We start from the raw sequence: 57671 nt of genomic DNA on the forward strand, positions 1-57671 counted from the left end.
AAATGGTATCCAAGTAGCCAGACATGTCATGTGTGCGGGACAGTTCATGATATTACAAAAGACCTGTCTGTCAGGGAATGGACATGCCCAGACTGTCATACACATCACAACAGAGATGTTAATGCTGCCATCAATATATTGAATGCTGGAATGCAGATGATGGCATAAAAATATATAATCGCCGTACTGATGGGACAACAGGAGAGTGCGACTATTCATATAGGAAACTCAAAGCTCGGGTATGCTGTGTTCGTTGGAGCACTCGACCGAGAAGCTCGGTATTTTAATGCCGAGTAGTTCACTATTTCACTGATGAAGATATTGATAGAATTAAGAAAGTGTTAAATCAATAAAAAATACCAACCGAAGAAGGGTTGGTATTTTTTGATAATCTTTATATAATTGTTATTTTCCCATCTATATATGTAGATATACTTCCATCTTTTTTCATAAAAACAATATAATTCTTTCCACCAACACTTTTATCAGTGCTTTGTGATAATTCCTTACAATGTGATATTAAATTATTTATTGCTTGAACAGGATGAGTATAGATTTCGTTCATATTTAATTGATGAATAATCTCTGTATATACACCACTAGCTTCATAGAAATCACCATCTTCTGAGCTATATTCTTTGTTTACTTTTATATGTGATTTTCCATTTTTAACTTCTAATATATATGCTAAAAAATGACTACCAGTGAATTTACCAATCAATAAATCAAAAATAGAATCTGATTTGTAGTTTTGATAGTATTGTCCTGTTTCATAACACATTATATGTTCTATAAGTTGTAGTTTATCGATAATAGGAGTAGGACTATTCATAATAATGTTAATAATTTCAATATTATCAATACCATTCAATTTGGTTAATCCTGTATATGACCAGCAAAGTTTTTGTTGTGTATTAACAAAGGTTTTTTGCCTATTGTCATTATAAGTTCCATCGGCAAATGTTTCTCTACTATCACTTCCCATTATAAGAAATTCATCATTCATAAACATACAATTAAAAGACACATTATTCATCCTTTCAATTATTAATTGTTTCATTAAATCCCCCAGTGAAATATCACTGATATTATTTTAACAAAAAAAAGTATAATGTTAAAACATGTGAGACAAAAATAAAAAACATTGTTTATTTTCTCAATAGATAAGAAGCCTATGATATACTAATAAAGTAGAAAATATTTCTATAAAAAAGACAGGAACTAGTCCTGTCTATCTGTTTTTTCGAAGTCGTGTTGTACTTGGTCATTTTTTCTTTCTTTTATTTGATTGATAACAAGGTCATCGCCTCCACCACGCCTCATGTAGATTAAAGTTGTCTGTATGGTAGACAACAAACGTGGTTGAGGCTATTTTATTATTTTTTTGAAAATGATTCAAGTTATACTTGAGTATTACTAATAATAAAGAGAGATAATCTCTCGTTTTCATATAATATTATATATTTTTCTTCAGAAATTGGTTTCTACACCATTGATATAAGCCCTGATATTACCTTGATTATCCATTACGGCAATATAAGTATCTCCTCCGACAGTATTGTCTGATTTTGCAGATTCTTCCATAACAAGTTTAATGATTCTATCTAGTTCAGGAACAGCTGTATTAATATTTTGCATTTTTATAAGATTCAAATGGTCTTGAAACTCAGTATGAACCCCACTAGAAACATGATATTTCTCATTATATTTTTTGTTTTTCGCTATTTGAGCTAGACCATTTTTGACTTCTAGAATATAAAGGGCATTTTGATAGTTTTCATTTATACCAACAAACAAATCAAAATATATATCTTGACTTGTTTCCTTATAATATCTTTCTGTTTCAATTGTCATAATACCTTGGATAATAAATAGTTTTTCTTCTATAGCTACAGGTAAATCTAAAATGTCTTTTATTATTTTAATCAGGTCTACGTTATGATAAATGGATAAACCAGTATAAGACCAACATAATTTAAGTTCTTTATTAACATATGTTTTTTGTCTATTATCGGTATATGTTCCATCAGAAAATGTGTCTCTGCTATCGCTTCCTACAATAAAAAAATCATTATTGAGCATTGCGTGATTAAACGACATATTTCCATCTTTCCTTTCCAAGTATATTGCTTTCAAATGTATCACTCCAGCAGTATACCACTACTACTAGTATTTTAGCATGTTTATACATTTAAGACAAAATTTAAGAATAATAATAAAACTAGATTCCGTATTTACTGAGCAAAAGTTTTTTCATATAATTATGATGTTGAAAAGAGAGGGATATATATGGATAACAAATCAAAAATTAAATATTTAAAATTTGGAGTTGTTATTGGCTATGTTTGTGTAGCAATATTTGTTATATATTTTTTATATAGTTTTATTGCTGGACGTGTCACTGCTCCTTTAGGTAGCGATGAGTGGTATGTTCAATTTGAAAAATCAAGCCAATTAAACTCAAATCTTCCTATTGCTTTTATATTCATGGTTATTGGTTCAGCTTTAATATATTTTTGTCAAAGACCATATCAAAGGTTAAAAAGTGGTATTCAAGGAGAGGCAAGAACACAGAATGTATTAGAAAACCTACCTTCAAACTATACTATTCTATCTAATATTCCTATTGAATATGAAGGTCAGAAAAGTGAGATAGACAATCTTATTTTAAGTAACAAAGGGATTGTTATTGTTGAAACGAAGAATTATAAAGGTAATATACAAGGTAATGAAGATGATAGGCAATGGAAAATTAATAAAACATCAGGAAAAGGAAATCATTATCAAGATTCTATAAAAAATCCTATCAAACAGGTAAAAAGACAGACGTATATACTGTCACAGAATTTAAAACAAAATCAGATTCATTGTTGGATTGATGGATATGTATTCATACATCAAGCAACATGTTCTGTGACTTCTGATGTTGTTTTTACTCATTCTGGTAATTTGATTCAGTCAATTCTATCTTCAGGAAAAGAAAATGCTTTAAGTGAAGAGGATATTGATAGAATAAAGAGAGTGTTAGGGCAATAAAAAATACCAACCAAAAAAGGTTGGTTTTTTAATTATAGTATTATAATATGAATGCAGAAAAAATCTGTAAAAAATCCACTTATAAGAAGTCTATGATATACTAATAAAGTAGAAAATATTTCTATGAAAAAGACAGGCACTAGTCCTGTCTATCAGATTTTTGTGCCTGTTGCACTGTGTCATTTTTTCTATTTTTCATTTGATTGACAACAAACGCAACTATCAATGTTAAACAGAATTCAGCAACTATACTTTGGTAAGCATTGAGTTGATAAAAGTCTGTTAACGCTTGAATAGTCATCTGGATACTAAAAGAAATACAAGCATCCATCAAACAGGCAACCATAAAATCGCCTCCACCACGCCTCTAGTAGAGAAATATTGTTGTTAGGGAACAATATACGTGGTTGAGGCTATTTTATTATTTTTTTGAAAATGATTCAAGTTATACTTGAGTATTACTAATATTAAAAAGAGAGAGGTTAAAAAGAGAGAGGTTAAAAAGAGAGATAACATTAGAAATCTTATTCTATTTGAAATAAATACTTAATAAGTTTCTCGTTTTCCATATCATTCGATTAGAAGTTCTCTTGTCTTATATTTCTAGTTTAACAGTTGATTTTTCTATTTTAAATCCAAACTTTTCATAATAATGATTTCTTCTATCGGTATGGTCGTCATCTACTGGAGATAGGTATCCCTCTATCCATTTTACATCATTCTTCTTTGCATATTTTATGAGAGCCTCCATTGCAATTGAGCCATTTCCTATATTATTATCCTCCATAAGTACATCATTTATATGTATATATTTTATTGGAAAAGGTCCACTGTTTATATAACGAAATTCAAAAAAAATTCTAGGCAAGCCCATGATTCCCTGATATTTTTCTCCAAAAAGATAGAGAGCACCATCATTTATGACAATTATTAATTCATCTCCTATATTATTCGCTTTGATACCAACAATTTCTGAGTTTGGAAATAGTTCAAAAACTCGTTCTACAATACCATATTTCATCTTGCACTTGTTCATTTCGTGCATAAGTTGTCGTTTTTCTTCTTGAAAGTTGCTTTTTAATCTTTGCATTTCATCGTCAAATTCTTTTTTGAATATCCTTTTGCACAATAATTTTTTTATCAATTTAATCCATCCTTTCCAACTGTTTTGATACGAATATACTTTTATCATACCATAATTGAGTACAGTTAACATAGCACAAGTAGTTCATTATCTTTATAAGCGATTGTAGTTCATCAATCTATGTCGAAATATCCAAAATAAATTTATATATTTCATAAATTTTGCATTGAGAAAAGCTTGCGTTTATGGTATAATACAGGTGTTAAATAAAGAGGTATATAATAAGAAATATAGATTGTTTAATATAAAGATGTTTTGGAGGTAAATATAGATGAATTTTATTAAGAAGATTCTAAAAGGAATAGTTTTCCTTGTTGTATGTGCAGGACTAATTATTGGTTCAGTTGTTGTTGTACATCATTTTATCCAACCTCAAAGAGCGCCTGAATCAGATGTATATAAAGAAAAGATGGAACGAGATAGCTCATATAATGGTATCTATACATTAACAGCTACAGATGAAAATGGTAAAAACATGTGGGATGGACTGATTTGTTATGTAAAAAACGATAAAATTGTCACAGGAGCTATTGTTGAATATGAAAGTTATGAAGAGATTAGAGATAGAGTCTATCCGGGTGAAGAAATCCAATATGATAATGATGAATATGTACTAAAATTATATGGTTCTATGTCAACAAAAATTGGAATGGAAGGAAATATTGGGGAGGATGCTGGGTTTGCAGCAGACGCTGCTAATGTAACTGGTTCAGATAGAAATGGTATGTATGGTTTTTTTGTAAAAAAATACAATTTTGAAAATTATAATACAAAATTAGATTTTAATAATATGGACCATTATAATATGTTATATAATTCTGGGCTTTTAGCTGGATATGATGAGGATAGTAATGAAATTTGGTTAAGTAAACTTAAGAATAATGATAAATCTACATTTAAAGATTATAAATTAATTCATTATTCTGGGTTTGAAGATATGCAACAAAATTGTGCTCTTGATAGCGGTTCATGTTATGAAAGACTAAATGAATTATACGGAATAAATTTTTAATTAAAAGAGAGGCTTATATCAATGTCATCCTCTAACTTAATGACATTGGGCTTATATAGCCTCTTTTTTTGTTGATAAAAATAAATATGTAATATATATTTATTATAAGTATTTATATATGGGGGTGAATATATGTGAAAAGAGAAGATATTAGTAAACTTGAAGGAGAAGAATATAAGAAAGCTGTTAAAAAATTAAAAAGAAAGACAACTGTTAAAAAGATTATATCTGATGTTATAGGAGTTGTCTTATTTTTTGGAATCATTTTTGGTGGATATAAATTATGGTCTGACTACAAGTCAGGAAACGCTTATAATGATGATTCTTATAAGGTAGAAACAAAAAGAGATAATAGTTATGATGGTATTTATAGTCTTACTAAGCTTGATGAAAATGGTAATAACACGTGGGATGGACTGATGCTTTATGTGAAAAATGATAAAATCATCAGTTGTGCAAATTATAATTTTTATACTTTTGACGATTTAAGTAAAATGAATGATGGAAAAAAGATTGACGAGTCTTATTTTGTAATGGTTAATGATGAACAGGTTAGTGATTTCTCTAATAAATTTTTATCTTTAAATTTACCTGAAGCTGCAAATTATGAATATATAGAAAACGGATTTGATACAAGTGGGGGATACACTTATTATGGTACAGAAGGGATTCCGATTTTAAAGGGAGCATTCCTTTGTACTGATAAAATAGAATTTGATAGAGTGAAGGATTTAAATACTGATTATGATTATATGAAGTCTTGTGATATCGTTGCAGGATATGATGAGGATAGTCAAGAAGTATGGTTGAGTAAGTTATTGTCCAATGAAAAATCTATTTATCATGAAGGTTATAAATTAATTCATTATAGCGGATATGAAGATTTAAATAAAAATTGTAAATTAGATGATGGAAGTTGTATAGAAGGTTTAAACAAGGATTTAGGTACTAATTTATCTGAATGGTAGGAGGTATAGAATGAAAAAAATATTTTATATAGTAGGATTTATAATGAGTATTGCTTTAGTAGGGTGCTCTAGTAATACATCAGAAAATATAGATAATGAAAAACAAAATAATACCGAAAGTGTAACATATGTTATGACAGAAGAGTCTGAAGATATTGATAGTGAAACAAATGAGTGGTTTGATATAACAAATAAATATCAATTAAGTATTATTTTTGTTAATGATAGTGTACATGAAGTACAGATGAAATCAGAATATGATTATTCTAAAGCTTCAACGACTTATGTAAATGAATTGTATGAGGATAATAAAACTACACTAGTAGATGAATATAACAAAAATTCGGGAGTTAAAATGAGTATTTCTCAAGATGATAAAAATATCATATTAGAATCAGCATACGAATTACAAGAAATTGATAATGCTACAATAAAAGATTATATTCATATTAATTGTGGACTAGACCCAGAAAAATACAATGATGACGGAACATATCCATTAAGTGATTTAGAAAAAGCTTTAGAGGAAAAGGGATTTACTAAAAAATCTTAATACTCTGCAATAAAAGCCTGGATGAGAGTTGATAATCTTCAACTCTTTTTTTTGTTTTTGAAATATTAATATAATTTTGAATTTCATATATAATAATGATGGCAACAAACAATGCCGGAGTGATAAGATGGATACAAATTTTAGTTCATATATAAACGAAAGGAAGATAGATGATATGTCATTATGTGGTATGGTATTAACAGCAGAAGGAATTATTGCTTTTGCTGATAGTAAAACAACAAAACGTCATTGGATGGGTCATTCCATTGAGGATAAGGATAGAAAACCTCAAAAACTTTTATATAATGACGATGTTGTCATTGTCACAACAGGTTACAATCAATTCATAAAGGAAAATGGAGAATATGAAAATTTGGAAAAGGGAATTCAATTAATATTAGATGAATATCAAAGAACAAAAGAAGTTCTTATTAGGGATATACATTGGATATATGAAAATATTTTTCAAATTCTAAAGAAAACATTAGAAGATGATAAATGTTCAAATTATTTGTTTTTAGTAGGAACACGAAAAAAAGAAAGTGAAGGATATATTTATACTATTTATAGAATGAACTTTTCCTATAAAGGAAATAACATTGATATATTAAAGAAGTCTACAAACTCTTATTATTATTCTTTCATAGGTGATGATATTTATTGTAAAATCATGGGAGATATTTTATATGAAAAAAGTTATTCTATCGATGAATTGCCACATAAGATTGAAGAAATCTTACAAAATGTAATTCAGATAAATGAAATTACTCGTTCTTATAATCCAGTTGGTGGAGAAATTCACACTTATATATTAAAATAAATTGGCTAAAGTGCCGGAGTGATAAGATGGATACTAATACCAGTATGTCTACAACAGTCAGAAAGGATATGGATAAAGTGAGTTTTGTTGGAATGCATAATACAAGAGAGGGTATTATTGCTTTTGCCGATAGTAAGGCATCTAGAGAATATAAAGGTGAATTCATAGAAGATACAGAAAGAGGAAGAATTCAAAAAGTTTTTAAGAATGATAAATTTATTTTTGTTTATCATGGTAACAACGAATTATTTAAAGAGCGTATGAAAATTGAGGATTATATTACAAGTAATCTTGGAAGCTTTAGTTATTTCGATTTTTTTAATAGCTTATTAATAAGATTGAAAATGTCACCACCATATTACAATGATGGCATATATAATTTTATTATAGGAAGTAAAGATGCTAATGGATTGTATTTTATTCGTAAAGTTATAGTTGATATTAATAAAAATCAGGTTCAATATGGAGATATTGTTTATGAACATAGAGTTATTTATGGTGGTGATGAGAGATATAGAGCTTTATATGATTCTCTTCCTAAGTATAATGACGCGCCAATTATTGATTATGCTAAAAGGATTCAAAAGCAAATTGAATCAATGGTAGATATTTTTGAGCAAGATTATCGTTATAATTCTGTTGGGAACCCCATAAAGATAGATACATTCCAATAGATTAAGTATATTCTTTTTTTTGTTATAATAGAAATGGTATAGCCATGCCGGAGTGATAAAATGGATACAAATGTAAGTGTTTCTAATTCAATTGGAAAGGATATGAAAGAAATGAGTTTTGTAGGACTACACGCTACAAAGAGCGGCATAATTGCCTTTGCTGACAGTAAGGCATCATTAAGCTATGGAGCTGGATTTATTGAGGATAAAAAAAGAGGTCAAATACAGAAGATTTTTTATAACGAAAAATTTATCTTCGTTTATCATGGAAATAATGAGTTATTTAAAGAACATATTAAAATAGAAGATTATATATTAAATCATTTAAGGAATTATGATTATTTTACTTTTTTTGACCGCTTATTTCATCGATTAAAACTGAGTCAGCCAGACTATAATGATGGAAAATACTATTTTATTATTGGGGCTTTTCAAAATAATGGAGAGCCTTTTCTTCAAGAAGTTATTCTCGATTGCCATGCAAATGCTGTTATATATAAAGAAAAGAAAGATAAATATAGTGTGATATATGGTGGTGATGAATTATATTTAAGAATGTATGATATTATTCCAAAGTATAATGATATGCCAGTTGAAATATACGCGTCTATTATAAAAAAGCAGATAGAGTCTATGGTAGATATATTTGATGCAGATGTCCAGTACAATACTGTAGGTAAACCTATACAGATTGAAATATTCAAATAGATTAATCACATACTTTTTTGTTATAATAGAAAGGGCATAGTAATGCTGGAGTGAAAAATGAAAGAATATATAAGGACATCTCATTCAACAGGAAAGGATAAAGGTCTAAACGCAACAAAAAGTGGTATAATATCGGGAACAATATGGGTATCAAATATACTACATAGTGAAGACACTGATAAAGATATATCATTTTCTTTAGCTGACGAATTATCTCATTACTTATATGATTACAATCCAGCTATTAAAGGTTACTCAAATACATATAGAACAGATGAAGTAGAAATATCAGATGAGGGTACTGAAGAGGAAGATAATGTTAAAAACCAAAAAAAGTGATTTGTTTTTAAATAGAGTTTATTGATGACATGATGTTAATATGTTATTATAATATAGCAAAAAATAATAGGCCTGTTGGAGAAACGGTTAACTCACATGCCTTTCACGCATGCATTCACGGGTTCGAATCCCGTACAGGTCACCATATAGGAGCGTGGTTCAATGGTAGAGCATCGGTCTCCAAAACCGTGGACGCGGGTTCGATTCCTGCCGCCCCTGCCATGAAAGAATGACTTTGATTGTAAATCAAAGTTTTTTTGTGTCATCACTAGGTTGCACTGTGGGAACAAAAATAGAGTTTAAAATTAATATATAATTTATTAGAAATTGTCATTTTTAGCAAACTTAAATACATATTTGACATATTATAAGTAACTCCTGTATTGTGTAATACGACAAAATGTGATATAATATGTTACACTAAAGAGGGGCATGAGCTTATGCCTCAAATGTCTATCAGATGTTTTGAGAATTAATGGTAAGTAGGCTGTAGCTTCTCTATAGCCTTTTTATATTCTTATTACATAACATTTGTTTTTTGATAAAATACGCTGAAGCACCATGGTAAAATCATGGTGGAGGTGAGAGAGGAGTGATATGGATGTGCATTGAAGTAAATCATTATAAAAATGAGCACAACAATGATTTTAGCAATTATTTTAATTTAAAGGTTATAGATAGAGATGCAGAAACTTTATTGAATAAATTTTATGATAACCAAAATTATAATCATTTTCATTTAGCAAAACATAGAGGAAAAGCTACACCTATTATTGAGATTGCAAGGATTATGGGATTTAAAGTTTATACAGCAAAGTTTAAGGAAAGAAATCTTTCGGGAACAATAGGAGTATCAAATGAATTACAAGAAGAATATGGAAGCAATAAAGTTATTATTTTAAATAATGCAGATACAGATAAACATATTTTATTTACTTTAGCTCATGAAATAGCTCATTATATCTATGATTATAATCCAACCTCTGATGGATACTCAAATACATATAGAACAGATGAAGTTCTAACAGATAAGGAAATAAGAGCTAATAGGTTTGCAGCAGCCTTTTTAATGCCAAAAAATTCGTTTACAGCAAAATATAATGAAACTCATAATATTTCAGAACTTTCAGATTATTTTAATGTTCCTGAGACTGCTGTTAAATTAAGAATCGCTGAATTGGAGCTATGATTATGGCAACTGAAGATAAATTAGATGGAATTGAAAAAAAAGAAGGTCCTTTAGGTGATTTTTCGGGCAGTGATGCTGAAGATAAAAATGAAATAGAGGTTTCAAATGATTTGCCCCATAGAAATAATGATAGAAAAGAATTAGATGATAGAAACGAGCAATATACACAAATATTAGCTGAATATAGATGTTACATAGGTCAAAATCTTGAACAAATATTAGATGCAAAAATGAAAATGTTGAATACTTTCAAATTTTTAATGTATGGTATTATTATTGGTTCATTTGTAGTGATTATTTTAGCAATTGTAGTAGGTTCTGCTAATATATCTTCTATAGTAGCAATCATAGGAGCCTTGGTTTCATTAATATCTGCAATAATCATAATACCAACAAAAATGACTGAATATTTATTTAATGTTAATGAAACCATGCAATTTGGAGATATAATTAAAAACATACAAGAATATGATAAGGCAATAAGAGATGACCTTTACAAATATAAGTAAGAGACCCCATGGTCTCTTTTCATTTTCCTTCAATCCTCCCCATTCATGCTAAAATATACTTGAAGTATTTCGCAATCATGCGGGAGGTGAAGAAACATTGCGAAAGTTATTTTTAGGTTTGATGGCGTTTGTTATGTCTGTTTCTGTTTTAACAGCAGGGATGTCTGTGGCAGAAGCAAAACCGGCATCGTATAATCGTTTAACAAGTGAGGAAAAGAAAGCATTTGATAAATTATATAAAGAAACAAGCACATCTAAGTTACAGAATGTATCTGTGAGTTATTCATCTTCCATTTCAGGAAAGAGTGATATCAATCAATATAGATGGACAGTTTGGAGAAATGATACGAAAAATTCAACTATTAACAAAAAGGCAAATAATGGAAATGGGAATTATTCAGGATTTTCGAAGAGTAAAGTTCAATCATGGAGTCGAGATGAAGCCTATATTAATGCTATTAAAAATCTGAATAATGGAAAATTCCCGGCAACAAAAGATTACAAATACCCAACAACAACTTCTGGAGATACGTTGGATTTTTGGATGGGTGAACCAGGATTTTATTCAATCTTAGGAGACCCAAGATATAAAAATATCACATTAAAGGGATACAGAACTTTTAAATGGACTGAGAAGATTAAGAAAACAAAAACTGAAACAGATAAAAAAGACACTGGATATTATACAATTCCTGGGGCGTCTTCAAACGGTAGAAGATGGGATAGAACTGCATTAAAAACTAAATTGAAAGCTTCATCATTAATAAAAGAAATTGCTAAGGATTTAGGTAAAAGTACAGATTGGTTAGTCAATGAAATCTGTAACAACATGGATGAAACAAAAGTTAAAGTTAACGGCTCAGGGACAGCAGATACGACTGCATATAAAGGAGCATATAGTGGAACATTAAAAAGTGGAGATGTAAGTTATAAAATAACATTTACAATTATTCCTGATAAAGAATATAATTCAAATGATGCAACCACAGGTGGACGTCTATTCTATGGAACATTAAAGGCGACAAAAACAAAAAAGAAAACTTATTATGAAACAAAATCACATTCTAAAAAACAACAAATTGCTCAAACAGTTGTTGCTAAAAATACATATGCAACACAGATTCAAAAATATGGTACATTCTACTTAACACCTAAATCAAATGTTTCAAGCAATACAATCAAACAAAGAAATACAGGTTTCTGGGGAAGCGTGAAACCTTCATATCACCAATCAAATCCTAAGACTCAAGACCAAGGAAACTATACATGGACATTCTCAACAAATGTATCCAGTGGAAAGAAATCATATAATTTATATGCTTCTATTACACAGAAATATAAATTCTTTGACGATATAGCACACCTTATACCAAGTGTTCCAAATGAAGTTCCAAATCCGCCAGCAGACCCGGATGTACCATTACCACCAATAACAAATAATCCTGATAACCCAGGTGGAGGAAATAATAATGGAGGAAATCCAGATAATCCTGGTGGTGGAAACAATGGAGGTAAACCAAGTGACCCTGATAATCCTGGAGGAGGAAACAATCCTGGCAATCCAGGTGGCGGGAATAATGGTGGAGGTGGAAATAACGGGGGAGGTGGCACTGACCCAACTGACCCAGACAATCCAGACAAGATAGGAGATAAGGATAATCCACCAATGATAAATATTGAAGTCGATATAGATGATGGAATATCTACAAAAAGACTTCCTACAATGGTTCATTTATATGATTTATATCAGAGATAGCCTGATGGCTATCTTTTTTAGTATTTATGTTAATCCTTTTTTTGTTATAATTATGTTAGCTAATTAATGCTGGAGTGATAAAATGCAGTATGTTGGTAGTAACATAAGAAAGGAAAATGATTTTATGAGCTTTGTTAGTATGCATCTTGTTGATGATGGAATTATTGCTATATCAGATAGCAAAGCATCCATTGCTTATAAATCTGGAGAAATCAGAGAAGATAAAAGAAGAGGAAGGATTCCTAAGATATTTTCTAACAATAAGTTTATATTTGTCTATCATGGTAACAATGAATTATTTTCTTATAGTAATAAAACGACAATGGAAGATTATGTTGAAAATAATTTAAAGGACGATATAGGTTTTGAAGCTTTTTTTCAAAAAATGTTTCATGAGTTATGTGACAGTAAACCAGAGTACAATGATGGGAAATATTATTTTATTGTTGGAGGGAAAGAAGATAAAGATAGATATTTTATCTTAAAAATCCATTTCGATATACAAAATAATATTATTCAGTATTCTAGTAAAGACTACAGATACACATATTATAGTGGTGGATATGATATGGTTATGAATATATATAATCAATATCCTTTTTATCATGATATTAATATATTTGATTATGCAAAGGAATTGAAATGGCTTTTAACTCATATTATTGAAAGTGTTGATACTATATCAAAAGCCTACAATCCAGTTGGTTTGCCTGTTAATGTAAAAGTCTTTCAATGATTATGTTTGTAGAGGTGAATGGACATGAGGAAGTTGTCATTAAAAACATATAATACTTATAGTCTTAAAAGAATGAGTTATTGTCATTCGTTAAGCTTAAAAAAGTTGCTTACAGAATATGAAACACAAAATTCTAGATTATTAGCACCATTATTAAGTTGGTGTTATCTTAATCAAAAAGAGGTTAATAATAACACTCTGCTCTCATATCATTTATACATGGTCAATCAGATGTATCCAAATGTATCAGAAGATAATATGTTGTTATATCTACAAAATAGCCAAGAAGAAGAGTGTCAGAAGTATTGTCATTCATTCTTGAGTGAAAATATGAGACGAGATGAATCAGAAATGAAAAATACTTATAGAAAACGTATTATGAATATGAAAGAAAAGACAAAGCTTTCAGCTTATAAATTATGTAAATTAGCAAACGTTAATAGTGGTAATTTTGATGCCTTTTTCAATAAAGGAGATAACAGTAAACTGTCCTTAAAAAAATGCAGAGAGATGATGTGGATTTTGAAAGGATATCAAAAATAGTATTAGAGATATCGATGGGAGGGGGAGAAATCAATAAATTAAGAAATAAGAAAGATGACGAAGGAGAAATATTATGGATAAGAAAAAAATAATGAAAATACTTAAAAATTATTCACTAATTGGAATTGAAACAGCATTGCCAGAGTTAATCAACATGCTACCAGAAATATTTATCAATGGATTTTGTGTCTCGCTTCCTGTTGTGGGAAACTTTTGCCTAAGCTTCAAGCAAAATAGAGATGCACGTATTTTAAATGAAAGAGTCGATGACCATAATAGAGAGTTAGAAGGACTTAAAGAAAGAATAAATGAATTGAATGATGTCCAAAAGGAACAAACATATAGCATACTTAAAAACATCAGTGAATATGAACTTGCTTATCCCAATAATATTTATATTGATGATGTTTATAAGATAGATTATATGGAGTTTATTTTGGATGAATCGTATGATTATGATTATAGTTGTTTTGAGGGTTTTGTTCAGAATCTTGAACCGCCAATAAACAACGAACCAGGGTATATATGGATGTCTGGTAATAAAATTACGATTAATATAGCGGGGCATATTATGAAATACTCTTCTGATTTTCAATATATAATAGATAATGTGAATGAGGCATTATTTAATTCTGGCGTATCAAGTTATGAAGAGCCAGTTAAGGCAATTAGATGTTATTGATGAAATAATATAGTTGTTAAATAGTTAACACTTATATGGAAATATGTTGGTTTTAATAGAATTTAAACTACTCCTACCTAAAGTGGCAGAATATTTCCTATAATAGTTTGTCAATGCACTTCGCTCTAGACGGGGAGCAGGTCAATGTAGAGGTCTGCTTGACACCCTATGGACGCAAGCACGAGGAGGGGGTCTTTTGTATCACTACATATAGAGGAAGTGGGCTTCTATGTTCTAAGTTATATCATTTATCTTATTATAAATGTCTATATTTTTTTATAAATGTCCATATTTTTCTTTAAATTTCAATATTTTATGTTATAATATTGTTGAAGTTAAAAGGGATATTTTAATTTCAATTACGTAGTATATTAATGGATGTAAATATCCAAAATATAATTACTGAGGATGACAGTTAATTCATCTGCGACATTTCACATATGTGAAGATGTGACCATTCGGAAGTCGATGGGGACCCGACTGTGGCGGGCGCAAAAACAAATACTACAGCCCTGGAACTAGCCATTTCCAAAATTTGGCTCAGACTTCAAAAAAGTGTCTCAATATGAGACACTTTTTTGATGATAAGATAAGAGGAACTATTTATGAATTTGAGTGATACAAAAAAAAGAATAGATATGAATGAGTATTCTTTTCAAGAATATGCCAGGTATTTTTTTCAGTTTCATGAAAAAATACTATGTATTGAAACAATTAAAGAAACGATTGAAGTAAAAATTCAAAAATCTCAATTACCACATTTAATAGGTTTGCACTATGCATTTGATAAACAAAGTAATAAATCAAATTTTAAAGGTGAAAAGGGTTTTCAATTATTATTAAATAATGGCATTAACCTAGAAACTTTCAAAAATAGGATTCGTAGAAATCGTCCCAAAGCTAATAACAAACAAATAACATGGGATATGATATTAGCAAGGATAGAATGGCTTCCTTATTTTTTTAATACAATATCAAAAAAACCTAGAATGAGAGAAAATAAAAAAGAACGATTGGTAAATAGTTCACTTAAGGGAGATTATTTTTATTTTAAGATAAATAGAAACGAATATCTTATTCTATCTTTATTAAAAATAGGTAGAAAGTATACTTTAGAATCATTTATAGTATATGATGACATAAAATATTTAGGGGATTTAAATGAAGTAGATATAATAAATGTTTATTGGAAATAAAACGTATTGTGTTTTGTTTTTGCGTATAAAAAAATTTTACTAACCATAAGTATATAATCAAAAGGTTGATAGAGTAGAACAGGATAGTTTATTCTATCGACCTTTTTAATTTTATAAATAAACTAATTATAATTTAACTAATTTTGTTAGAATAAAAAATAAAACTTTTTGATAACTATTTAAAGAATTATCATCTGCTTTTTCTACGATTTGCTCAAAATAACGAAATTTTTCAACGCTTATTTCAAAAACGTCGCAGTATTTTTCTAATACTTTGTCAGATGGATACCTATTGCCTTTCTCGATATCTCTAACATATTGTTGAGTTATTCCTATTTTATTAGCCAAATCTGGTATTTGTAAATCATTACATAACCTTAAAATTTTAAAAATGTTTGTATTATATTTTTTTTCTTTTTTCATGTTCAATGATACTCCTTTAGTCGTAAATTGTTTTAAAAAGAAGCTTTAAAAACAAACTATAATAAGAATTACGACTTTATGCATTCTATCATATTTTGATATTAAAAATCAATAAAAAAATTAAAAAAATTACTAGAAAGTGCTTAACCTTATAGATTATAAGCAAATATTGACATAAGATGGTTTAAGGTATATACTACAATGGCAGCAAAAAATAACACATTGCTGCTTTTATAAGAAACTAGAAGATTTTACAATCTTTAAAAATATATACAAGGAGTTCGTTTATGAAAAAAGTTGATAGAGTACATAAAAAAAGGTCTAAAAATAAGAAAAAAACTAAAGGTAAAATACCTGTGAAAATAAAAAGGAAGTCCATAAGCATTTTATTTTCTCTGATAGATAATTTGCAATTATCGATAGAACTATCAAACATTATGGATGGTTTTAATATGGTTAGGCTTCTTGCATTGCTTTTAGGAGGACTAGTCTTTGGATTGGTTGAGATTATTTTGTTGCTATTAGCGCGTTGTCTTTACTTCATTGTAGTTTTAATAATACTTGCAACATGCATTTTGAAAAATAATAGACTTGAGTTTGTTTTTATAGGCAGTGTTATTTTTTTCGTGATTTATTTTTTTAAGAGGGATAAAAAATGAAAATTAAATAGTATCTAATGATAGTAAAATCTTGTTTTATTCAATTATAAGTATGGAATTAGGTGTTAAATTTGCAAAAGCAATGGTGAAGAAAATTCCTGGGAAAGTTTTGACTAAAATCAATCAAAAGGTAGGTTTTAGATTGTTAACAAAATTTGGAACAACTGGAGTAGTGAATCTAGGTAAAGCTATACCTGGCGTAGGAGCAGTTGTCGGTGGGGGATTAGATTTTTTTGAGACAAAAATCATTGCCAACAGAGCATATAAATGGTTTATGGAGAATGATTTTTCTTTAGATAAAAAAATGAAGAAGATGTAGATATTGTTGATGATATGCTATAAATATGATAAGGAAAGGGATGATAAACAGATATGAAAACATTCGAAGAAATTAAAAAGATTATAAAAGATGAAACAATAAATGAAAACGAAACAAAAGAATTGGTATCGAAAATAGTTAATAATGTTTTATTTGATGGAAAAAATGTCATAAATTGTACCAATATACCATTTGTATTTGATGAAGAAATTCAGTTAGATTATGAAAATATAGATATGATAATCAACATCAAAAATGACGATAGTATGGAATTTGAAAAACTTAATATCATAAGTGAAACAACAAGAAAAGTAAAAAAAGAAACCTTCATAAGAAAAGCAAAGAGATTTAATGAGTTAAATAAAAGCTGAAACACATAGGATTATCCCATGCATTTCAGCTTTTTTATTATGCTTCAAAATACTTTGCATATTCAATCATTTTTTCTTTCAAATAATTATAAGAGAAATAGTTGTTCTCATTCATATAGAATATTGAATATCGAACTTTTTCAGAAATATATTGGGCTTCAAAAGAGGTATTATTATTTTCTTCGGAACAAATATAGAGAATGCCATTTTTCATTTCATATTCATCATAAATTGAGGTATCAATATAACTCGAAGTATCATAAGAGACAGTATATTCTACATATGAATCTTTTGGCCTAATAAAGTACAGTACATCATCATAAGTTACTCACTCCCCATATTATCTTCATTTTGATTAGTGTTTTTAACCTATTTATGACATTGTACTAAATAATACTAAATTCTTTCATTTTACTTGTATGTTTTTATTCCAGCATTGCCAATTGCTTTTTGTGTAGAGCAGACAGACACTTATCCCCGTTATATGCCATGAATTGTATACAAAAAAGAGAGAACTTTATTAAAGTTCTCTAGACTACTATAACGGTGGTCGTGTCGAATGGAAATATGATGTATGATTTTTTATGAAATATTTATTTTCACAACTGCTTTCACTAAACCATCTTTCTTTACTTCTTGTTAAAGGATAAGTAGGAACATTTTTTTCGTATGCTCTCCAAGACCTAATATAGAATGTTCCTTGCCAATTATTACCTGCATAAGAGATTGCCGAACAAACAAAACTAATAACACCTAAAACAGGATGTTTACCACTTAAACTGTATCCTCCTGTAGATAAAGCAATTGCATCAAAAACTTTAAAAATATCTTTGTTTGTCGCTTTCAATGGACCAACATCTTTCGTATAAGATGAATCGTTTGATAATGAATAAGGATAATCTCGATAATTTGCTGCTCTTAACGCATTATTCTCATTGGTAATCGTATCACTTTGATAATATGTTTTAGATATTACCAATTCATCTAAATTTGGTGATATCACTCTAACTTCATCATAAGTTTTTTCTATAATATACTCGTCACCATTTACTACAAATAACATCTGATTACTTTCTTTCTCAGATTCATAATAAAGTAGCCCATTGGTTGTATTATCTTTTACAATTATCGATGCGAGATTATCATTTTCTTCCAAATCAATAATTTCTTTTTCGGATTTACCAGTAGAAATATTTAATAATGATTTAAAATTATTAATATCCTTTGTTCTTTCAGGCTCTATCAAATATTCTATGTTATTAATTGAAATTCTATCTTCTAAAATAATTGTTTTTTTATCAAGCAATGTCATATATTTTTGATACATATCTTTGTTTTGTGCATTAAAATTATCATATGCACTTGATATACACACGTTACCTAATATCATCAAAAAAGAAATTACTATTGATAATACTTTTTTCATTGTTATTATCCTCCTTAAATTATATAATTTTTTAATAAAACCAACAGAATAAATACTATAATTAACCATTTGTTATATTTTACTTTTTTTCTAAAAACCAATATAAGATGAATCGCACAAACAATTCCTAAAATAATAATTATAATATTCAAAAGCAAAATTTATATACCTCCTTCCATATGATTTTATATAACAAACAATTAATTTACATTTATTAAATCCTATATATGTAAGTAACTCTCTTTAGATTATCCCATGCATTTCAGTTTTTTTATTTGGCTTCAAAATACTTTGCATATTCAATCATTTTTTCTTTCAAATAATTATAAGAGAAATTGTTGTTCTCATTCATATAGAATATTGAATATCGAACTTTATCAGAAATATATTGGGCTTCAAAAGTGGTATTATCATTTTCTTCGGAATAAATATAGAGAATGCCATTTTCTATTTCATATTCATCATAAATTGAGGTATCAATATAACCCGAAGTATCATAAGAGACAGTATATTCTACATATGAATCTTTTGGCCTAATAAAGTACAGTACATCATCATAAGTTACGAAAATTTCTACATCAGATATCGTATCTTTCAAAGATATGTTCTTATTTTGGAGAAATTGATAAAAGTCATTATATGGATAAAAATCTATGCCTGTATCAGTTTCAAATTCTTCAATACTATAATAATACCTCCCAGAACTATCATCGCGGTTTTGAGAATTTTTATAGATGAAAACAATGAGAAATACAATTGGAAGAAGGCATAATATAAGGATTGCTGTTTTTTTGTACTTATTCATATGGATACTTCCTTTTGTTACAATAATTATCTCAAATATACATAATAAAAAAAAGACTTATATTCATTCAATTATCATGATATAATATTTATTATAGAAAATTATAATGGTATATTGTTATAAGCTATTTCTCTTATACATATAGAACATAAGCTATAAGACTAATAAATTCTTTTTATAATCTTCATCACCACCACTCATATTTATGATATAATAAATATGCAAAAGGAAGACTTGGTCTTCAAACGAGAGAATCTATATAGGTTCTCTTTTTTTATCGAATAATGGAGGTGTTGAAATGGAATTATTGAAGGTTTTAAAACGAAATGGAGACATTGTTGATTTTGATAGATTAAAAATTGAAAAGGCTATTGTTGGAGCTATGGAGGATTTGGGTCCTGAACATATCAATGAAGGACTGGCTAAGAGAATTGCAAGGGATATTGAAAGAGAGTTGGAAGAAGGAGTTATTTTTGATGGAAGAAATCCTAGCAAAACTCTACCAAACCCCTCTGGAGACAACACTAGCAAAACTCTTACACCAATCCCAATCAATATCATTGAGGATAGAGTAGAAGAAAAACTTATGGGGAGTCATTGTAAGGATGTAGCTAGACAATATATTGTTTACCGTGCATCAAAGGCAAAGATTCGTTTAGAAAAGCAAGCGCTGGATTTACTTAATGATTCTAATGAGGAGTTGAAAACTGAAAATTCCAACAAAAATACTATTCTCAACTCTACTCAAAGAGATTACATGGCAGGCATCTTATGTAAGGATATTTCACGTAATTATTTCAGTAAGGATTTATTAAGAGCACATGATAAAGGCATGATACATATTCATGACCTAGATTTTTCTCCAGCATTGCCTATGTTTAACTGCTGTCTTGTGAATCTAGATGATATGTTAGAGAATGGAACAAGACTTTCAGATATGGATATTGTAAAGCCCAAAAGTTTCATGACAGCCTGTGCTGTGACAGCACAAATCATCTTTGCTGTTTCAGGAAATCAGTATGGAGGGCAGACAATCAGTTTATCTCACTTAGCACCTTTCGTTAAGATTTCAAAAGAGAAGTATGAAAGAAAATATAGAGAATTGGGATTTAGTGGAGAAAATTTAGAGAAGTTGACAGAGTTTTCTTTAAAGAAAGAAATCAAAGATGGAATTCAATGTCTTGTATATAATGTCATAACTATGTCTAATTCTAATGGACAGGCACCGTTCCTATCTATTTTCTTATGGCTTAATGAAAAACCAGATTATGTCAAAGAGACAGCTATGCTTATTGAAGAGATGATACAACAGAGACTGGATGGGTTTAAGGATAAGAACGGGAGAGCTGTGACCATTGCATTTCCTAAACTTCTTTATGTTTTAGATGATAATAACACTTATCCAGACAGTCCGTATTATTATCTGACAGAGTTGGCTGCTAGATGTACAGCTAAACGTATGGTTCCCGACTATATTTCAGCAAAGAAAATGAGAGAATATAAGGAAGGAAATGTTTTCCCATGCATGGGATGTAGGTCCTTCTTACAGCCATACTATGATGAAAATAATCAACCAAAGTTTTATGGGAGATTTAATCAGGGGGTTGTGACACTGAATTTACCTTATGTGGCTATGCAATCAAAAGGAAACAAGGAGGAATTCTGGAAATTGCTGGAAGAAGCGACACAAAAATGTTACGAAGCTTTGATGATTAGACATAATAGATTAAAGAAAGTAAAGAGTGATGTTTCGCCTATTCATTGGCAATATGGTGCGCTTGCTAGATTAAATCCAGGAGAAACTATCGAAAAACTATTATATAATGATTATTCTAGTATTTCTTTAGGTTATGCTGGGCTCTATGAATGTACAAAATATATGACAGGATATAGTCATACTGATGAACACGGCCACGATTTTGCTCTTCAGGTTATGGAATTTTTGAATGAGAAATGTAGAAAATGGAAAGAGGAAACACATATTGGATTTTCTTTATATGGGACACCATTGGAAAGCACAACTGGAAAGTTCGCAAAAGCTTTGCAAAGGGATTTTGGAGTTGTCAAGAATGTGTCAGACCATGATTATGTGACGAATTCATATCATATATGTGTAAGAGAAAATATTGATGCATTTAGCAAATTAAAGTTTGAGGCTGAATTTCAGGGGCTTTCTACAGGAGGAATGATTTCTTATATTGAGGTCCCATCCATGTATACGAATATTGATGCCTTATTATCTGTTATGCAATTTATCTATGAAAATACGATGTATGCTGAAATCAATACAAAAAGTGATTATTGTTTTGACTGTGGATTTGAAGGAGAGATAGAAAGTGTACAAGATGAAAATGGAAAGTATATCTGGAGATGTCCAAACTGTGGCAACACAAAGCTTGATAGAATGTCTGTTGTAAGACGTACTTGTGGATACATAGGAAGTAATTATTGGAATCAAGCCCGTACTGCAGAGATACATGACAGGGTATTACATTTATAATCATGAAAACTTATGGATACAAATAAACACGCTGCACAGATATTATGATATAATATGAATATAAAGAGAGACTGCTTACCTAATAGCAGTCTTTTTTGTGAGGTGATAATTTGTGTTGAAACAGATAAAAGGATACGATGGATATTTTGTGAGTGATGATGGGATTGTCTATTCAAATCTTGGACAAGGCAATAGAAATAGAGAAAATAGGACAATGATGTATGCTTTAAAACCTAAAATCTCAAAGGCAAGACCATATCCAAGAGTAACGCTAAGAAATCTGGAAACAGGGAAAAGAGATGAAAAGTATGTGAGAAGATTGGTGGCGGAGGCTTTTCTTCCTAATCCTGAAAACAAGCCTATTGTCATTAATAAGGATGGAGATTATTCTAACAATAAAGTTGATAATCTGATGTGGTGTACTTTAAAAGAAGCAAGAAAATTTTCGTCAGACTAGCCATGCATAGATTTATAGAGGAAAATATTATATAATTGTCTTAGAGAATATCATCATGATATTCTTTTTTTCTTGAGAGGAGTGATGTGGAAGAAGCAGAAAAGAAATAATAAAATTGATAATAAGTTCTACATGAAAATGCAATACATTTTACTAAAAAAAGAAGAAAGGATATTAAAAATGACTTTAAAACCAGTTCAAGATTTTTTTGATAGTGAAAACAAATATAGATATTTTTATAATGCTGTAAATGCAATCACGATTTTTCTATTAGTTTTTGTGATTATCAATCAATATCATTCTTTTATAGAGCAAAAGACTGTAGAATCATACTTACTGTTAGCTCAAATAGCGAGTAAAGTTTGTATAGGTGGTTTAGTTATAGTTATACTGTTAAGAGGGATGTTTAAGCCATTGCTTTACAAAGCAGATAAGAATAATACTAAGATTATACTTTTCACAATAAAAGACTTACTAGATATCATTACGAAATTATTTGTAATTATAGAACTTGCATCCATGCTTATAGTTTCTCTGAGTAATATCACTATAATATTTTATATTTTAGTTGGTTTGTATTATTTTTGTCTTTTGATTAAAGGGTTATATCATTTTAATCGTGATATATTTACATTTCCTGATATAGCTCTTCCTTATTTTGATTGTAATAACAATCGATTGTATTTAAATGATAATGTGATTTATCATAATCATCTTCACACAATAAGAAAAGAACAAGACACAAGTGATAAAAAAGACTCGTTGGATAGAAATGAAACGTATTATTTATATAAATGCTTATATGGTGGGACAAATATTAAATCAATTCTTTTAGAAGAAGCGTTAAAAGACAAAGATGGAAGATTAACATTTTATTGTCATGATTATGAAAATTAATATAAAAAGCTACATTAGTTTGTAGCTTTTTTTGTCTTATTTATAGGATATTGAGACATGATTTCCATTAAATTAGCACGATTCCAAAGAACAATACCTGTTTTTGTTGCTAAATCATCAGCAGAAGAAGTGAACAGTGAATTAGTGATAACCATTCCTTCATCACAGTTATAGTATTGAACACCTGATAAGACTTCTTGAACGGCAGTATTTCCAACTTTATTTTTATAACATTTGGCTTGAATCCCAATTTTCTTTCCATATTTTTCGACAATTAAATCAAGTCCTTGGTCATTAGACTCCGATGTAAGAGTACATATATATCCCATTTGCTCAAATAATTGGAATAGATACTTTTCAAATTCTCTTCCACTCATATTGTCAATATCATCAATGGTATAGGAGTTATAAATTGGGGTATCTCCTAATAAATCATCTTTAAGTTTTTGCTTTTTGAGTTTGTTCTTAATGACATAAATCTTATCATCTATATGATTAAGAAATGATTCATACTTTTCATACACCGTTGTATCGTGCTTTGATTTCAAAGTATAGCAAAAATACAAATCTAGGTTTTCTTCATTAATCATTAGAGTTCTGTCGTTTAATGATACTTTAATCAACTCTTCAAGAATGTTATTAGGTGATTGTTCTAAAGACATCATAGATTGAAATTTATTTTGAAAAGTCTCTGACATGATATCAATTGAAGCTGATAATAAAACCATGGTCATTGGATATTCAATAATATTTGATTGAAATTTCTCTTCATCATTTATATGGAAATCATTAGCTTTTAATGAACTTTGTTGAATAATACTATATAAATCCTCCCCAAACTCTTCTATAAATAACTCATAAAAATCATTATATTCATCAAAAAGTGAATCATCTATTGTTGGTAGATTGTCAGTGATTTTGGGACAATCATCTAGATAGTAATCTGTAACCCAAAGGTTATTTTTGATTTCATTTTGAATTGAAATCATTTTCATTAAAGAATAATGTCCATCAGCAAATACCTTCTTTATTATAAAGTTATTTATCATTTTCATTGCTAAGGTATTTTTAATGATATGATTAGAGATTTCGTTTACTAATTCAACTAGAAGGTCTATTTTATTTTCTTTTGTATAATCTTGAGTATATAGATTTTCATTGTTATGAGAAATAGGCTCTGTTTCTACTGTTTCCATGATATGTTGTAGCTTTTGGAACAACTCATCATTTTTTTCATTATTTATATCGTCGTTTGCATGAATGGATTCAGAAATTTTATTAACAGTATAACCATTATTTTTAATTGTATCTTCATTATTATCAATTTCAACATTGGAAGTATCAGTTGAAACTTTCAAATTTTCAATGATATCTGGAGAGAAGTATATTTTACTGTCCATATCCATATATTGATAATTGTTATAAATAGTTTTTGAGATGATTTTTTTAATAGTATTATTTTCATTATCGTTTCTAGAATGATGAGCATCAAGCACATTATCTATAACAAACAATATATTTTTTATTTCTTCAATAGGTTTATTTTTTATATAAGAATTGATAAAGCTAATCATTTTATAAATAAGATAAGTAATACCGCCCATAGAAAATCCAAATAAAAAAATGGAAAGTATGATTACAAGTGGACTATTTTTCTGAGGAGAGGAATCTATGAGTAAGAAAATGGCAATAAATTCCCATATGTAGGTACTAAGCCAAAAAACATTCTTGTTATATCTAGGTCGCAATTCTAATAAATAATCACAATGAAAGCAATTTATATATTCATTTGGTTCTTCTTTTTTATAAATGGCAATCTTCTTACAATGTTTGCAATATACCACCTCTATATTATCCATTTCTTTTAGTATTATTCCTTTTGTCATATTTATGTTCTCCCCTTTATTGAAAATATTATAACAAAGATATGATTGTTATAAAAGGACTTAGAAATTAGTATTTTACTAAAAAACCGTTTATTGATATAATTTGTAAAAGAAAGAAGGCGAAAACCATGAATAAACAAGACATAATCAATACACAATTCGATTCAAAAGAAGAAATTATTGAAACGCTCTACTTATACTCAAGACGAAACTCTATTGATGATGATTTATATCAGGTAGTTCTTGATAATAACCCTCGTTTTAATCTATCATTAAACCAATTATTAAAAGCAATGTTAGATTATGATGATGCTTTTTATAGAAAGGTAGAAAATTTCGCTAGAAGAATAGAAAAAGATAGATTTGTACGAGATGAAGGGAAAAAACTATCTAAATTCCTGAAAAATACCGTTTCGCAATCGAAAGCACAGGGAACTGTTGCAAGAACATTGTCGATGATGTTAGGAGAAGTATCAAAAATTATATATGAATCATGCTTTACACAGGAAGATTTGGAGAATTTAATAGATTTAGTTGATGATGAACAGCATCTAAAAATAGAGTTTGAAGATATTATCATGAGATTGATAAAGAATGTAAAAGATTTTACATACGGTGACGCAAATTTTGAGTTGGTTTCTTTCAGAACTGTTGCTGAATACTATGTGGCTTATTACATAGAAGATAATCCATCAAGGGTTAAAGAATTAAAACAGAAGATAAAAGACTATATTGTCATGTCAGATAGTGACTTGAAGAAAATCGTCGATAAGGGAATTGAAGAAGCAGAAAGAAGTCAGTCTTCAGAATTAGATGAAGAGGATAATCATTTAGATAGATTATGGAGTGAAGCCATGACTTCTTTGCAGAACAACCCGGTTAATGATAATTTGAGCACTCTTGATAATTTCAATAATGAAAAATATGATGAACTATTAAAGGATGATGAATGGACTCCAGAAATGAAAAAAGAGGCAGATAATATCTTTAAAAAATCAATGAATATCTATCCTAAATATTTTCTTGAGAAGGGAGAAGAGTTAGATAAAGATGTCTTCTTTGATGTGATTCTCTTTAAAACTGTAAATATATATTTTTATCGAAAAGATGCAAAACAAGATACTTTTTCACTATTCAGAGTTTATCTAACAGACTGTTTTAATCAATTTGTAGAAAAGAGAATGGATGGTAAAACTCCAGAGAATAATCTCTATAAATATATGATATTGACTGATTTCTTTATGTATTTGGCTCATAGTTTAGTCATCAAAGAAGATTCATTTGCAGATGAACTGACGGATTTATGTTTTCAATATCTTAGCAAGAATGAACAGGTTTCACAGAATTATTCTCAATTTATGAATGACTATAGCGATGAAGAACATTGTTTAAGCTTTAGCCCATCTCAAATGTACGATAATGTTGTGATTATGTCTGTCTTATTTGAAATGGATTCAGATAAGAGCATACAACGTGCAATTCGACGATTATTATTGAAATATTATAAGAATATAAATGAGTCATTAGAACAATATAATCTTAGACAAAGAAAAATATATTTAGGTGACGATGTGGATAGTCATATGTCTTATCAGGAAATAATTCACGAATATGCTGTGACTTTTCTTTTCAATTACTTTAAGGAGCCAGTTTATGTAGCTCCATTCTCTGCATTTATTAGAGATTTTGAAGATGTTTTGTCATTGAACATGAACTTCTATAATACATCACCAGAAATTGTAGAGAACATTGGAACGAATATCGAAAATGATAATGCCAGCTTCCAGAGAGCTAATGAATATTATCAGTTGATTGATAGTATTTTAAAAGAAGCTAAAGAAACAGATTTATCTGATTTAGAAAATGAGTATTCACAAAAATATACAATCTTACATATAACAGCCATTCAAAAAGCCTATACATTTGACAGCTTTTTAGATTATGAATACATGATTAAAAAGAATCAAAAAGCATTGGCTATGTATCTGTTATTTGTGGACAATGAGATTGCGTATGGATTTGATAAGTGGGATATCGAAGAACAAATCGATTTATTATGGGAGGCTTCTATTATTATTGTACTAACAAAAGAAGTCTATAAATCTTTCATATTTCTTCCTAAAGTCCAAGATTTAGCAAATGATAAGTATACATATCTATTGGAAAAGAAGATTGAAGAAAAGGATGAATTAATCAATGAAAAGGATACAGCCATCTCATCTTTAAAAAATCAAATAAAAGCTCTTAATGATTCTTCTCATCAGGAAATTAATGAAACAATTAAAGAGATAAATAAGGTCAACTATAAGGAAATAGAGAAGCTGAACAAAAAGCTTAAAGAAAAAGATAAAAAGATAAAGGAATTAGAAGAGAATCAAAAAGAATTATATAAACTTAGAGAATTACTGTTTGAATTGCAGAACAGTGAAGACGTTTTAGAGGAAACTGATGCAGAAAGCTATGAAGACAAATTATTAGATATTTCAAATAAGAATAAAATTGTCTGCATAGGAGGACATATACGTTTATTATCCACTCTTAAGGAGAAGTACCCTCATATGTCATTTATGGAAGTAGCTAACAGTGTATCAGACAGGGTTATTCGCAATGCAGATTATGTATTTTTCTTTTATAATTTCATGAGTCATAGCACATACAATAAGGTTATGAGTTTACTTAGTAATAATGAACATATAAAATGGGATTATATTTCAGCAAAGAATATAGATATTGTAGAAAAGGAAATGTATGAGAAGATAACAAGATTTAAAAATTAAATATAAGGAAAAGAGCTAAATCAACTTCAGAATTGTAAGATTGATTAGCTCTTTTTTAGATATTTTATCTAATTATGAAATAGTTAATGTTTTTTAACAGTAGTTGAAGCATTTCTAAATGCTGCATTGTTAGTACCTGTACTATAACTTCCGGAGTTTCTGATTTTATCTCTTAATTGAGAAGGGGTTGTACAACTGCCAATTTGAGTGCTACCAGTAGCATTCCAAACTCTAATAGCAAAATGAGTGCAGTTATTTAGTAGACTCCATTTGTCACCGTTATTAATTATTGAGTTTATACTAGATAATTTAGATGTTGAAATGGATGTTGTTTTATAAACTGTATTATTGTTGTTTTGAAACTCTGTTATTTTACTTCTTTCTTTATTGTACCAGAGTCCAGTAGGTGTAGTATTTCCCCAAGTTCCTATTGTTACACTAGCGTTAGCATTTAATTTATACTTTCCTACGGTTACTTGAGATGATGTATTATTCTTAATAACAATCCATGCATGAGAGTTTCCAAGGCCGGATGAACCAGAAGACGAAGATTTTGTATTAATTGCTGCGTATATATAAACATTTAGATTACTAGCGGCCGAGACACTATTTGTATATGGTAAAATCACCGAAAACATTATCAGTAAAGATAATAGTATTTTTCTAAGTTTTTTCATGTATAAATTACTCTCTTTCTAATATGGTTTCTAAGTTTCCTTCTAAATTTTTTTGCTTGATTTCCTTTATATGTCCATCGTTATTATTAATATGAATCTCTAGAGGATAGTTTTCCCCTGATAATAAAGAACCATAACCTTGAATTTGATAAACTCCAGGTTCTATTTCTGATAATTCGTATCTTTTGAATTTATAATGTCCTTGGCCATCAGCAACATTTAATGTGATGGTATCAGAATCTTCATAATCTGTAATATATAGGTATACAGGGCTAACGCAAATAAAATTAATAATAAGATAAGCTATGAAAAAAAATACTAGTATTATACCTACAATTATCCATTTCTTTTTTTTCATAAGTAACACCTCCTACTTGTATTTTATCATGTAATACATGCTAAATGTAGACTTATATATTAGAAAATGTTAAGATATAATTGAATTTAATGCGTTTTATGTTTAATCAAAATTAGGAATTTTAATTATTGTCATATTTTTATAATTTATAGAAAAATCATCAATGTCAATATTATGTTAAAATATAGATGTGAAACGAGTGGACGAAATATAATCCACTCTTTTTATATTTCAATCAAAAAGGGAGGTGAGTTGATGGAACAGTTTTTCATGAATATAGGCGTTATCATTGAAAATGCATTTATCGTCATCTGGTTTTGGTGCTGTATGTATAAATGGGAGCTTCTCTTTCTATTAGGACTTATTGTCGCTGTTATTTTTGAATATAAGGAAATGAAAATTCACTATGTGGATGATAAACGTAAAGTTGTATAGTGTGGAGGTGATAATATGATACAGTATGATTATAAAGCACCGAGATATAATACTGGAGTTCTTAGACTGGAAGTCTGGGATATGATAAAGACTATAATTCAATATCTAGTATTGTTCTGTGCCACTGTTTATGCAGTACATTTGTTTAGTTATGTTGGGAAGTGGATGATAATTTTATTGATTGCTGCACTTGCATCGACATTGATTGCTTATGCTTTTGTACCTGCTGGTGATAGAGAGGGAGCTCTTGCTGATATTAGAAGAAATCTATTCTTATATGATTTGGTTGCTATTGGAGGATATTATCTCATATCGAACTGGGCGCAGATTGATGGAACTTTATTAGGGGTGTCATTTGGACTTGCATCAGGAACAGTCATGGGAAATACAATTGCTGGGTATTTACCTGTTGTTCTCCAGATGATAATCATTATCGCTCCTATAACACATTTCTTTTATGAAATTAAAAGAATCATGACATATCATAAGAAAGGATATGGTGGAGTTACAAAACGTGAAAGAATGGAACAGCTACAGCGAAATATTGTCAAGTAGCATAAAAAATGGGAAAAGGGGCTGTAATAGAACGCATATTTCATTACAGTCTTTCATTTTGTTGGACATTTATGGGCAAAACCCGGAGGTGGTTAAATGTCAAGTTTTCAAAATTCTTTAAAGAAATTTATAAATAGTAAATATGGAGATGATGAAGAGTATGATTTAGACGATGTTATTATACATAATTCTGATATTGTATTAAAAGCTAACAAAATGCAGTATCTTCTTTTTGATTTTGAAAAAGAAGTATCACCAGGTAAATATGAGAGAGTCTTTAAGGCCATTAAAATGATTAAGCTTATTCGTATTCCCAAAAAGGATTTGACACTCACAAATTTCTTAAATATGCAATCAGGAGTTGTTACGGGATGGAATATGTCACAAGTCAATTTCCTACAGATAATTGCAAATATTACTAAACCTTATAAGAAAGGATTAATTTTTGCTTATGGAGTACAAGGTGTATCTAGTACAAGCATCCAAGAAGCTAAGGAAAGTGCAGACGAACAGATGGCTGCATTGGAAAAGGGATTAACAGGAACTTTCAGAACTATGGAATATGATGATTTGGATGCAGAAGATGCCAGATGGATTTTAAGAAAGATGAATGAAATGAAGCATTTACTGGTTGTTAGAGGTATACCTGAGCCTAAAATCAGTAAAGGGCGCGCCAATACAACAATATTCACTTCATCTGACCAGAAAGATGCAGAAGAACAGTCAGAGGAATTTCTATTAGGTATGGATGAATATGAATATCTTCTTGTTTTAAGTGCAACTACAGTTTCCCACGATACATTATCAAGATGGACGGAAGCAGCACTGAAAGAGCAGACATATTGGGCATCGCTTAAAAATGGTACAAAATCTATGACATTTGGTTTATCAATACCTATGGTATATGGAGCCAATATGGGTGCAAGTGAAGGATGGAATTCTTCTCATTCGCAGAATTTTGGTGAAAACTATAGTACATCACATAGCGTTTCTCATGGTACTAATGAATCATGGTCAGAAGGAACAAGCCAAAGCTTCTCTCAAGGAACTTCATTTGGAAACAACCAGGGATTATCTGCCAATAATAGTTTTGGAGAGAGTTTAGGTAGAGGAACAAACTTATCAACTGGAACAAGTGAAAGCAACAGCATAGGACACTCCACTACACAAAGTGATGGAACATCTTTTGGTGAATCTTCTTCTACATCACAAAGTGTTTCAGATGGGACTTCTACATCAGAGAGTCATTCTACTGGAACAAGTAATTCTGTATCACATTCAGAAAGCTTTGGAGAATCAATTTCTCAAAGTGAAGGATGGGGACAGTCACATGGAACTTCAATGGGTACAAACGTATCGACTGGAACATCTGGTTCAACTGGTACAAGTACAAGCTGGTCTGAGGGCGAAAGCAGTGGGACATCTTCATCAAGCAGTCATGGAACGAATTCGGGATGGAGTTCAGGAAATACTCATACTGAAGGTGATAACCACAGTGCTTCATCTGGAACAAATAAAACTGATTCAGGAAGTGGAGGTGGAGGAATCAACCTTGGAATATTAAGTGGTAATGGTTCTTATTCCCATAGTTGGGGTACAAACAATAGTACATCAAGTGGAACAAGTGTAAGTGATGGTTATACATCAGGAACAAGTGGTGGAACAAGTTCATCTACTTCAACTGGAACATCTCATTCTACATCTTCTTCTATAGGAGGAGGAACAAGTACTTCTCAGGGATGGTCAAATAGTGTTGGAACATCTCAAAGCGTTAACGAGGGTATATCGCATTCAACATCCGTAGGAAGTGGTTCAAGCTGGTCAAATGGAACATCTACTTCAACAGGAACAAGCACAAGTGATTCAGTTGGTACTGGAACAAGTCATTCCGTATCTAACGGTCTATCACAAGGAAGCTCTTATTCTCAAAATTCTTCTCTTTCACAAGGGGTATCATTAAGCAGTGGAAAGGGAAGCAGTATGTCTAGTGGCACAAGTGATTCATATGGACAAAGTGCTTCTTCATCACTTGGCTCTTCACTAGGGACTTCTCAGGGCTGGTCGCAATCACAAAGCTATGGAACAACTCAAGGTCACTCAGTTGGTGTGTCTGAATCTGTTTCAGATGGTGTCAGTCAAGGAGTATCTTCTGGAAGAGGAATTTCAACTGGGTTAAGTGGAGGAACTTCTAGAGGATTAAGTGGTAGTCTTGGATTAGGGCCATCACTTTCATTTGGGAAAACTTTCCAATGGGAAGACAGAGAAGCCACAAGACTCGTTGATATGCTTCAATTCTCACTTCAGAGATTTATTGAAGCTAATAATAATCTCGGTATGTGGTTTACAGATGTTTATATAATGACTGAAAGTAGAGAAGCGTCAACTGCAGCGTCTACATTAGCGATGTCATCATGGCATTCGCCTAATACAATGACTTCACCATTACAGGTTTATGAGCCTTCACCACTAGAAAGAGAGTACTTAAACAAACATTTATCTGTGTTTTCTCCATCAGTCAAAAAAGAAGGTATCCCAGGACAGTTTGAATCCTATAAATATTCTACATTACTCCTTTCAGATGAACTTTCTGCGATGACGCATCCTCCAAGAGTCAATGTAGGTGGAATTTTGACTTCTGTTGATGACCCTATGGTATTGCCAATTCCTGGTAATAGACAGGATGGAGATATCTTCTTAGGATATGTGGCTGATGTCGAAAAGTTCAGTAAGACTCATAAATATAAGAGTGGATTCAAATATTGCATCAACGCCGACGAAATTCACCATGCATACTTTTCAGGTGCATCAAGAAGTGGTAAGACGGTTGCAGCAAAACGTATGGTTGCAGAGACATATAATAACGTCAGAAGAGGAGAACAGAAAAAGAAATTCAGATTTGTTATCATGGACCCTAAAATGGACTGGCGAGCTCTAGCTAAAGTCATCCCTCCAGAACACTTTAGATTCTATAGCCTTGCTGACCCACAGTTCCATCCCATTAAGATGAATCTGATGAAGATTCCTAGAGGAGTTTATGCAGAGCGTTATGTCAATACATTAAGAGAAATCTTTGTTCGTAGCTATGGTTTGGGTGATAGAGGGTTTAACATTCTTGGTCAGGCAATCATAGATATCTATTCTGAAGCAGGAATCTTTGATGATGATACAAAATTGAATCAAAAAGACCCATTTACCGGGCTCTATCCAGCAACAGAGAAAAGTAAGAACGTCACTTTAAGTGATGTCGCAGCAAAACTAAGAGAAGAACAGGATGGATGTAGAGGGGAAAAACAGGATGCTATCCAACGTATCCTGGACCGTCTGTACGACTTTGAAGCAGAAGCATCTATCACAAAAGATATCTTCTGTAACAGAGGAGATGATGCAATGGGAATTGATGATTTATTAGGAGAAGATGACGTTGTTGTTCTAGAATCATTTGGTATGAACATGATGACTTCATCATTCATCTTTGGATTATTAACGTCTTCTATCTATCAGTATGCAGTTGCAAATGGTGGTTTTAATACGTCTGACCAATATGAAACAATTCTTGTATTGGAAGAAGCTAATCAGGTTTTAATTGGAGAAGATAGAGATAATCTTGGTGGACCAAACCCATTCGAAATCATATTAGACCAGTCAGCAGGTTTTGGATTGTTTATATGGAGTATTACACAAAAGATTGCAGACATGCCTCAGTCTATCCTAGCCAACTGTGCTATCAAGGTCATTGGTCGACAAGACCGTCCAGATGATATTGAATTATCTGTGGTTCAGATTGGTAAGGAAGGAAAGATTACAGATAGACAATGGAAAGAATGGTTCCCAGATATGCCTCAAGGATGGTTCATTGTTAAATCAACAAGAAATAGAGACTTTAAGATGAATGCTCCTTGCCATGTTTTAGTGGAATATCTAGATGCAGAGCCACCTACAAATATAGAGTTAGACCAGATTTTAAAGCTCAATCAATTAAGAAACATGAAAAAATCATCTTCATTGTATAATCATATATAAATAAGTTTTAGACCGTGTCACTGGCACGGTCTATTTTTATAAAAAATAGAAAAATATTGTATAATTGTTTATGTAAAACAGAAAAAAGAGGTGATATTGTGAAATTACTTAAAGGTAGAAACAAGATGTTTTTTATCTTTTTATTTGTCATTGCTGTTATTGTGACAGGAGGATTATATTTTATCCTTGTTGGTAATATGACAGATGTACTTGTTTTAAATCAAACAGCAAGAGGAGGAACACAGATTACGGCAGAAATGCTATCTGTTAAAAAAGTGGATAAGTCAAGCTTACCAGATAACTATTTAACAGCTAACTATGAAGATGATGTTGTAGGAAAATATTTAGACTTAGGATTAACAACGAATGCTGTCTTAACTAAAGATAATCTTTCTTTAACAGGAAAAGCATCACTTATTGAAACAGGAGAAACTTTATATGCAATGAGCGACCTTGTTAACTATCCTCAAGGACTTGTTGCAGGAGACCATGTTAACGTAGTCGTTTCTACAAGTGCTGAAGGAAGTAAGTTTGTTAAGACAATTGAAAATGTACCTGTTGCAGGAGTGCATACTGAAGAAGGAGAAATTACTGGTATTGAAGTTTATGTCACACCAGAAGAAGCTCAGTCTATTGCATATGCACAAGCAAATGGACAGGTATCAGTAGCATTGCTTCCATTAGATTATGAAAGCAAGAATCTTGAAATCTTAGATGATGGAGGATTTTTATCTTCACAATTTGGAGATACAACAGATACAGAATCTGCTCAATAGGAGGTGCAATAAATGAATATATATAACGTCTTATTTGTCAGCAATAGCATCAGCTATGCTGAAGAATTTAAAAGAATTGCACAATTTAATTCAACAATTAATCTTATAGGGATTGCTAGGGGATTGCATGATTTTAGAATGAAGATACGTTCAGCTCCAATTCATGTTGTCATTGTGTCAGATGTATTGGCTGATGGTACTCTCCAAGAAGTCATGAATGAACTTGTCAATGAAGATGTCATTGTTTTTGGTGTGTTGAGAGATAGCTATCAAAGCACTTTATTAGATAATTATGGTGTATCTAGTGTAACAGAAGCTGAAATGAATCCAGCTGATGTCGTAGATTTTCTTGCTCAAAACCTTACAGATTATCCTATTGAAGAGGGGCAGGTTTTTGAACAGACTCCACAGGAAGAAGTTGAGCCATTTGTTTCAAGATTTGAAGAAGGCTATGATAACTATTCTCATAAAAGTCCTCAACAGGAGATGCAAAGAAACAGCTACTCTTCTGGCTATTCTTCAAGAGAAATGGATAGACAGATGAATGTAGAGCGTGAAGGACCTGTCCAACGTCAGCATACATCTGCAAGAAGAGCGACAACTATGGGCGTTCTAAAACCAAAAGTTGTCTGCATGACTTCAGCCAAAGGTGGAGTAGGGAAATCAGCTTTAGCTATAGAAATTGCTGCTTGTATTGCGGCAAGAGGAAAAGAAGTGGAAGTGAATATGTCTACCATGAGAGGTAGTCAAAGCGAAGTCAAAGCTGTACTGGTTGATTTAAACTGCGCATTTGGAACAATTGCATCAACTCTTCCTTGCGTATCTGATATGAAAAATCCACCAACATTGGCTGATTGGGTTATCAAAATTAGAGATAAAATTATGAGACAGCTTTCCTCTGAAGACAAAAGAGAATTGCAGTCTATGGAACAGCCTCGTTATGCACCTTATATTTACAAAATAAACAGAAATGCTTTGTCTTTTACAAAAGAGGAAGTTATGTCTTTACTTGTCAAAGAACCTAAAAGTGGGTTATATGTACTTCCAACAGTATCAAGCAATTATGATGTATCACAGATAGAGAGTGAATTTATCGAGATTATTATTGAAGAACTTCATAATTTCTTCGATGTTGTCATGCTGGATACAGGGAATAACTTTGAAGAGTTTACACAGACAGCATTTCGTATGTCAAATGAAATATATATTGTTGCACAGCCAAATTATCAGGTTACAGTCATTATTCGTAATCTTTTAAGAGACTCTGTTGAAGGATTAGGAATTGATAAATCCAAATTCAGATTAATTATCAACCATCCACAGACAAATAAACAGGTTATTAGTGACGAAGCTATGCAAAAAGCTTTGGATATTCCTTTTGTGGGTGGAATCAATCATGATGAAAATATGTTATTGGCACATGATGAAGGGAAATTCTATGTCATTAATAATAAGAAAAAGCCAGTTTCTCGCGCCATTACTTTAATTGCCAATCAAATATGCCCATTGTGGAATGTAGCAAATGCCCCTAAAAAGGGATTGTTCGATAAATTATTCGGGAAATAGGAGGTGATATGATGAAAAGTTTTCCACAGTCAGGAGGTCAAAGTCATAGAGAGAATGAAAGAATCAATACTCCTCAAAATCCTCAAACCTCAAAGACTTTGAATAAGCCTACAAATATAGGGACGCTTAATAATGGGGCTTTTAACAAACCTTCATTAAAGAAACCAACATTAAACAAACCACAGTCTCATCATGAAGGCCAAAATTCTTCAAATAAACCTCAATTAACCACATTAAAACCAAACATTCAACAAGGTGATGCTCAGGAAATAAAAAGAGAGTTAAATACTTTTACTCCTCTTAAGCCTGAGAGAACACAAAAAACTCTTAAAAAACCTGTACCATCATTTTCTTTGAATAGAGAGCCTCGCTTAGATAGACAGGAAGAAATAAAAACTAGTAATAAGGAGATAAAAAGAGAGCATGAGAGTTTACAGGAAAATAAGCCTAAAAACACCAATGTAAATGCTCAAAATAAACAAGATAAGCTATTGTCAGTAACAGATTTCTATTGTACGCATCATGAATTGATTAAGGAAATCATAGATAAGGTGCTGACAATGAAATTCGGCTCTAAAGTTGCCAAAGGAACAGAAGATGCCGATACAAGATATCAGATTGAAAACGAAGCATCAGAAGATGTGAGAAACTATCTAGAATCTAAAAATATATCTGGTTTAGATTATTCGATAATGCCGGAATATGTTCATGTTATTTTCGCAGAAGCAATGGGATATGGAATTCTAGAGTTTTTATTGAATGATAAGGAAGTTGATGAAATCATGGTTCAGACACATGAGCATATCTATGCTGAAAAGCATGGGGTTCCTGTGTTGACGGAATACAGATTCCCTAATTTTGATGTTGCAAAAGGAATAGTCAATCGTATTATTCGACCTTTAAATAAGACTCTAGACGTTTCAAACCCAAACGTGGATGCTCAGTTGCCTGATGGTTCACGTCTATCAGCATCTATTCCACCACTAAGAGCTGAAGGAGAGATTTCCATTGACATACGTAAGTTCTCAGATAAGGTTTATCCATTATCTTATTATTCAGAGAAATACCAGTCATCCACACCGGAAATGGTTCAATTTGTTGAAGCCTGTGTCAAAGCCAAGAAAACAACTATTGTATCTGGAGGAACTGGTTCTGGAAAGACAACAATTCTAAATGCCTTGACATATGCACTGGGACAGAATGAACGTATTCTCGTCATAGAGGATACAAGAGAAATTAGATGTCAGGTTCCTCATGTTGAATATTATTTGAGAGTGCCTGGAAATAAAGAGGGATATGAAGGAATCTCTATATCGGATATTATTCAGATGTCTTTAAGAAAGCGTCCGGATAGAATCTTTGTTGGTGAATGTCGTGGAGGAGAGTTTAATGAATATTTGAATGCGGCCAATACAGGACATGATGGAAGTATGACATCCATCCATGCCAATAGCCCAGCAGAATTGTTTCCACGTATGGAAAATATGTTATACAAGAATGATGAAACTAAGAACATGACACATGAAGCCATCATGCGTGTACTTGCTTCATCGGTAGACATCATCATTCAGACAAAACGTCTTGAGGACGGAAGTCGTCGTATTACAAACATTACAGAAGTTTTAGGATATGGACAGGAAGGGTTTGATAAATTAAAGGCAATGAGACTTGTCACAGATAAAGATAAATTTGACCCTTATAAGATATATATGCGAGATGTGTTTTACTTCAGAGAAATTGATGTGGAAACAACTGAAGAAAATGGGATGAAGAAAAAGCATGTCAAAGGACAGTTTGTCTGTACAGGATATGTTCCATTTTGCAATAAAGCATTAAGAAAGTCTGGAGTAGGATTTGATAAATCATTTTTTGAAAAGAGAATTTTAATGGAGGTGTAGAGGATGACAGCTACTAATTTCTTTGGGACATACGGTGTAAAAGTGCTGTTGTCCCTTATACCTATTGTCATTATTGCCGGTTATTTGATTTTTATCAAGACACGTTCAATACGTGAGGAACAGGAAATCAATAAAAGATTTGCAACAACAAAAGAGACGATTGCCCAAAAGAACTTGTCGCAGTTTATCAAGAAAGATACAACTCAGAAGGGTATTTTTGCTAATCTTAAGGCCAATATGACTGTATTAGGTATTGAGTATAAGTATGAAAATACTTCATTATTTTTGATAGTTTTATTTTTCGGGGCAGCATTATTTTCCAATCTGATGATTGGAGCAGGGCCTTTACTGATGTTATATTTTGGTGGTTTAGCTATCGCAACGATTTATGTGCTTATCATCAATAAGATGGAAAAACGCAAATCGGAATTAAGAGAAGAATTCATGGAGAAACTTAGAGATATTTCTGCTCATATGTCTGTTGGATTGAACTTTCAAACAGCCATTACAGAGTCACTTAGAGCTACTAATACCTCTATCGCCATGGCTAGGGAATTGGAAAAGGTGAGAGATGCTATCTATACAGGAAGTAAATATTCGGATGCTTTCATGAAAATGTATGATAGTTTACATATCAAGGAAATAAAGGAGTTTTCTCAGATTTGCTATGTATATGAACAGACAGGTGGAGAATTTGTCAAGGTTATACATTCCTTCGAAGATTCATTCAAGATGAAAAGAAAAATTATTCAAGAAAATGAAGTGTTTGAAGCATCAATGAAAAGCGACCAGAAAATCGTCGTGGGTATTCCTGTGCTATGTATATTAGGCTTTGCATTTTTAATGCCTGAAGTTATCCGTACATTTTACCAGTCTTTCTTTGGACAGATTTTAGGTATCTTCTTAATATCTATTATTTATGTTGGAAATCTTATGATGACAAGATTTATGCATATGGGAGGTGACGAATAGTGTTTATAGATTCTTATATTCTGATTCAGACCGTCAGTGTAGCATTATTCTTTGGAATCCTAGAACTTGGCTATATCTTCTGTGGAAGGAAGCAAAGAGAAACAGATGCTCTCATTGCAAGTATTCATAAACAGGAGGGTGTCAGAAGTGTCACAAGATTTGAGCTATTCAAAAAAAGAATTCTTGAATCAGGAATGTATCAAAATTATTACAACTGGATTAAGCAACTTTTGGACTTGTGCTGGGATGATAAAGAAACACCCGAAAACATTATTCGTACTCAAGTGATTATAGCTATTACAGGAATTTTATTGACTATCATCACTTTATTGACTTGTCCTATTTATATCCCGTTAATTGTATTGTTGATATTTGTGGTTTGTGCAATTTTCCCAGTCTATAACTACAAAAGCAAAGTCGATAGTAAAAATAAGCGTTTTGATAAGGAATTACCTAACTTTATCAATAAAACAATTATGGTATTAAGAGTAGGGGTATCTGTAGAAAACGCATTTGGATATGGGCTACAGTCAATGGAAGAATCCTTGACACGTAAGGAGTTTGAAAAACTTGTAGCACAGATGCAGGTGCATTCGGATGATATACAAAAAGCCTTTATTAATTTAAATAAAAGAGTGCAGACAGAAGAATGCGAGAGATTCTGTAACATCATTGTTTCCGGTATAAGAAACGGTAACAGAATGTCTGACATTTTAGAAAGCGAGTATGAAAGAATATCAGATAATCAGATTACAAATATGAAAAAGGCTGCTGAAGTGAGAAAGACTCTGGTTACATGTATTAATATACTTCTTATTTTTGTTCCTGCAGTTATGCTATTGATTTTACCTATGATGAGAATTGGTGAACTTGCCTAAATGCAAGGGAAGTAAATAAAAATTCAAATCATAGGAAAAATGATAAAATATTTATGTATGGTATTACGGAGGTGTGTAAATGAATCTAGTACGTAATTATTTGAAAAGTGAAGACGCATTAGAAGTGTCAGCACAAACTATTTTATTCGTAGTTATTGCAGTCGTTGTAGTTGTTATTATTGCGTTTGTTGTCTATAACTTAATAAATTCAGGAAAAAGCCAAACTGAACAAGGAATGGATGATTTCGATAATTTAGTGGGAGATTTCAATGCCTTACATTAAGAGGTGAAAAAATGTTAAAAAAATATCTATTAAGTGAAGATGCCATTAATGCATCAGTAGAGCAGATACTCCTTCTTGTTCTTACTGTGATTGGTGTCGTTATCGTAGGATATATGATATATAATGGCATCAAAAAAGGTCAGTCAACTATGGGGGAAGATTTCATTATGGGAGGATAAACAATGGAATGGATAAGAATTATACTAATGGCTCTTGCTATGGCTATATGTCTGGTAGGGGTTGAACAAGACAGAAACGAAAGAAAATTTTCTAATAAATATATATTATTTCTCATGATAATAGGCATGATTGTTGCAGGAATGGGGAACCGACTTCCTGCTTCATTAATGTCTTTCCTTATTATTAATTTGTTAGGAATCTTTATTTCTGCACTTCATATTTTTGGAGCATCAGACTGGAAGCTGTTTGCTTGTACAACTCTATACATACCAATTTTTACAAAAATTGAGTATGGTGTTGTTTTTGGTATCTGCTTTGTGATTTATGGTATATATCAGAAATTGAGAGTTGTCAATAAAGGACAGTATAAACAGGCTTTTCTAGATGAATGGGAATCTATCAAGTATTTTATTTATTCTCGAAAAAGACTTGTTATTGAAGAAGATAATCGAGGTGTTTATAAGGAAGCAACAATTGCAGCTACAGAAGGTATTGTTTTTGCCTTTTTTGTAACATTGTTAATGCTTGTATAGCATTGAAATAGCTATATGTTTATAGCGGAGGTGGAAGATTGAGAGATTTTTTTAGTGATGAATCTGGAAGCACCAGTGCTGAAGTAGCGTTACTGTTTCCGTTTATACTTGCCATTATCATGTTTGCGTTGTACATCAATATGTTCTATGAAAGTAAGATAGCAACATCAATTGGTGCCAATGAAGCATTAAGATATGCTGTTACACAGACTAACTATGCTGATGCAAAATCTATTGCAAATAGTCGCTTGCAGAATGTATATAGGCAACATAATATTACATATAAGAATATGTCATTGAGTTATGATGATACAAATGGCGATGGGAAATATTCAATAGGGGATATATTGACACTAAAAGTAGAAACAAAGAAAGGTATCTGGTGTAATCATACATATACTTTACAGGCAAGAGTTGAAGATGACCAGGTGATTCGATGAAAGAGTTTATAAATGATAATGAAGGAAATGTAACAGTTGCCTTCTCTCTTATTACTCCACTTCTTCTTTTCTATTTTTTATGGGTAGTGAGTACATGGCAGGCAAGATATGTTCAGATGCAGACAAAAGCAGTGATTGACTTAGCTGTGTTAGGTGGTGCTACAACAGGTGTTGCCATAGAAACAAATGGCAATTATTCAGGAACATACATTCCTATCTATGGGGACGAATATGGGGCCTATAATGAATATGGTAGTGATGTTGCAACTCAGCTTTTGAGTACAAATGCCTACAACACCCTTCCAAAATCCGTTGCAGACCAGATTATGAATCAAGCAAGAGGATATTGGGAAACAGCAGATGAAATCTTTTATCAGCAGGGTGGATATATGCATTTTAAGGTAGAAAATATCAAATATCGTTCATTATTGCCAGTGCTTGTAGATAACTGGAATTTTACTATTGAATCAACAGCTAGATGCCAACCTAAATAGACATCTAGCTTTTATTATAGAGGTGATATTATTGCAGGATAAGGATATATTAAAGAAAGCTCAGGAGCTTCTTGATGAGGACATCTCTCCACAACCTCTTACAAATCCAGACAGACAAGGAAGTTATGAAGAGGAAACTCAATTCTCAGGAGATAAGAGTCTGGAAATGAAAGAGAGTTTAGAGAGGGAAGAATCCAACGGAGAACCTTTCAATATTCCCAAACAGGGATATCAGAGGTTTCCTAGATATAAGAAGCCGGGAGTATTGAAGATTTTGGGTGGAATTGTTGTAATCATAGCATTGATAGTGCTTATTTCGATGCTGATGCCATACATTCCACAGGGATAGAGGTGATATAGTGAAGAAAGATATAGATAAACTCACTAAAAACTTGGAAATTCCTACAATAACAGTGATTGGACAAAACAGCGTTGCCGTCCCTGTTTATCAGATAGAAGCCATAATTGAGTATGGAAGCCAAGCTTCTCGTGAGATTTTTGAAAGGGGATTAGAGGAAGGAAAACTTATCAAAGCGCTACTAGATGAAGATAAGATAAAATCATTAATCTTGCTTGATAATGGTGATATTATTCCTTCAACATTCCATTATATTTCCTTAAGAAACCGTTGTTCAGAATGGCTGACATTTGTGACGACTGTTGGGGGAGATAATGCAGGAATCAATATTGATAAAATCCATTTTCTCATCAATTATAAATACTGTGACCAGGCAGTTGTTGATGAGATATTAGAGAGATATCATGTTGTCATAGGATATGATGATATAGATAAGACAAGAAGCATGATTGTGATGCAATCATGTACTGTTTATCCTTCGACTTTTAATTTTTCTACACTCAGAAGAAGACTTTCATCAAGTAAAGAAGATATATAAAAGAGGCTACTCATTGGAAGTAGCCTCTTCTAAAACCTCTTCAATTTTCTTTTTGTTGACCAAAGAGATATTAAGTTGAATCATTCTGGCACGCACCATATTAGGTGTGACCTGAAAGATTCTTGAAAGTCTATAAATGGTCATTTTCGGGTTTAATTCATTTTCTCTATTTGCCACCCTATATGATGCTTGCAAAAATTCCAGCTGTGCCCTAAAGATATTTTCTGGCATCAGTAGGGTTAATGCAAGTCTTGTATAGGTATTGTTTTTTATGTCTTTCTTTGTAACAGCCAGCTGAAAGAAATCAGTATGTCTTTCATCGATATCTAGTAAATAATGTGCAAGAAGATATGCAACAAAGAATCTTTTATCTTCATTGGACATATTTTTTTCAATTAAGAAGTAATTAGAATTCTCATTCATGCTAAATTCTGCATTGATTCCAAAAAAGGCCTTTACGGGTTGAATGCAGCCTTCCTTTGTGAATGGAAACTGATAAACAGTAAATCCCAGTCTATTTGTTATATCAATGATAGGCATTTTCACTCGGTTTTCTTTCATGCCTTCCAAAAGATGACTTACAATAAGTTCCATCTCAGGTTGGCCAATCCCATCAAAATTATAGCCGAAGCTTTCTTTCATTTCAGTAATACATTTATGTGCTCTCACGTCCTTTCTTCACCTCAAAAAATATTAATTTGTATTTATCATAAATATTATACAAATAAATTTAGGAAAAAGCAATACAATTTTATATATTTTTTATTATATTGCATTTAGCATGTAATACATGATAAAATACAATTAGAAGAACAGTATACCTAAGAAAGGCGGTGTAAAATAAGTATATGGAGGGGTTCTTTACATTGTAGATATTGTTTGTAAATAATTATGAAAGGAGAATATTAATGAAATTAAAAAAGAATATAATTAAGATTTTTATATCAACACTTATGGTATTATTGAGTATTCCTGTAATAAATGTAAGTGCATTAGATTTAAAGGATATTGTTACAATGCAATTAAGTTCGCTTTTAGAAAAAAATGTAGAAATTAGTAGTATTTATCATTTATATGATTTAAATAATGAACAAGTTTATGATTTATACGAATACAATGACGGTTATGCTGTAGCTACTAAAAATGGATTTATATCTGAAGCTATGCCTAATAGTGACAATCCTTACAAGGATGTTTTAAATAAAAAGCTATACTATTTTGGACCATATAATTATTTTTATGATAATAATGGAGTTATGACATCTGTTAGTGGAGAGACTATTCCGACAACACGAAGTACAGAAAACAATTTTTCTGAAGAATTAATAAAAGCAAATAATGAAGTTCTTAACAGTAATCCAATGGTTATGACTAGAGGAGATAATGTTTGGAGAGGAACATCAAGCAGTCGCTTTACAAGATATAAGAATTGGAAAAATACTAATAATACATGTGGTCCTCATGCTGCGGCTGTAATTCTTGCCTATATTGATGATTATATTGATGATAGAATTGTTCCATCAAATATTAGAACAAGAAATAGTACTTCTCCAGGTAAACTCATAACTGAATTGGCAGCTCATACTACAAATCCAACAGCAACTCGACCTGTCAATGTATCAAATGGAATGTGGTATATTATTTCTAAACAAGCTGGTTTATACTTTGCTCCTGGATATCAGTCTGTAGGTACTACATGGGGAAAAGCTGTAGAAAAAATAAAAGGTTTTCCAAACTGTGTAGGAATTGGACTTGTAAAAGCATTTGGTTCTACATATGGGGACCATTGGGTAGTAGGATATCAGTACAAAGAGGATGCAAACAATAAGGGATATTTTAAATGTTATGATAGTTGGGGTAAATCAGATGCAACTATTCATGCAAGTTGGACATTAGGGCTTGTTTGGGTAAATAAAAAGTAAATGTTATGATAAAGAAATTGTTTATAGGTTTCATTTTTCTATTTGTTCTGATATTAATCCTATTTTATTCACAAATCTGGAAGGAAGATGACTATAATCCTTATTTTGTAGAGGATTATGGAGGTATTGGGTTTATTTACAATTATAAGGAAAGTCAACCTATAGGTGTTGAGTATCCTGATGATATTAAGAGTATCTATTTCCTAAAAGAGAGAAATTCAAGGGTATTTATAAATGATTATGATAAAAAATATATGGAATATGATTGGAAATACAATGATTATGAATGTGAAGTTGAGATTTGGGAAAACACATCCATATTTAGATATAATGAAAAATGTATATATATTTTTATTAAGGTTAAAGACTTTTGGATTCGAAAGGAAATTGACTGCTCAAGTATAAAAAACAGTTCTGACTTTGAAGATAAAGTGAAAATACAAGAATTAACAAATCCTCATATCAAAAAAATAGTAAACATATATGTAAAGAATCATCAAAAAATAGAAGAAGTTTATGAAAAAGGTTGTAAGGAGCTATGGAATAGTGAAGATGGATTAATTTGAGAAATGGAGGGTGGTTGTATGTTTAAATTTATGAGCCCTAAGATGAATAACTTATTAATTTGTGTTTTGGGTGTTTTAGCACTATTTTGGGAAATTGGCGAGTATCACTTTTCTTTCATGAGTAATACAGTTATGTTACTTATAATTATATTGTTCATTGGTTTCATATTCTTCCCAAAATCATGGTTCCATTGCATTTGGGGATTTGTAGTAGGATTTGCAGTCGGTATACCTTTATTATTAGAGGTATTTAACAGAACTGATAATACGGTTGCTATTGTATTTGACTCTATTCTGTCATTGATTATATTTGGCTATTTTGGTTTTATAACTTATAGAAAGTTTAGTCAAAAAACATAATATTAATTTCATTTAAAAATTGATTATGCAGGTTGAAATAAATATGAAGAAAGGAGATAAAATATGTTTAAGAAAATATTAAAAGCAATCCTCTCGTTATCAATTTTTATAATGGCAGTACCAATTGTCAATACAAGTGCTACTTCTGAAATGAGCGAAACAGATATTATAGACGCAGAATTAGAAAAAGCAATTATAAGTGGCGATGGAACTGGAGATAATCCATATGTTGTAGATTATGATAAAGCTCCACATTTTAAAGCTTATATGGATACTATCAATGATAAAGTTATGTATGCTTTACAGGGTGGTAATCAAGATGGCATTCAACCATTTGGAATATACGATGGTATTTTGATAGGAACAAAACACACTGGACAAACAAGAGGTGGATATTGGAAATATGGTAGTGGAGCCCCTACTTCAGCTGTTAATGGAAATATTTGGATGAAATCTGTAACTTATACTTCAATTTCAGATACAAAACTTGTCTATAATTTATTGAAAGAAGACTATAAATGGTCTAGAATCGAAGAAATTGCCAGTTCTATTGCAAGTAAACCATATGATGAAGTTTACAGCTTAATTGTAAGCAGTGGAATAGCAGGCTCAACAGCCACAGCATTATTACGTGGTCTTGGTAAAATCAGTTCAGTATTTACAGCTGTTACAATTTTACAATTTATCAATAAATATTTTGTGTTAAGTAGATATAGTAGTGCTGTTAATAATGGTGATGGAATGATTCATGCAGTTTATAATACGTCTTATCAGGGACAATGGTACAGCCATGAAGGAGAGGATACATGGACAACTGCCAATACTGCATATGAACCTGCAACAGTTTATGGAAAAGGAACTTACAAATCTTATTAACGTTACTAAAGAGTTAAAAATTTTCAACGCATAGTCAATTAAAAAGAGAGTTGTCTCTATTTCTGAGACAACTCTTTCCATATTCTATCCAATATCTCTTCAACATCCATAGTTCCATATTCTTCCATGCTAATGTCGAGGATAGGGATATCCTTATATAATCTTTCAATCTTCCTTCTTGCATATTTGACATAGGGAGTTAGAAGGATGATATCGGGTTTTACTTTTAAACCGGTCTCTAACATATAAAGCCCACAAACGTGAAGAGATATATGATAGTTTTTTGAAAGGATTAATTTATTCATTTTAGATGCAAGCAGATTAGAAGACATTCCACTTGTACAACAGACGATTACATTGAACATCAAATCACCTCATCTCTATTTTACAATAGATTTGTACTCTTGAATATATTATAAAATAATAAGCAAAATATTTAGGAAAATCATAAATATTATGTTGCAAATAGCAAAAGAATTTGGTAAAATGAAAAAAGAATGAGGTGAAAGAAATGAGGAAGGTTTTGCAGGCTGTTCTTGTGATGGTATTGATTGGAGGAGTGACATTAACGAATAATCCTTTTGTGATAGAGAAAAGAGGAGAGCAATATTATATTGATTGGATTGGGTTTGAAGAGAATGAAAATGATAATCAGATAGTATATCATCAAAGTGAAGATAATGAAAAAAAGAGTACAGATAATTATTCTAAGAAAGAATCTGATAAAAATAAAAAATCTAGTTCTTCTCATAAAAAGAAAGCAACAAGTAGTTCTATGCCTTCAAGCAATAATCAAAAGAATACAACTTCTCATAATGCTTCGAATGAATCATCAAATTCATCTCAAAATATAGAAAAAAATAACAAACCAACTCAATCACAACTTGATAGTTATGGCGAAAGTATAACATCATATCTTTTCGACAAAGTGAATTTTGTTAGAACAAACGCAGGATTGCCAGAGTTTTTGGCTAATTCTGATTTGACTCGAATTGCTAATATTAGAGGAAATGAGCTTGTTCAAAAATATTCTCATGATAGACCAAACGGAGAGTCTGTTTTATCAATGTTAGAGTCGTATAATACCAGTGGGGAGAATATAGCTTATATAAGTAGAAGTGATTTTTCACCAACAGATGAAAATATTGAGAGTATAGCGAATCAATTTGCATCAAATTGGACTACAAGCAGTGGACATTATGCGAACATTACTCATTCAAGTTTTTCAATGCAAGGAATAAAAGTAGTTGTCACATATGAATATAACGATGACTTTCAAGATTTTAGTTGGTGCTTTTACGCAGCTAATGTTTTTGCAGGATAAAAAAAATCAGTTGAATTTGCTCTATAAATTCGGATATAATATTGTATACATTAGACTAACTCGCTATAATACTTTAAGTATAGAGCATCGTGTGAGACAGTCATATCTCGTCTAGTGATGAGAATTCGATTAAAGGAGGAATATAAAATGTCATATACATTAAACAAAAAATCTATTGCAAGTGAAATTGCTAAAAATTATGAATTATCTCAGAAAGTTTCTCAAGAAATTGTGGATTCTATCTTTGAAGAAATGAAAGAATGTCTAGTTAGTGGTGGTACTGTAGACATTGCTAAGTTTGGGAAATATGAAGTCACTGAAAGAAAAGCAAGAACAGGAGTGAATCCTTCAACAGGAGAAAAGATTGAAATTCCAGCTTCTAAAGCTGTCAAATTCAAACCATCTAAAACATTGAAAGATAGTTTAAAATAGGTCGAAAGACCTTTTTTTATTGTACAGATATGAGAGAAATGATAGAATTATCTAAGAAAAAGAAAGGTTGTGTAAACATGGGTGTAGTATTTATAGCGAGTCTATTTGAAATGATGGACTTGCAATGCAAAGTTTATTTTAATAGAGACAATATGCCTTCAGATAAGTTGGTTATGAATCATTCAGATGTAGGTATCTTTCCAGAAGACAACATTATATTCATTAATATTGAAAATATTGACGACTCAACTCAGTTCTATTTTTTACTAAGTAAATGTGCATACGAATTAAAACATAATAAGAATGTACCACTTGTTGAGATGAATAAGAGAAGTGATATTTTTGCTAACTATATTATCGGTCTCGTCTTTGGTGCACAAATTGCATTAGATAAAGATGAAGAAACAGAAAGAATTTTAGTAGAAATTGAAGACGAGTATCCTTTCCAAAAAGTTCAGCCCATCATTGAACAAGTTGAATATGAGATGGAAATATTGTCTGAATATGATGAAGATGACAATAATACAACATTAGTATCATAATAAAAACAAATCCCTTGAAAACTCATAACATCTCCCATTCATGCTATCATAGATAGTAGGGGATGATATTATGTTTATTCAAGGTTTTTCTTTTCTTTATAAAGGCAGAAAATGTCCATTTTGTATATTGACTGATATTTTTACCGGAAATGGACAATACCATGTATATTCCATCAACTCCACTATCATGTTTTCTTATATAGGAGATAATTCGGCTTTTGGTGGGCCTCTCAAAACTCTTCTTCCACCTTCACAATCTCTTGCTATGGATTTCATGGAGGAATCCCTTCAACATTCCAACATGCTTCCAATCACTCTTGAGTATACAAAAGAGATAAAGAGTGATTATGAAAAGAATTTGATGATGAATCTGTCTAAAATAGAGGCGTGTGGATTATTGGAAGATGGTTGGTATTTGGAAGGAAGTCAGAGAATAGACAAAAATGTCATAAACTTTGCCAAAAACATCATTTCCTCTTTTCGAATTCAGCCAGAAGTCTTTCCAAATCCTAACGGAACGATTCAACTGGAATGGGAAAAGTATTATGATAGAGGCAAGGAGGATAGCTTTTATCTGGAAATAGAAATTACTCCCAATAATCTTCTTCACATCTATCAAATCATTCATGATGAAGAAAAGGAATGGGATGAAGAGTGGGGAGAGGATAGGATAAGAGAAGTGTATGGGGAGGTTGAAAAGTATTGGTAAACGTGAATAGATAGGCTTTTCTTTGCATATAGCAACATAATATGATATGCTATATATGAATGAAAGAAGGTGCTGGCTATGAAAAATGAACTTGCAATGATTGCAGAACGATTAAAGAATATCAGAATAGAAAAGGGGTTATCACAGAGAATGGTTGCAGAGCAATTGGGAATATCTAAACCTATTATCTCGCAATACGAATCTGGACAACGTCTTCCATCTGTTCCAAAGCTTATTCAATTATCAAAATATTATAAAGTGTCATTAGATTATCTTTGTGGACGAACAGAAACAAAGCAAATCAATGATATGAAAACAACATTCGTTTTATGCAAAGGAACAAACTTATCACTTATGACTCTTGATGATGCTAAGCAGGAAATCTATAATACCATTCTTGCTCATAGAAAGGATATTGAAGGATTTGATGAGTATTTGGAAGATAATCCTCATGCAACTTTTAAGGATTTTGCAAAGTATAGAACAGATTGCTATGCAGAAGAGATGTTGAATGGATATGCTATTGAGCTATATGGAATTGTGTATCAGACTATAGAGTTTAAAGAAAAAGAGCCTGCATAGGGCTCTTTTATGTACTTTATTGAAAAACAACATAAATAGTTTGTGTTTTATATTTTAGAAAACCATTTTGTATGTAACTATGACCATAACAATGAAGAGCGTATTTATCATTTTCTTCAAAAAGGTCTACTCCGTTTGTAAAGTCAACATATTCGCATGATGAGAGGAATTCATCAAAGTATTCTTTAGTTGTTCCATCAGGGAATAAAACCCCACATCGTTTTCCTTTGTGCTGAGATAGAATTATATTTTGTAAATTCAGTAATTCTTCATTATGTTGGTCTATTTCTGTTTCGTTGCAGAAGACAGCTGATTTTTATGACTTACTGTTCTTCTGAGCAAAAAGCTCAGTCATAGCTGAAAAGGATAGTAATATTATTTTATATTCATCTTTTTGATTAGTTGGACGTCTTTCCCACATGAGAACACCCTCTTTTTATTGTATAGTATCAGATATCGTGGTTTTATAAAAGAAAAAACATAAATCGGTTAATTTTAGTACCTATATAGGTGCTATTATGATATAATCTTATTAAGATAATAAATATAGAAGGAGATATTATATGAACAAGAAAGAAAGACAAGAAGAATTAGAAGATATTCTCAAAATGCAAAACAGACAATTGCAATATAATGCTTTAGATTTAAAGAAGTGTCAGGTAGAGAAGTTATCATTAGAAGTTTTAAAAAGAAATTTTGATGATTTTTCAAAATGTGAGGATAAATGGGTTTTAATGGATGATAATTCTATAGAAACTCTTAAAACAATCTTTAAATCATTGCGTACCGTTGTAGAGGAATTACATCCTGAAGAATATTATCCTGCTTATGAAGAAGAAGTTTTCCTCAATAAATTAAGATTAGGGCAGACAGTAGAGGATATGTATAATGTCTATAGAGTCAGAACGAGTCTTGAAAAATGCCCTTATTGTGGTTCTTCTATATTTGAAGGTACATTTTCTATATCAAGACGTGACAATAAGACTCAAATCTGTTCAAACTGTGGAACTAGAGAAGCTATTGAGGATATATCAAATACGAGATTTTAGATATGGCAACAAAAAAGATAAAGCTATTTCAGAGACATTTTGCAAATATTGAAGAATGTATGCTTCAGGAGTTCCATATCAGGACAGGTATAATCAATATTATTTCTTTTATAAAACAATCAGCATACAACGATTTTGAAATTTATCTAAGTCATGAATCTGATATGATAGATTTTGAGAAGGCATTGAAAGAGAATTTTTATAAGGATAAGTCTGAATGGTTGAGAGAAAAGATAAGAGATGAGATAAAAAATTGCAAATAATTTTTGGTGGGCTAGTATTTAAACATACTAGCTTTTTTGCATGGAAAAATGTGAAAAATAACGTAGGAATGTATTGGAAAAATGTGAATGGGTAGACGATTTCTCTATATTCACGTGTTCCATGATAAAATATATGTATATATGTCATGATATTACGTGCATGACAGGAGGTATATGTCTATGAAGCAAAAACTATTGCTTTTTTTATGTCTGGGAATGCTTGTAGGATGTTCTGGATTAAAGAAAGATGAAAATGGGCTAGTTATCTTCGATAATCCACAGGATATTTCCCAAGTGTTTATGGAGGATGTGTTGAATGAAGATTACGAAAATATGTTAACTTATGTAGATTCATCACAGTCATTATTAGATATGAGTGAAACACAACTTAAGCAATACTTGCATGAAGATGAAACAGTCGATATGGAAGATTTTTTTGGAAATGATATCAATGCAAAGGATGTAGAAATCAATATTGAAGAAGTTGATGATAATGTTATTGCCCAATACAGGTATAACGATAAAACAAATAATGAACAAATGATAGGTGAAGCCTCTTTTATAAAAGAGAATGATAGATATTTCTTGGATGTGAAGGATATTTATAGAAAGGACTCTTATCTATCTATTCCTAAAGGTGCAAAGTTATATATCAATAATAATGAGATAAAAGCATCTTCTCTTGAAAATGGATATTATGAAAAGTATAAATTAACTGGCTTAACAAAATATGACTATGATATTAAGGTTTTAATGAGTGTTGATGGAAATGAATACAAAAAAGAATTCTCTATTTCTGATGTAGCAGGATTAGATGAAAATGGATTTGATGTGACAGTTAAGATAGGGTTAAATCAAAATGAAACAAGTAATGTTCTAAGTGATTATAAGAATATGCTACAAAATATCTATACGGATATATTAGCTGGAAAATCTTACAAGGATATTTCAACAGAATACTTTGATGAAAACATGTCTGACACAGAAAAAGAAAATATATACAATGGTTTTAAAAGTTCGTGTGAAGGACATACTGTGCAGACACATATCTCTAATATATCTATCAATGAGACATTACCATGGATAGAAGCAGATGAAATGAATCCAACAGCCAGCTATGTCAATTCCGATGGAATGATGACATTGAATGTAGGTCTTGGCATGTCATGGAAAATAGATATCGCAGGATATAAGACAACAAAAACTATGACAAAAAATCAGTTAGGTGTTGTCGTCAAATATGATAAATCAAAATTGAAAATTGCATCAGGATGCTCTGATGATATATATTGGCTGAACAATTTCAGTCATGAAAAGATTAAATAGGAGGTGTATATGATAGTGAAAAGGTTAGTTTTAAGTTTATTATGTATGGGATTTTTATGTGGATGCAGCACAGGAGGAAGTAGTAGTGAGAATATCAATCCATTGCCATCAGGAAATGAAAGTGCATTGACAGACACATCAGGTGATTCTACACTTTATAATGAAAAAGAGGCCGTCAAGTCTGCTGAGAAATTGATGAAGATGTTGCAGGAATGCAAGTTTAATGAAGCCTATGAATACTCTTATGGAACCCCATTATCAGAAGATGATATGCCAACAGCTTTTGAAAATATATATCAACTCAACATGTCATTAAAAGAAAAGAAGAAATTATTTGATTATAGGATGAATTATTATAATGATGATGAAGCTTTTGAAAATCAATTAATGAGCAAAATACAAAAGGTGACATCAAAATACGCTGATAAGATTATCAAAGATTATAAAGTAGGAGTTGAAGACGGAGAAGTTGTAGCTGAAGTTAGCATGATGTCTGATGATATTGTAGCGAAATGGTTTGAAGATATAGAAGAAGATATTGTAAAATACGGGGAATCTCAAGGAGTAGAAGATAAATATTTCGGTGAATGGAGAGATAACATCCTTTCAACAGTATGGAAAGACAGCTATTTGAATGATTTAGAAAAGAGATTGAAAGATTCTTATAAGACTTATCATATAGAGTTTGAACAGGATTGGAATGATGCGGGAACAGAAGCGACAAGCAAAATTTATTCATTAATAGAAGAATTTGATTACTAAATAATGGAATCATTTCATTTGATTCCTTTTTTTTGTTATCAAAAATAAAACTAGAAGTGATTGTGAAGACTGATAAATGTATAGCTTATGATAATGATGTCAAAAATGTGGAGATATTGCAACAATTAATGCTCTATGATATGCTATATAGCAGAAATAAAGAATAGAAAGGACTATAAATATGATACGTATAACTGACATTGATTATGAAAAAGAAGAACTTTGTTTCGATTATAAAGATAAATCATTTCAGGTTCCTTCAGATTATTTTCCTATAGAGGGCAAGAAAATACTTCTATATAATGAGGTCACATCAACTTTAAAAAATAGAAAAATTCAAGATATTTTTGATAGACAAAATCCAGTATTAGGTCAATGCTATCAAAATACTCAAAACCTCTATAATGACTTGATATCAAACGGTATATCAAGACATCATCTTAAAATTGTGTCAGGTTGGTTGACAACACATCTTGAGCTATTTGTTCATCATTGTTGTTTAATTTATAAAGATAAGTATATTCTAGATTTAACGGCTCGTCTTGACTTGGATGAAAAAAGACTAATTGGTAAAAAACCAGAAGAGATGGAAACTATAATCAAAGACACTTTAAAAAAAATGGAACATATGTCAAATTCAAAAAAAGCTGTTTTTGGGAAAATGAAAAACTATGATTTCTTTATTGGCGGAGTTGTCAATAGTTGTGATGAGGCACAGCGAATATATAAGGATTTATTGAAAAAGTATCCAGACCATATAACATATGCAAACGTAAAAGAAAAAGGTAATCCATTTTGGAAAAAGTAATATATGAACATAATATATCAACAGAATATTCTTTTAAAAGTTTATGTAAAAATTTAAGATTAAAAAAAGGAATCAAATGAAATGATTCCTTTTTTAGATATGAAAAGTATTATTATCTATATCAATAATTACCATTTTTTATGAACAAAAGGATTATTACCTATTGGGACGATAATATCTACTGGAAATTCTCCGCCACCACCACATTTTGTATATGTAGTACATTCATATAATTCACTATGATTCATATGTTCGTGAATCCAATGTGCAAAGGTTGTTGCCTGTTCGAACGTCATATAATCATACCCATAGTTACTGTACCAATATTTTTCTATTTCTGTATTTTTAGATTTGATGATAATCTTTCCAGTTCCTATTTCTATAGAAATAATTTCAGGATAACTATTTATTTTTTGGAGCACTATATTTGCAAAATCATTGTTATCAAACATTGATGTATTATAATAAATTGTTTTTGCTTTTCGTCTAAAAAACATATTAATTCCTTCTTTCTTTGACCTATATAAGTAATTATATCATATGGTGTTTTTCTATACAAAGGAATCAATTTATTTGATTCTATTTTTATATGATAAAACGTATGTTATAATATTTAAAGAAGTTGATAACTGAGGTGTCGTATATGTATGGTTTGAATAAGATAAACAATAAAGAAATAGATATCTATAGTAAAATAAATGAACCAAATGTACACTTTCTTTGTAAAGGGTATAATGTCTTGAAAGAAAAATTTTTTATTTATTATGAGGATTTTTTTTACATACGAGGCATTAAGAAGTTTTTTTATTTTAAAAATTTTGATGAATATTGGTCATTTGTTAATTGTTTTCATGATAAGTTGGGGGATATGTATCATAGAGCATTTTACTATGGATATGATTTTTCTGATGAGATAATCCATAAATATAGGATAAATATGAAAAAGATAGAAACATTTCCTCGATTGCAATATAATATTTCTCTATTTATGAAATTAGGATATACTGAAGATGAAATCTTTAAATATGATTGTGCAGAGCAACTAAAAAGAAAATATTATAATAAATTTGTAGATAAGATTATTAAGTTTGAAAATATTAGTGAAGTCAATAAAATAATGAAAAAAATTGATAAATTATATCATAATGGTTCAATAGAATTAGATGTTGAGTGTTTTATGGACATCTTCTTAAGTTTAAATAAAAATATTGAAAAAATTCTAGAAGAATATTGTACAAATCCGAACAAATACAAATATATTTTTTTTAATGTTAAAGAAGCATATTTAAGATTCTCTAATAATGAGAAATTGTTGAAAATACTAAAGAAACTACCTATAAGTAAAAAAGATTTAGATATTCTAAATGATGAAAATCAGCATCTTAATGTAGAATATGGTTTTGACTTAAAATCCCATCTTTATTATATGGAAATAGAAAAAGTATTTACTTCAACAAGAATATATTATAGGAATTTAGAAGAATTACATTTAGATAATAATGAAACACTTAATATAAAAAATCTATTTTATGATATGAATCTTAAAGAAAACATCTCTGAGTGGATATCGCAAGAATGTCCATTACCTCCACATTATTATCATCATATTCGTTCTGAAATAATAAAAAAATACGATGATATACATGATAAATTCATTGTCATTATCAATTACTATGATGAAGATATCTTTATATTCAGCAGGAAATTTGAGTTTAACTTTATTGCATCTTTTATTGCTTTTCTAAATTATGATTTATCACATGCTGACCTGATTTATTGTGACAATTTAGATAAAATACCTCATAATGTAAAACTGAATCTTACAGATGCAAAGATGCAAAGTAAATACTTAGAAGTTTTTGGAATGCATTATCAAACAGTACAAAAACAAAAATTAACCCCTTTAAAAATAAATATCGAAGCGAATAATGATGAGAGTAGTATTATTTTGAGGGAGAAAGAAGATAGGAATGAAGATGAAATATATATACAGTATATATCTGACTTACATCTTGAATTCAAATTACAGGACTGTATGACACAGGAAGACATTCTTTATAAAATACATAAGATGTGTTATCAGATTATCTCTGAATGTTATGCTAAATTCTTATTGATTAATGGGGATGTATGCCATGATTTTGAGCTTTACACTCTGTTTGTAAAAGAACTCAAGAAAATAATGTACGATATGAAAAAAAGAATACATTTCATTTTTACTTTAGGTAATCATGAATTATGGGAATTTCCTTCTATGTCATTAGATGAAATAATTGGTAAATATAAACTTCTTCTTTCACAATATGATATGTATTTATTACATGACAATATTCTCTACTATGATAATTTACAAATGAAAGAAATTTCCCCTTTGGAATTAGATATGTATAATGAAGAAGAAGCACGTAAATATCTTAATGGAAAAAGTCCGATATTCTTTGGAGGTATAGGATTTAGTGGTAAAAGTTCACAATTCAATGCCTATAACGGATTATATAGATTGACGATTTCTAGAGAAGAAGAAATTAAACTTTCTGAAGATTTTGATAATAGATATCAAAAGATTGTTAGAATTATGAAGGACATGAACCCCATCATATTAACACATATGCCAATTGAATGTTGGTCAGATGAAAAATATATTCCAAATTTTATTTATGTCAGTGGACATACTCATAGAAATAGTTTTTCTGATGATGGAAATATAAGAATATACGCTGATAATCAGATAGGTTACTCAGAGACAATATCGAGTGTACATCTTGCTTCTTTACTTTTAAATACAACGTATGACACATTTATTG

At 30.7% G+C, this 57671-nt stretch carries 66 protein-coding genes and 2 tRNA genes (1 of these 68 running past the window's edge); 55 read left to right on the forward strand and 13 right to left on the reverse strand.

All coding sequences use genetic code 11. The features are described 5' to 3' along the window. The coding region (locus B5E87_RS04390) for a zinc ribbon domain-containing protein (protein WP_143746878.1) at positions 1–168 on the forward strand (168 nt) is incomplete at its 5' end. Positions 169–394: 226 nt separating this feature from the next. Here B5E87_RS04390 and B5E87_RS04395 read toward each other — a convergent pair. After that, entirely contained in the window at positions 395–1060 is a 666-nt protein-coding gene (locus B5E87_RS04395; protein ID WP_087243714.1) for a hypothetical protein, read from the reverse strand. Between the two features lie 410 nt (positions 1061–1470). Further along, entirely contained in the window at positions 1471–2100 is a 630-nt protein-coding gene (locus tag B5E87_RS04400) for a hypothetical protein (protein ID WP_241147125.1), read from the reverse strand. A 189-nt stretch (positions 2101–2289) separates the two neighbouring features. Here B5E87_RS04400 and B5E87_RS04405 point away from each other — a divergent pair, with 189 nt between their 5' ends. Continuing rightward, positions 2290–3036, forward strand: coding sequence for a nuclease-related domain-containing protein (locus B5E87_RS04405; protein WP_087243715.1), 747 nt, complete (start codon positions 2290–2292; stop codon positions 3034–3036). 139 nt (positions 3037–3175) lie between these two features. Here B5E87_RS04405 and B5E87_RS04410 read toward each other — a convergent pair whose 3' ends face one another. Then, entirely contained in the window at positions 3176–3382 is a 207-nt protein-coding gene (locus B5E87_RS04410) for a hypothetical protein (protein WP_087243716.1), read from the reverse strand. Between the two features lie 249 nt (positions 3383–3631). Continuing rightward, positions 3632–4180, reverse strand: a complete 549-nt coding sequence (locus tag B5E87_RS04415) for a hypothetical protein (protein WP_087243717.1) — start codon at positions 4178–4180, stop codon at positions 3632–3634. 271 nt (positions 4181–4451) lie between these two features. Here B5E87_RS04415 and B5E87_RS04420 point away from each other — a divergent pair, with 271 nt between their 5' ends. The 16 genes from B5E87_RS04420 (at position 4452) to B5E87_RS04495 (ending at position 15865) form a co-directional block, all read left to right on the forward strand. Continuing rightward, on the forward strand, positions 4452–5192 hold the full coding sequence (locus B5E87_RS04420) for a hypothetical protein (protein WP_087243718.1): 741 nt from the start codon (positions 4452–4454) through the stop codon (positions 5190–5192). Between the two features lie 134 nt (positions 5193–5326). Continuing rightward, positions 5327–6160 (forward strand): hypothetical protein, encoded by an 834-nt coding sequence (locus tag B5E87_RS04425; RefSeq protein ID WP_087243719.1) that lies wholly within the window; start codon positions 5327–5329, stop codon positions 6158–6160. Positions 6161–6170: 10 nt separating this feature from the next. Next, entirely contained in the window at positions 6171–6713 is a 543-nt protein-coding gene (locus B5E87_RS04430; protein WP_087243720.1) for a hypothetical protein, read from the forward strand. A gap of 127 nt (positions 6714–6840) precedes the next feature. Continuing rightward, positions 6841–7533 (forward strand): serpin family protein, encoded by a 693-nt coding sequence (locus tag B5E87_RS04435; RefSeq protein WP_087243721.1) that lies wholly within the window; start codon positions 6841–6843, stop codon positions 7531–7533. 26 nt (positions 7534–7559) lie between these two features. Further along, positions 7560–8207, forward strand: a complete 648-nt coding sequence (locus B5E87_RS04440) for a hypothetical protein (protein ID WP_087243722.1) — start codon at positions 7560–7562, stop codon at positions 8205–8207. 60 nt (positions 8208–8267) lie between these two features. Further along, positions 8268–8915: a hypothetical protein gene (locus B5E87_RS04445; protein ID WP_087243723.1), complete on the forward strand. Its 648-nt coding sequence runs from the start codon at positions 8268–8270 to the stop codon at positions 8913–8915. Between the two features lie 57 nt (positions 8916–8972). After that, complete coding sequence (locus tag B5E87_RS04450) at positions 8973–9254, forward strand: hypothetical protein (RefSeq protein ID WP_087243724.1); 282 nt, start codon at positions 8973–8975, stop codon at positions 9252–9254. A 69-nt stretch (positions 9255–9323) separates the two neighbouring features. After that, a tRNA-Glu gene (locus B5E87_RS04455) sits at positions 9324–9399 on the forward strand. Positions 9400–9402: 3 nt separating this feature from the next. Next, positions 9403–9476, forward strand: a tRNA-Trp gene (locus tag B5E87_RS04460). 379 nt (positions 9477–9855) lie between these two features. After that, positions 9856–10443: an ImmA/IrrE family metallo-endopeptidase gene (locus tag B5E87_RS04465; protein ID WP_087243725.1), complete on the forward strand. Its 588-nt coding sequence runs from the start codon at positions 9856–9858 to the stop codon at positions 10441–10443. 2 nt (positions 10444–10445) lie between these two features. After that, positions 10446–10952, forward strand: a complete 507-nt coding sequence (locus tag B5E87_RS04470) for a hypothetical protein (RefSeq protein WP_087243726.1) — start codon at positions 10446–10448, stop codon at positions 10950–10952. Positions 10953–11049: 97 nt separating this feature from the next. Further along, the gene (locus B5E87_RS04475) at positions 11050–12708 is read left to right on the forward strand and encodes a hypothetical protein (protein ID WP_087243727.1); all 1659 of its coding nucleotides are present in this window, start codon (positions 11050–11052) and stop codon (positions 12706–12708) included. Positions 12709–12790: 82 nt separating this feature from the next. Further along, positions 12791–13444 (forward strand): hypothetical protein, encoded by a 654-nt coding sequence (locus B5E87_RS04480; RefSeq protein ID WP_087243728.1) that lies wholly within the window; start codon positions 12791–12793, stop codon positions 13442–13444. Positions 13445–13468: 24 nt separating this feature from the next. Then, positions 13469–13987 (forward strand): hypothetical protein, encoded by a 519-nt coding sequence (locus B5E87_RS04485; protein WP_087243729.1) that lies wholly within the window; start codon positions 13469–13471, stop codon positions 13985–13987. 73 nt (positions 13988–14060) lie between these two features. Beyond that, on the forward strand, positions 14061–14669 hold the full coding sequence (locus B5E87_RS04490; RefSeq protein ID WP_087243730.1) for a hypothetical protein: 609 nt from the start codon (positions 14061–14063) through the stop codon (positions 14667–14669). 605 nt (positions 14670–15274) lie between these two features. Beyond that, positions 15275–15865, forward strand: coding sequence for a PBECR4 domain-containing protein (locus tag B5E87_RS04495; protein ID WP_087243731.1), 591 nt, complete (start codon positions 15275–15277; stop codon positions 15863–15865). A 126-nt stretch (positions 15866–15991) separates the two neighbouring features. Here B5E87_RS04495 and B5E87_RS04500 read toward each other — a convergent pair whose 3' ends face one another. Next, positions 15992–16288: a helix-turn-helix transcriptional regulator gene (locus tag B5E87_RS04500; RefSeq protein ID WP_087243732.1), complete on the reverse strand. Its 297-nt coding sequence runs from the start codon at positions 16286–16288 to the stop codon at positions 15992–15994. A 287-nt stretch (positions 16289–16575) separates the two neighbouring features. On the opposite strand from B5E87_RS04500, the gene B5E87_RS04505 reads away from it, so the two are divergent. From B5E87_RS04505 to B5E87_RS04515, 3 genes are read left to right on the forward strand one after another with little or no spacing between them, the layout of a single operon-like run. Beyond that, entirely contained in the window at positions 16576–16947 is a 372-nt protein-coding gene (locus tag B5E87_RS04505) for a hypothetical protein (protein WP_087243733.1), read from the forward strand. Between the two features lie 52 nt (positions 16948–16999). Next, on the forward strand, positions 17000–17266 hold the full coding sequence (locus tag B5E87_RS04510; RefSeq protein WP_206399231.1) for a hypothetical protein: 267 nt from the start codon (positions 17000–17002) through the stop codon (positions 17264–17266). Positions 17267–17319: 53 nt separating this feature from the next. Further along, positions 17320–17637: a hypothetical protein gene (locus B5E87_RS04515; RefSeq protein WP_087243734.1), complete on the forward strand. Its 318-nt coding sequence runs from the start codon at positions 17320–17322 to the stop codon at positions 17635–17637. A gap of 538 nt (positions 17638–18175) precedes the next feature. On the opposite strand, the gene B5E87_RS04520 is transcribed toward B5E87_RS04515, so the two are convergent. Continuing rightward, positions 18176–19063: a hypothetical protein gene (locus tag B5E87_RS04520; RefSeq protein ID WP_087243735.1), complete on the reverse strand. Its 888-nt coding sequence runs from the start codon at positions 19061–19063 to the stop codon at positions 18176–18178. Between the two features lie 271 nt (positions 19064–19334). Next, positions 19335–19868: a hypothetical protein gene (locus tag B5E87_RS04525; protein WP_087243736.1), complete on the reverse strand. Its 534-nt coding sequence runs from the start codon at positions 19866–19868 to the stop codon at positions 19335–19337. Positions 19869–20175: 307 nt separating this feature from the next. Here B5E87_RS04525 and nrdD point away from each other — a divergent pair, with 307 nt between their 5' ends. The 3 genes from nrdD to B5E87_RS04540 all read left to right on the forward strand — a co-directional run bounded on the left by nrdD (position 20176) and on the right by B5E87_RS04540 (position 23722). Next, positions 20176–22368 carry an anaerobic ribonucleoside-triphosphate reductase gene (gene nrdD / locus B5E87_RS04530; protein WP_087243826.1) on the forward strand — a complete coding sequence of 731 codons (2193 nt, stop codon included), beginning with the start codon at positions 20176–20178 and terminating at the stop codon, positions 22366–22368. Between the two features lie 112 nt (positions 22369–22480). Next, on the forward strand, positions 22481–22825 hold the full coding sequence (locus B5E87_RS04535; RefSeq protein ID WP_206399232.1) for an HNH endonuclease: 345 nt from the start codon (positions 22481–22483) through the stop codon (positions 22823–22825). A gap of 84 nt (positions 22826–22909) precedes the next feature. Next, complete coding sequence (locus tag B5E87_RS04540) at positions 22910–23722, forward strand: hypothetical protein (RefSeq protein WP_087243737.1); 813 nt, start codon at positions 22910–22912, stop codon at positions 23720–23722. 14 nt (positions 23723–23736) lie between these two features. On the opposite strand, the gene B5E87_RS04545 is transcribed toward B5E87_RS04540, so the two are convergent. Then, positions 23737–25608, reverse strand: a complete 1872-nt coding sequence (locus B5E87_RS04545; RefSeq protein WP_087243738.1) for a restriction endonuclease — start codon at positions 25606–25608, stop codon at positions 23737–23739. A gap of 128 nt (positions 25609–25736) precedes the next feature. Here B5E87_RS04545 and B5E87_RS04550 point away from each other — a divergent pair, with 128 nt between their 5' ends. Next, positions 25737–28385, forward strand: coding sequence for a DUF2325 domain-containing protein (locus B5E87_RS04550; protein WP_087243739.1), 2649 nt, complete (start codon positions 25737–25739; stop codon positions 28383–28385). Positions 28386–28468: 83 nt separating this feature from the next. Here the strand turns inward: B5E87_RS04550 and B5E87_RS04555 are convergent, their stop codons facing one another. Both B5E87_RS04555 and B5E87_RS04560 read right to left on the reverse strand, forming a co-directional pair. Then, positions 28469–29062: a hypothetical protein gene (locus B5E87_RS04555; protein ID WP_087243740.1), complete on the reverse strand. Its 594-nt coding sequence runs from the start codon at positions 29060–29062 to the stop codon at positions 28469–28471. A gap of 7 nt (positions 29063–29069) precedes the next feature. Beyond that, complete coding sequence (locus B5E87_RS04560) at positions 29070–29420, reverse strand: hypothetical protein (RefSeq protein WP_087243741.1); 351 nt, start codon at positions 29418–29420, stop codon at positions 29070–29072. 255 nt (positions 29421–29675) lie between these two features. Between B5E87_RS04560 and B5E87_RS04565 the strand changes: the two genes are divergently transcribed. The 15 genes from B5E87_RS04565 to B5E87_RS04630 all read left to right on the forward strand — a co-directional run bounded on the left by B5E87_RS04565 (position 29676) and on the right by B5E87_RS04630 (position 43346). Beyond that, positions 29676–29855 (forward strand): hypothetical protein, encoded by a 180-nt coding sequence (locus B5E87_RS04565; protein WP_087243742.1) that lies wholly within the window; start codon positions 29676–29678, stop codon positions 29853–29855. A gap of 15 nt (positions 29856–29870) precedes the next feature. Beyond that, positions 29871–30410, forward strand: a complete 540-nt coding sequence (locus tag B5E87_RS04570) for a hypothetical protein (protein WP_087243743.1) — start codon at positions 29871–29873, stop codon at positions 30408–30410. Between the two features lie 96 nt (positions 30411–30506). Further along, positions 30507–34430 carry a serine-rich protein gene (locus B5E87_RS04575; protein WP_087243744.1) on the forward strand — a complete coding sequence of 1308 codons (3924 nt, stop codon included), beginning with the start codon at positions 30507–30509 and terminating at the stop codon, positions 34428–34430. A gap of 98 nt (positions 34431–34528) precedes the next feature. Next, on the forward strand, positions 34529–35206 hold the full coding sequence (locus B5E87_RS04580) for a flagella basal body P-ring formation protein FlgA (RefSeq protein WP_241147126.1): 678 nt from the start codon (positions 34529–34531) through the stop codon (positions 35204–35206). A 12-nt stretch (positions 35207–35218) separates the two neighbouring features. Further along, the gene (locus tag B5E87_RS04585) at positions 35219–36772 is read left to right on the forward strand and encodes a CpaE/TadZ family protein (protein WP_087243746.1); all 1554 of its coding nucleotides are present in this window, start codon (positions 35219–35221) and stop codon (positions 36770–36772) included. 8 nt (positions 36773–36780) lie between these two features. Then, a complete protein-coding gene (locus tag B5E87_RS04590; RefSeq protein WP_241147127.1) occupies positions 36781–38670 on the forward strand; it encodes a TadA family conjugal transfer-associated ATPase in 1890 nt (629 codons plus the stop codon). Between the two features lie 3 nt (positions 38671–38673). Then, positions 38674–39642 (forward strand): type II secretion system F family protein, encoded by a 969-nt coding sequence (locus B5E87_RS04595; protein WP_087243748.1) that lies wholly within the window; start codon positions 38674–38676, stop codon positions 39640–39642. Continuing rightward, a complete protein-coding gene (locus B5E87_RS04600; RefSeq protein WP_241147128.1) occupies positions 39642–40520 on the forward strand; it encodes a type II secretion system F family protein in 879 nt (292 codons plus the stop codon). Before B5E87_RS04595 ends, B5E87_RS04600 begins: the two co-directional genes overlap by 1 nt. A gap of 79 nt (positions 40521–40599) precedes the next feature. Next, positions 40600–40803: a hypothetical protein gene (locus B5E87_RS04605; RefSeq protein ID WP_087243749.1), complete on the forward strand. Its 204-nt coding sequence runs from the start codon at positions 40600–40602 to the stop codon at positions 40801–40803. An 11-nt stretch (positions 40804–40814) separates the two neighbouring features. Next, on the forward strand, positions 40815–40982 hold the full coding sequence (locus B5E87_RS15185) for a hypothetical protein (protein ID WP_164483554.1): 168 nt from the start codon (positions 40815–40817) through the stop codon (positions 40980–40982). 3 nt (positions 40983–40985) lie between these two features. After that, positions 40986–41516 (forward strand): hypothetical protein, encoded by a 531-nt coding sequence (locus B5E87_RS04610; RefSeq protein WP_087243750.1) that lies wholly within the window; start codon positions 40986–40988, stop codon positions 41514–41516. A 38-nt stretch (positions 41517–41554) separates the two neighbouring features. After that, on the forward strand, positions 41555–41956 hold the full coding sequence (locus tag B5E87_RS04615) for a TadE/TadG family type IV pilus assembly protein (protein WP_087243751.1): 402 nt from the start codon (positions 41555–41557) through the stop codon (positions 41954–41956). Then, positions 41953–42450, forward strand: coding sequence for a TadE/TadG family type IV pilus assembly protein (locus tag B5E87_RS04620; RefSeq protein WP_087243752.1), 498 nt, complete (start codon positions 41953–41955; stop codon positions 42448–42450). The genes B5E87_RS04615 and B5E87_RS04620 overlap by 4 nt, the downstream gene beginning before the upstream one ends. A gap of 31 nt (positions 42451–42481) precedes the next feature. Continuing rightward, positions 42482–42799 (forward strand): hypothetical protein, encoded by a 318-nt coding sequence (locus B5E87_RS04625; RefSeq protein WP_087243753.1) that lies wholly within the window; start codon positions 42482–42484, stop codon positions 42797–42799. A gap of 10 nt (positions 42800–42809) precedes the next feature. Next, positions 42810–43346, forward strand: coding sequence for a DUF370 domain-containing protein (locus tag B5E87_RS04630; protein WP_158095548.1), 537 nt, complete (start codon positions 42810–42812; stop codon positions 43344–43346). A 6-nt stretch (positions 43347–43352) separates the two neighbouring features. On the opposite strand, the gene B5E87_RS04635 is transcribed toward B5E87_RS04630, so the two are convergent. After that, entirely contained in the window at positions 43353–44015 is a 663-nt protein-coding gene (locus B5E87_RS04635) for an ImmA/IrrE family metallo-endopeptidase (RefSeq protein ID WP_087243755.1), read from the reverse strand. Between the two features lie 284 nt (positions 44016–44299). Between B5E87_RS04635 and B5E87_RS04640 the strand changes: the two genes are divergently transcribed. From B5E87_RS04640 to B5E87_RS04655, 4 genes are all read left to right on the forward strand, one after another. Next, positions 44300–45268, forward strand: a complete 969-nt coding sequence (locus tag B5E87_RS04640) for a C39 family peptidase (protein WP_158095549.1) — start codon at positions 44300–44302, stop codon at positions 45266–45268. A gap of 5 nt (positions 45269–45273) precedes the next feature. Next, complete coding sequence (locus B5E87_RS04645; protein ID WP_087243757.1) at positions 45274–45834, forward strand: hypothetical protein; 561 nt, start codon at positions 45274–45276, stop codon at positions 45832–45834. A gap of 18 nt (positions 45835–45852) precedes the next feature. Then, a complete protein-coding gene (locus tag B5E87_RS04650; RefSeq protein WP_087243758.1) occupies positions 45853–46194 on the forward strand; it encodes a hypothetical protein in 342 nt (113 codons plus the stop codon). 63 nt (positions 46195–46257) lie between these two features. Further along, positions 46258–47070: a hypothetical protein gene (locus B5E87_RS04655; protein ID WP_087243759.1), complete on the forward strand. Its 813-nt coding sequence runs from the start codon at positions 46258–46260 to the stop codon at positions 47068–47070. 56 nt (positions 47071–47126) lie between these two features. Here B5E87_RS04655 and B5E87_RS04660 read toward each other — a convergent pair whose 3' ends face one another. Beyond that, entirely contained in the window at positions 47127–47435 is a 309-nt protein-coding gene (locus B5E87_RS04660) for a PTS sugar transporter subunit IIB (protein ID WP_087243760.1), read from the reverse strand. A 146-nt stretch (positions 47436–47581) separates the two neighbouring features. On the opposite strand from B5E87_RS04660, the gene B5E87_RS04665 reads away from it, so the two are divergent. From B5E87_RS04665 to B5E87_RS04710, 10 genes are all read left to right on the forward strand, one after another. Then, positions 47582–48394, forward strand: coding sequence for a CAP domain-containing protein (locus B5E87_RS04665; protein WP_087243761.1), 813 nt, complete (start codon positions 47582–47584; stop codon positions 48392–48394). A gap of 147 nt (positions 48395–48541) precedes the next feature. Continuing rightward, positions 48542–48826, forward strand: a complete 285-nt coding sequence (locus B5E87_RS04670; RefSeq protein ID WP_087243762.1) for an HU family DNA-binding protein — start codon at positions 48542–48544, stop codon at positions 48824–48826. A gap of 29 nt (positions 48827–48855) precedes the next feature. Further along, positions 48856–49368: a hypothetical protein gene (locus B5E87_RS04675; protein WP_158095550.1), complete on the forward strand. Its 513-nt coding sequence runs from the start codon at positions 48856–48858 to the stop codon at positions 49366–49368. Positions 49369–49438: 70 nt separating this feature from the next. Continuing rightward, entirely contained in the window at positions 49439–50077 is a 639-nt protein-coding gene (locus B5E87_RS04680) for a hypothetical protein (RefSeq protein WP_087243764.1), read from the forward strand. Positions 50078–50155: 78 nt separating this feature from the next. Then, a complete protein-coding gene (locus B5E87_RS04685) occupies positions 50156–50659 on the forward strand; it encodes a helix-turn-helix domain-containing protein (RefSeq protein WP_241147130.1) in 504 nt (167 codons plus the stop codon). Between the two features lie 563 nt (positions 50660–51222). Continuing rightward, positions 51223–51708 carry a hypothetical protein gene (locus B5E87_RS04690; RefSeq protein ID WP_087243765.1) on the forward strand — a complete coding sequence of 162 codons (486 nt, stop codon included), beginning with the start codon at positions 51223–51225 and terminating at the stop codon, positions 51706–51708. Positions 51709–51710: 2 nt separating this feature from the next. After that, positions 51711–51971, forward strand: a complete 261-nt coding sequence (locus B5E87_RS04695; protein WP_087243766.1) for a hypothetical protein — start codon at positions 51711–51713, stop codon at positions 51969–51971. Positions 51972–52151: 180 nt separating this feature from the next. Further along, entirely contained in the window at positions 52152–53297 is a 1146-nt protein-coding gene (locus tag B5E87_RS04700; RefSeq protein ID WP_087243767.1) for a hypothetical protein, read from the forward strand. Between the two features lie 9 nt (positions 53298–53306). Further along, positions 53307–54059 carry a hypothetical protein gene (locus B5E87_RS04705; RefSeq protein ID WP_087243768.1) on the forward strand — a complete coding sequence of 251 codons (753 nt, stop codon included), beginning with the start codon at positions 53307–53309 and terminating at the stop codon, positions 54057–54059. Between the two features lie 181 nt (positions 54060–54240). Next, on the forward strand, positions 54241–54867 hold the full coding sequence (locus B5E87_RS04710) for a hypothetical protein (protein ID WP_087243769.1): 627 nt from the start codon (positions 54241–54243) through the stop codon (positions 54865–54867). A gap of 128 nt (positions 54868–54995) precedes the next feature. Here B5E87_RS04710 and B5E87_RS04715 read toward each other — a convergent pair whose 3' ends face one another. Continuing rightward, on the reverse strand, positions 54996–55364 hold the full coding sequence (locus tag B5E87_RS04715) for a hypothetical protein (RefSeq protein ID WP_087243770.1): 369 nt from the start codon (positions 55362–55364) through the stop codon (positions 54996–54998). Positions 55365–55855: 491 nt separating this feature from the next. Here B5E87_RS04715 and B5E87_RS04720 point away from each other — a divergent pair, with 491 nt between their 5' ends. Further along, a protein-coding gene (locus B5E87_RS04720) for a metallophosphoesterase (RefSeq protein ID WP_158095551.1) crosses the window boundary here: on the forward strand, positions 55856–57671 show its 5' portion. It continues 683 nt past the right edge of the window; only the first 1816 of its 2499 coding nucleotides appear in the window; its start codon is at positions 55856–55858; its stop codon lies off the right edge, out of view.

Source organism: Massilimicrobiota sp. An142, assembly GCF_002160725.1.
Lineage (GTDB): Bacteria > Bacillota_I > Bacilli_A > Erysipelotrichales > Coprobacillaceae > Allocoprobacillus > Allocoprobacillus merdigallinarum.

What these genes read in the sequence shown, in the direction of transcription:
- B5E87_RS04395 (WP_087243714.1), bottom strand. Translation starts at nt 1,060, where the DNA reads ATGAAACAATTAATAATTGAAAGGATGAATAATGTGTCTTTTAATTGT.
- B5E87_RS04400 (WP_241147125.1), bottom strand. Translation starts at nt 2,100, where the DNA reads ATGTCGTTTAATCACGCAATGCTCAATAATGATTTTTTTATTGTAGGA.
- B5E87_RS04405 (WP_087243715.1), top strand. Translation starts at nt 2,290, where the DNA reads ATGGATAACAAATCAAAAATTAAATATTTAAAATTTGGAGTTGTTATT.
- B5E87_RS04410 (WP_087243716.1), bottom strand. Translation starts at nt 3,382, where the DNA reads ATGGTTGCCTGTTTGATGGATGCTTGTATTTCTTTTAGTATCCAGATG.
- B5E87_RS04420 (WP_087243718.1), top strand. Translation starts at nt 4,452, where the DNA reads ATGAATTTTATTAAGAAGATTCTAAAAGGAATAGTTTTCCTTGTTGTA.
- B5E87_RS04430 (WP_087243720.1), top strand. Translation starts at nt 6,171, where the DNA reads ATGAAAAAAATATTTTATATAGTAGGATTTATAATGAGTATTGCTTTA.
- B5E87_RS04435 (WP_087243721.1), top strand. Translation starts at nt 6,841, where the DNA reads ATGGATACAAATTTTAGTTCATATATAAACGAAAGGAAGATAGATGAT.
- B5E87_RS04440 (WP_087243722.1), top strand. Translation starts at nt 7,560, where the DNA reads ATGGATACTAATACCAGTATGTCTACAACAGTCAGAAAGGATATGGAT.
- B5E87_RS04445 (WP_087243723.1), top strand. Translation starts at nt 8,268, where the DNA reads ATGGATACAAATGTAAGTGTTTCTAATTCAATTGGAAAGGATATGAAA.
- B5E87_RS04450 (WP_087243724.1), top strand. Translation starts at nt 8,973, where the DNA reads ATGAAAGAATATATAAGGACATCTCATTCAACAGGAAAGGATAAAGGT.
- B5E87_RS04465 (WP_087243725.1), top strand. Translation starts at nt 9,856, where the DNA reads ATGTGCATTGAAGTAAATCATTATAAAAATGAGCACAACAATGATTTT.
- B5E87_RS04470 (WP_087243726.1), top strand. Translation starts at nt 10,446, where the DNA reads ATGGCAACTGAAGATAAATTAGATGGAATTGAAAAAAAAGAAGGTCCT.
- B5E87_RS04480 (WP_087243728.1), top strand. Translation starts at nt 12,791, where the DNA reads ATGCAGTATGTTGGTAGTAACATAAGAAAGGAAAATGATTTTATGAGC.
- B5E87_RS04485 (WP_087243729.1), top strand. Translation starts at nt 13,469, where the DNA reads ATGAGGAAGTTGTCATTAAAAACATATAATACTTATAGTCTTAAAAGA.
- B5E87_RS04490 (WP_087243730.1), top strand. Translation starts at nt 14,061, where the DNA reads ATGGATAAGAAAAAAATAATGAAAATACTTAAAAATTATTCACTAATT.
- B5E87_RS04495 (WP_087243731.1), top strand. Translation starts at nt 15,275, where the DNA reads ATGAATTTGAGTGATACAAAAAAAAGAATAGATATGAATGAGTATTCT.
- B5E87_RS04500 (WP_087243732.1), bottom strand. Translation starts at nt 16,288, where the DNA reads ATGAAAAAAGAAAAAAAATATAATACAAACATTTTTAAAATTTTAAGG.
- B5E87_RS04505 (WP_087243733.1), top strand. Translation starts at nt 16,576, where the DNA reads ATGAAAAAAGTTGATAGAGTACATAAAAAAAGGTCTAAAAATAAGAAA.
- B5E87_RS04510 (WP_206399231.1), top strand. Translation starts at nt 17,000, where the DNA reads ATGGAATTAGGTGTTAAATTTGCAAAAGCAATGGTGAAGAAAATTCCT.
- B5E87_RS04515 (WP_087243734.1), top strand. Translation starts at nt 17,320, where the DNA reads ATGAAAACATTCGAAGAAATTAAAAAGATTATAAAAGATGAAACAATA.
- B5E87_RS04520 (WP_087243735.1), bottom strand. Translation starts at nt 19,063, where the DNA reads ATGAAAAAAGTATTATCAATAGTAATTTCTTTTTTGATGATATTAGGT.
- B5E87_RS04525 (WP_087243736.1), bottom strand. Translation starts at nt 19,868, where the DNA reads ATGAATAAGTACAAAAAAACAGCAATCCTTATATTATGCCTTCTTCCA.
- B5E87_RS04540 (WP_087243737.1), top strand. Translation starts at nt 22,910, where the DNA reads ATGTGGAAGAAGCAGAAAAGAAATAATAAAATTGATAATAAGTTCTAC.
- B5E87_RS04545 (WP_087243738.1), bottom strand. Translation starts at nt 25,608, where the DNA reads ATGACAAAAGGAATAATACTAAAAGAAATGGATAATATAGAGGTGGTA.
- B5E87_RS04550 (WP_087243739.1), top strand. Translation starts at nt 25,737, where the DNA reads ATGAATAAACAAGACATAATCAATACACAATTCGATTCAAAAGAAGAA.
- B5E87_RS04555 (WP_087243740.1), bottom strand. Translation starts at nt 29,062, where the DNA reads ATGAAAAAACTTAGAAAAATACTATTATCTTTACTGATAATGTTTTCG.
- B5E87_RS04560 (WP_087243741.1), bottom strand. Translation starts at nt 29,420, where the DNA reads ATGAAAAAAAAGAAATGGATAATTGTAGGTATAATACTAGTATTTTTT.
- B5E87_RS04565 (WP_087243742.1), top strand. Translation starts at nt 29,676, where the DNA reads ATGGAACAGTTTTTCATGAATATAGGCGTTATCATTGAAAATGCATTT.
- B5E87_RS04570 (WP_087243743.1), top strand. Translation starts at nt 29,871, where the DNA reads ATGATACAGTATGATTATAAAGCACCGAGATATAATACTGGAGTTCTT.
- B5E87_RS04575 (WP_087243744.1), top strand. Translation starts at nt 30,507, where the DNA reads ATGTCAAGTTTTCAAAATTCTTTAAAGAAATTTATAAATAGTAAATAT.
- B5E87_RS04585 (WP_087243746.1), top strand. Translation starts at nt 35,219, where the DNA reads ATGAATATATATAACGTCTTATTTGTCAGCAATAGCATCAGCTATGCT.
- B5E87_RS04590 (WP_241147127.1), top strand. Translation starts at nt 36,781, where the DNA reads ATGATGAAAAGTTTTCCACAGTCAGGAGGTCAAAGTCATAGAGAGAAT.
- B5E87_RS04595 (WP_087243748.1), top strand. Translation starts at nt 38,674, where the DNA reads ATGACAGCTACTAATTTCTTTGGGACATACGGTGTAAAAGTGCTGTTG.
- B5E87_RS04605 (WP_087243749.1), top strand. Translation starts at nt 40,600, where the DNA reads ATGAATCTAGTACGTAATTATTTGAAAAGTGAAGACGCATTAGAAGTG.
- B5E87_RS15185 (WP_164483554.1), top strand. Translation starts at nt 40,815, where the DNA reads ATGTTAAAAAAATATCTATTAAGTGAAGATGCCATTAATGCATCAGTA.
- B5E87_RS04610 (WP_087243750.1), top strand. Translation starts at nt 40,986, where the DNA reads ATGGAATGGATAAGAATTATACTAATGGCTCTTGCTATGGCTATATGT.
- B5E87_RS04620 (WP_087243752.1), top strand. Translation starts at nt 41,953, where the DNA reads ATGAAAGAGTTTATAAATGATAATGAAGGAAATGTAACAGTTGCCTTC.
- B5E87_RS04640 (WP_158095549.1), top strand. Translation starts at nt 44,300, where the DNA reads ATGGTATTATTGAGTATTCCTGTAATAAATGTAAGTGCATTAGATTTA.
- B5E87_RS04645 (WP_087243757.1), top strand. Translation starts at nt 45,274, where the DNA reads ATGATAAAGAAATTGTTTATAGGTTTCATTTTTCTATTTGTTCTGATA.
- B5E87_RS04650 (WP_087243758.1), top strand. Translation starts at nt 45,853, where the DNA reads ATGTTTAAATTTATGAGCCCTAAGATGAATAACTTATTAATTTGTGTT.
- B5E87_RS04655 (WP_087243759.1), top strand. Translation starts at nt 46,258, where the DNA reads ATGTTTAAGAAAATATTAAAAGCAATCCTCTCGTTATCAATTTTTATA.
- B5E87_RS04660 (WP_087243760.1), bottom strand. Translation starts at nt 47,435, where the DNA reads ATGTTCAATGTAATCGTCTGTTGTACAAGTGGAATGTCTTCTAATCTG.
- B5E87_RS04665 (WP_087243761.1), top strand. Translation starts at nt 47,582, where the DNA reads ATGAGGAAGGTTTTGCAGGCTGTTCTTGTGATGGTATTGATTGGAGGA.
- B5E87_RS04670 (WP_087243762.1), top strand. Translation starts at nt 48,542, where the DNA reads ATGTCATATACATTAAACAAAAAATCTATTGCAAGTGAAATTGCTAAA.
- B5E87_RS04675 (WP_158095550.1), top strand. Translation starts at nt 48,856, where the DNA reads ATGAGAGAAATGATAGAATTATCTAAGAAAAAGAAAGGTTGTGTAAAC.
- B5E87_RS04680 (WP_087243764.1), top strand. Translation starts at nt 49,439, where the DNA reads ATGTTTATTCAAGGTTTTTCTTTTCTTTATAAAGGCAGAAAATGTCCA.
- B5E87_RS04685 (WP_241147130.1), top strand. Translation starts at nt 50,156, where the DNA reads ATGAAAAATGAACTTGCAATGATTGCAGAACGATTAAAGAATATCAGA.
- B5E87_RS04690 (WP_087243765.1), top strand. Translation starts at nt 51,223, where the DNA reads ATGAACAAGAAAGAAAGACAAGAAGAATTAGAAGATATTCTCAAAATG.
- B5E87_RS04695 (WP_087243766.1), top strand. Translation starts at nt 51,711, where the DNA reads ATGGCAACAAAAAAGATAAAGCTATTTCAGAGACATTTTGCAAATATT.
- B5E87_RS04700 (WP_087243767.1), top strand. Translation starts at nt 52,152, where the DNA reads ATGAAGCAAAAACTATTGCTTTTTTTATGTCTGGGAATGCTTGTAGGA.
- B5E87_RS04705 (WP_087243768.1), top strand. Translation starts at nt 53,307, where the DNA reads ATGATAGTGAAAAGGTTAGTTTTAAGTTTATTATGTATGGGATTTTTA.
- B5E87_RS04710 (WP_087243769.1), top strand. Translation starts at nt 54,241, where the DNA reads ATGATACGTATAACTGACATTGATTATGAAAAAGAAGAACTTTGTTTC.
- B5E87_RS04715 (WP_087243770.1), bottom strand. Translation starts at nt 55,364, where the DNA reads ATGTTTTTTAGACGAAAAGCAAAAACAATTTATTATAATACATCAATG.